Annotated in this window: 67 protein-coding genes and 1 pseudogene (1 of these 68 only partly in view); 40 read left to right on the top strand and 28 right to left on the bottom strand. The window is 46.7% G+C overall.

What is annotated here, in order from left to right; translation table 11 throughout:
* On the bottom strand, positions 1-756 hold the 5' portion of the coding sequence (locus GO755_RS00330; RefSeq protein ID WP_157582580.1) for an AraC family transcriptional regulator. 75 nt of this gene lie to the left of the window's left edge; only the first 756 of its 831 coding nucleotides appear in the window; the start codon lies at positions 754-756; its stop codon lies beyond the left edge, outside the window.
* A 235-nt stretch (positions 757-991) separates the two neighbouring features.
* On the opposite strand from GO755_RS00330, the gene GO755_RS00325 reads away from it, so the two are divergent.
* From GO755_RS00325 to GO755_RS00310, 4 genes are all read left to right on the top strand, one after another.
* Entirely contained in the window at positions 992-3,010 is a 2,019-nt protein-coding gene (locus tag GO755_RS00325) for a histidine kinase (RefSeq protein ID WP_157582579.1), read from the top strand.
* Positions 3,007-6,198: a sensor histidine kinase gene (locus GO755_RS00320; protein WP_157582578.1), complete on the top strand. Its 3,192-nt coding sequence runs from the start codon at positions 3,007-3,009 to the stop codon at positions 6,196-6,198. Before GO755_RS00325 ends, GO755_RS00320 begins: the two co-directional genes overlap by 4 nt.
* An 87-nt stretch (positions 6,199-6,285) precedes the next feature.
* Positions 6,286-7,041 carry a LytR/AlgR family response regulator transcription factor gene (locus GO755_RS00315; RefSeq protein ID WP_157582577.1) on the top strand — a complete coding sequence of 252 codons (756 nt, stop codon included), beginning with the start codon at positions 6,286-6,288 and terminating at the stop codon, positions 7,039-7,041.
* Between the two features lie 190 nt (positions 7,042-7,231).
* Positions 7,232-7,624: a T9SS type A sorting domain-containing protein gene (locus GO755_RS00310; protein ID WP_157582576.1), complete on the top strand. Its 393-nt coding sequence runs from the start codon at positions 7,232-7,234 to the stop codon at positions 7,622-7,624.
* Between the two features lie 64 nt (positions 7,625-7,688).
* Here the strand turns inward: GO755_RS00310 and GO755_RS00305 are convergent, their stop codons facing one another.
* Positions 7,689-7,961 carry a hypothetical protein gene (locus GO755_RS00305; protein ID WP_157582575.1) on the bottom strand — a complete coding sequence of 91 codons (273 nt, stop codon included), beginning with the start codon at positions 7,959-7,961 and terminating at the stop codon, positions 7,689-7,691.
* Between the two features lie 325 nt (positions 7,962-8,286).
* On the opposite strand from GO755_RS00305, the gene GO755_RS00300 reads away from it, so the two are divergent.
* From GO755_RS00300 to GO755_RS00245, 12 genes are all read left to right on the top strand, one after another.
* Positions 8,287-9,537 carry a site-specific integrase gene (locus GO755_RS00300; protein ID WP_157582574.1) on the top strand — a complete coding sequence of 417 codons (1,251 nt, stop codon included), beginning with the start codon at positions 8,287-8,289 and terminating at the stop codon, positions 9,535-9,537.
* A gap of 19 nt (positions 9,538-9,556) precedes the next feature.
* On the top strand, positions 9,557-10,054 hold the full coding sequence (locus GO755_RS00295; RefSeq protein WP_157582573.1) for a hypothetical protein: 498 nt from the start codon (positions 9,557-9,559) through the stop codon (positions 10,052-10,054).
* A gap of 29 nt (positions 10,055-10,083) precedes the next feature.
* Entirely contained in the window at positions 10,084-10,344 is a 261-nt protein-coding gene (locus tag GO755_RS00290; protein ID WP_157582572.1) for a hypothetical protein, read from the top strand.
* 106 nt (positions 10,345-10,450) lie between these two features.
* Entirely contained in the window at positions 10,451-10,735 is a 285-nt protein-coding gene (locus tag GO755_RS00285; RefSeq protein WP_157582571.1) for a helix-turn-helix domain-containing protein, read from the top strand.
* Between the two features lie 179 nt (positions 10,736-10,914).
* Positions 10,915-12,420: a YfjI family protein gene (locus tag GO755_RS00280; RefSeq protein WP_157582570.1), complete on the top strand. Its 1,506-nt coding sequence runs from the start codon at positions 10,915-10,917 to the stop codon at positions 12,418-12,420.
* Positions 12,421-12,507: 87 nt separating this feature from the next.
* Positions 12,508-13,794, top strand: a complete 1,287-nt coding sequence (locus GO755_RS00275; RefSeq protein ID WP_157582569.1) for a BT4734/BF3469 family protein — start codon at positions 12,508-12,510, stop codon at positions 13,792-13,794.
* 236 nt (positions 13,795-14,030) lie between these two features.
* Positions 14,031-14,315, top strand: coding sequence for a hypothetical protein (locus GO755_RS00270; protein ID WP_157582568.1), 285 nt, complete (start codon positions 14,031-14,033; stop codon positions 14,313-14,315).
* A 4-nt stretch (positions 14,316-14,319) separates the two neighbouring features.
* Complete coding sequence (locus tag GO755_RS00265) at positions 14,320-14,577, top strand: hypothetical protein (RefSeq protein WP_157582567.1); 258 nt, start codon at positions 14,320-14,322, stop codon at positions 14,575-14,577.
* Entirely contained in the window at positions 14,577-14,825 is a 249-nt protein-coding gene (locus tag GO755_RS00260; RefSeq protein ID WP_157582566.1) for a hypothetical protein, read from the top strand. Before GO755_RS00265 ends, GO755_RS00260 begins: the two co-directional genes overlap by 1 nt.
* 4 nt (positions 14,826-14,829) lie before the next feature.
* Positions 14,830-15,351 carry a hypothetical protein gene (locus GO755_RS00255; protein ID WP_157582565.1) on the top strand — a complete coding sequence of 174 codons (522 nt, stop codon included), beginning with the start codon at positions 14,830-14,832 and terminating at the stop codon, positions 15,349-15,351.
* On the top strand, positions 15,348-15,650 hold the full coding sequence (locus GO755_RS00250; RefSeq protein ID WP_157582564.1) for a hypothetical protein: 303 nt from the start codon (positions 15,348-15,350) through the stop codon (positions 15,648-15,650). The genes GO755_RS00255 and GO755_RS00250 overlap by 4 nt, the downstream gene beginning before the upstream one ends.
* A gap of 48 nt (positions 15,651-15,698) precedes the next feature.
* A complete protein-coding gene (locus GO755_RS00245; protein WP_157582563.1) occupies positions 15,699-15,986 on the top strand; it encodes a hypothetical protein in 288 nt (95 codons plus the stop codon).
* Positions 15,987-15,995: 9 nt separating this feature from the next.
* Here GO755_RS00245 and GO755_RS00240 read toward each other — a convergent pair whose 3' ends face one another.
* Together GO755_RS00240 and GO755_RS00235 are read right to left on the bottom strand one after the other, a co-directional pair.
* Positions 15,996-16,229 (bottom strand): hypothetical protein, encoded by a 234-nt coding sequence (locus tag GO755_RS00240; protein ID WP_157582562.1) that lies wholly within the window; start codon positions 16,227-16,229, stop codon positions 15,996-15,998.
* An 809-nt stretch (positions 16,230-17,038) separates the two neighbouring features.
* On the bottom strand, positions 17,039-17,440 hold the full coding sequence (locus GO755_RS00235) for a response regulator (protein ID WP_157582561.1): 402 nt from the start codon (positions 17,438-17,440) through the stop codon (positions 17,039-17,041).
* A gap of 216 nt (positions 17,441-17,656) precedes the next feature.
* Here GO755_RS00235 and GO755_RS00230 point away from each other — a divergent pair, with 216 nt between their 5' ends.
* Together GO755_RS00230 and GO755_RS00225 are read left to right on the top strand one after the other, a co-directional pair.
* On the top strand, positions 17,657-18,067 hold the full coding sequence (locus GO755_RS00230; RefSeq protein WP_157582560.1) for a response regulator: 411 nt from the start codon (positions 17,657-17,659) through the stop codon (positions 18,065-18,067).
* 828 nt (positions 18,068-18,895) lie between these two features.
* Positions 18,896-19,168 (top strand): hypothetical protein, encoded by a 273-nt coding sequence (locus GO755_RS00225; protein WP_157582559.1) that lies wholly within the window; start codon positions 18,896-18,898, stop codon positions 19,166-19,168.
* A gap of 107 nt (positions 19,169-19,275) precedes the next feature.
* On the opposite strand, the gene GO755_RS00220 is transcribed toward GO755_RS00225, so the two are convergent.
* From GO755_RS00220 to GO755_RS00210, 3 genes are all read right to left on the bottom strand, one after another.
* Positions 19,276-19,677, bottom strand: a complete 402-nt coding sequence (locus GO755_RS00220) for a LytR/AlgR family response regulator transcription factor (protein ID WP_157582558.1) — start codon at positions 19,675-19,677, stop codon at positions 19,276-19,278.
* A 408-nt stretch (positions 19,678-20,085) separates the two neighbouring features.
* Complete coding sequence (locus GO755_RS00215) at positions 20,086-21,417, bottom strand: MFS transporter (protein ID WP_157582557.1); 1,332 nt, start codon at positions 21,415-21,417, stop codon at positions 20,086-20,088.
* A 272-nt stretch (positions 21,418-21,689) separates the two neighbouring features.
* Positions 21,690-22,298, bottom strand: a complete 609-nt coding sequence (locus GO755_RS00210; RefSeq protein WP_157582556.1) for a hypothetical protein — start codon at positions 22,296-22,298, stop codon at positions 21,690-21,692.
* Positions 22,299-22,865: 567 nt separating this feature from the next.
* Here GO755_RS00210 and GO755_RS00205 point away from each other — a divergent pair.
* Positions 22,866-23,354 carry a low affinity iron permease family protein gene (locus GO755_RS00205; RefSeq protein WP_157582555.1) on the top strand — a complete coding sequence of 163 codons (489 nt, stop codon included), beginning with the start codon at positions 22,866-22,868 and terminating at the stop codon, positions 23,352-23,354.
* A 15-nt stretch (positions 23,355-23,369) separates the two neighbouring features.
* Here GO755_RS00205 and GO755_RS00200 read toward each other — a convergent pair whose 3' ends face one another.
* The 4 genes and pseudogenes from GO755_RS00200 to GO755_RS00190 all read right to left on the bottom strand — a co-directional run bounded on the left by GO755_RS00200 (position 23,370) and on the right by GO755_RS00190 (position 25,396).
* The gene (locus GO755_RS00200; RefSeq protein WP_157582554.1) at positions 23,370-23,762 is read right to left on the bottom strand and encodes a hypothetical protein; all 393 of its coding nucleotides are present in this window, start codon (positions 23,760-23,762) and stop codon (positions 23,370-23,372) included.
* A gap of 190 nt (positions 23,763-23,952) precedes the next feature.
* The gene (locus GO755_RS42125) at positions 23,953-24,108 is read right to left on the bottom strand and encodes a hypothetical protein (protein WP_394351000.1); all 156 of its coding nucleotides are present in this window, start codon (positions 24,106-24,108) and stop codon (positions 23,953-23,955) included.
* 21 nt (positions 24,109-24,129) lie between these two features.
* Positions 24,130-24,938: pseudogene (locus tag GO755_RS00195) on the bottom strand (YihY/virulence factor BrkB family protein); the annotation flags it as partial.
* 275 nt (positions 24,939-25,213) lie between these two features.
* Complete coding sequence (locus tag GO755_RS00190; protein WP_157582553.1) at positions 25,214-25,396, bottom strand: hypothetical protein; 183 nt, start codon at positions 25,394-25,396, stop codon at positions 25,214-25,216.
* A gap of 348 nt (positions 25,397-25,744) precedes the next feature.
* Here GO755_RS00190 and GO755_RS00185 point away from each other — a divergent pair, with 348 nt between their 5' ends.
* Positions 25,745-27,901 (top strand): catalase, encoded by a 2,157-nt coding sequence (locus GO755_RS00185; protein WP_157582552.1) that lies wholly within the window; start codon positions 25,745-25,747, stop codon positions 27,899-27,901.
* 810 nt (positions 27,902-28,711) lie between these two features.
* Here the strand turns inward: GO755_RS00185 and GO755_RS00180 are convergent.
* The 3 genes from GO755_RS00180 to GO755_RS00170 all read right to left on the bottom strand — a co-directional run bounded on the left by GO755_RS00180 (position 28,712) and on the right by GO755_RS00170 (position 29,867).
* The gene (locus tag GO755_RS00180) at positions 28,712-29,164 is read right to left on the bottom strand and encodes a hypothetical protein (protein WP_157582551.1); all 453 of its coding nucleotides are present in this window, start codon (positions 29,162-29,164) and stop codon (positions 28,712-28,714) included.
* 203 nt (positions 29,165-29,367) lie between these two features.
* Complete coding sequence (locus GO755_RS00175; RefSeq protein ID WP_157582550.1) at positions 29,368-29,658, bottom strand: hypothetical protein; 291 nt, start codon at positions 29,656-29,658, stop codon at positions 29,368-29,370.
* A 62-nt stretch (positions 29,659-29,720) separates the two neighbouring features.
* Complete coding sequence (locus tag GO755_RS00170; RefSeq protein ID WP_157582549.1) at positions 29,721-29,867, bottom strand: DUF2256 domain-containing protein; 147 nt, start codon at positions 29,865-29,867, stop codon at positions 29,721-29,723.
* 365 nt (positions 29,868-30,232) lie between these two features.
* Here GO755_RS00170 and GO755_RS00165 point away from each other — a divergent pair, with 365 nt between their 5' ends.
* From GO755_RS00165 to GO755_RS41755, 6 genes are all read left to right on the top strand, one after another.
* A complete protein-coding gene (locus GO755_RS00165; RefSeq protein WP_157582548.1) occupies positions 30,233-30,421 on the top strand; it encodes a hypothetical protein in 189 nt (62 codons plus the stop codon).
* A 242-nt stretch (positions 30,422-30,663) separates the two neighbouring features.
* Entirely contained in the window at positions 30,664-31,410 is a 747-nt protein-coding gene (locus GO755_RS00160) for a S24/S26 family peptidase (protein ID WP_157582547.1), read from the top strand.
* On the top strand, positions 31,407-31,811 hold the full coding sequence (locus GO755_RS00155; protein WP_157582546.1) for a hypothetical protein: 405 nt from the start codon (positions 31,407-31,409) through the stop codon (positions 31,809-31,811). The genes GO755_RS00160 and GO755_RS00155 overlap by 4 nt, the downstream gene beginning before the upstream one ends.
* A 148-nt stretch (positions 31,812-31,959) precedes the next feature.
* Positions 31,960-32,235, top strand: coding sequence for a hypothetical protein (locus GO755_RS00150; protein ID WP_198174716.1), 276 nt, complete (start codon positions 31,960-31,962; stop codon positions 32,233-32,235).
* Positions 32,228-32,653, top strand: coding sequence for a hypothetical protein (locus GO755_RS00145; RefSeq protein ID WP_157582544.1), 426 nt, complete (start codon positions 32,228-32,230; stop codon positions 32,651-32,653). The genes GO755_RS00150 and GO755_RS00145 overlap by 8 nt, the downstream gene beginning before the upstream one ends.
* An 884-nt stretch (positions 32,654-33,537) precedes the next feature.
* Positions 33,538-33,663, top strand: a complete 126-nt coding sequence (locus tag GO755_RS41755; protein ID WP_262886968.1) for a hypothetical protein — start codon at positions 33,538-33,540, stop codon at positions 33,661-33,663.
* Positions 33,664-33,721: 58 nt separating this feature from the next.
* Here the strand turns inward: GO755_RS41755 and GO755_RS00140 are convergent, their stop codons facing one another.
* Complete coding sequence (locus tag GO755_RS00140; protein WP_157582543.1) at positions 33,722-33,949, bottom strand: hypothetical protein; 228 nt, start codon at positions 33,947-33,949, stop codon at positions 33,722-33,724.
* Between the two features lie 23 nt (positions 33,950-33,972).
* Complete coding sequence (locus GO755_RS00135; protein WP_157582542.1) at positions 33,973-34,188, bottom strand: hypothetical protein; 216 nt, start codon at positions 34,186-34,188, stop codon at positions 33,973-33,975.
* Positions 34,189-34,747: 559 nt separating this feature from the next.
* On the opposite strand from GO755_RS00135, the gene GO755_RS00130 reads away from it, so the two are divergent.
* Positions 34,748-36,292, top strand: a complete 1,545-nt coding sequence (locus GO755_RS00130; RefSeq protein ID WP_317165768.1) for a hypothetical protein — start codon at positions 34,748-34,750, stop codon at positions 36,290-36,292.
* 223 nt (positions 36,293-36,515) lie between these two features.
* On the opposite strand, the gene GO755_RS00125 is transcribed toward GO755_RS00130, so the two are convergent.
* Complete coding sequence (locus tag GO755_RS00125; RefSeq protein ID WP_157582541.1) at positions 36,516-36,818, bottom strand: hypothetical protein; 303 nt, start codon at positions 36,816-36,818, stop codon at positions 36,516-36,518.
* A 295-nt stretch (positions 36,819-37,113) separates the two neighbouring features.
* Between GO755_RS00125 and GO755_RS00120 the strand changes: the two genes are divergently transcribed.
* The gene (locus GO755_RS00120) at positions 37,114-37,497 is read left to right on the top strand and encodes a LytR/AlgR family response regulator transcription factor (RefSeq protein ID WP_157582540.1); all 384 of its coding nucleotides are present in this window, start codon (positions 37,114-37,116) and stop codon (positions 37,495-37,497) included.
* Positions 37,498-37,592: 95 nt separating this feature from the next.
* Here GO755_RS00120 and GO755_RS00115 read toward each other — a convergent pair whose 3' ends face one another.
* The 3 genes from GO755_RS00115 to GO755_RS00105 all read right to left on the bottom strand — a co-directional run bounded on the left by GO755_RS00115 (position 37,593) and on the right by GO755_RS00105 (position 40,057).
* Positions 37,593-37,802: a hypothetical protein gene (locus GO755_RS00115; RefSeq protein WP_157582539.1), complete on the bottom strand. Its 210-nt coding sequence runs from the start codon at positions 37,800-37,802 to the stop codon at positions 37,593-37,595.
* A gap of 228 nt (positions 37,803-38,030) precedes the next feature.
* Positions 38,031-38,291 carry a hypothetical protein gene (locus GO755_RS00110; RefSeq protein WP_157582538.1) on the bottom strand — a complete coding sequence of 87 codons (261 nt, stop codon included), beginning with the start codon at positions 38,289-38,291 and terminating at the stop codon, positions 38,031-38,033.
* Between the two features lie 479 nt (positions 38,292-38,770).
* The gene (locus GO755_RS00105; RefSeq protein ID WP_157582537.1) at positions 38,771-40,057 is read right to left on the bottom strand and encodes a sensor histidine kinase; all 1,287 of its coding nucleotides are present in this window, start codon (positions 40,055-40,057) and stop codon (positions 38,771-38,773) included.
* A 969-nt stretch (positions 40,058-41,026) separates the two neighbouring features.
* Here GO755_RS00105 and GO755_RS00100 point away from each other — a divergent pair.
* From GO755_RS00100 to GO755_RS00090, 3 genes are all read left to right on the top strand, one after another.
* Positions 41,027-41,407 carry a hypothetical protein gene (locus GO755_RS00100; protein ID WP_157582536.1) on the top strand — a complete coding sequence of 127 codons (381 nt, stop codon included), beginning with the start codon at positions 41,027-41,029 and terminating at the stop codon, positions 41,405-41,407.
* A gap of 447 nt (positions 41,408-41,854) precedes the next feature.
* Positions 41,855-42,076, top strand: a complete 222-nt coding sequence (locus GO755_RS00095; protein WP_157582535.1) for a hypothetical protein — start codon at positions 41,855-41,857, stop codon at positions 42,074-42,076.
* A gap of 120 nt (positions 42,077-42,196) precedes the next feature.
* Positions 42,197-42,511, top strand: a complete 315-nt coding sequence (locus GO755_RS00090; RefSeq protein WP_157582534.1) for a LytTR family DNA-binding domain-containing protein — start codon at positions 42,197-42,199, stop codon at positions 42,509-42,511.
* 105 nt (positions 42,512-42,616) lie between these two features.
* Here GO755_RS00090 and GO755_RS00085 read toward each other — a convergent pair whose 3' ends face one another.
* Positions 42,617-43,390: a DNA/RNA non-specific endonuclease gene (locus GO755_RS00085; RefSeq protein WP_227686816.1), complete on the bottom strand. Its 774-nt coding sequence runs from the start codon at positions 43,388-43,390 to the stop codon at positions 42,617-42,619.
* Positions 43,391-43,898: 508 nt separating this feature from the next.
* Here GO755_RS00085 and GO755_RS00080 point away from each other — a divergent pair.
* From GO755_RS00080 to lysM, 7 genes are all read left to right on the top strand, one after another.
* The gene (locus GO755_RS00080; RefSeq protein ID WP_157582533.1) at positions 43,899-44,111 is read left to right on the top strand and encodes a hypothetical protein; all 213 of its coding nucleotides are present in this window, start codon (positions 43,899-43,901) and stop codon (positions 44,109-44,111) included.
* A 123-nt stretch (positions 44,112-44,234) separates the two neighbouring features.
* Entirely contained in the window at positions 44,235-44,744 is a 510-nt protein-coding gene (locus GO755_RS00075) for a helix-turn-helix domain-containing protein (RefSeq protein ID WP_157582532.1), read from the top strand.
* A 94-nt stretch (positions 44,745-44,838) separates the two neighbouring features.
* Positions 44,839-45,444 carry a hypothetical protein gene (locus GO755_RS00070; protein ID WP_157582531.1) on the top strand — a complete coding sequence of 202 codons (606 nt, stop codon included), beginning with the start codon at positions 44,839-44,841 and terminating at the stop codon, positions 45,442-45,444.
* Between the two features lie 37 nt (positions 45,445-45,481).
* A complete protein-coding gene (locus GO755_RS00065; protein WP_157582530.1) occupies positions 45,482-45,892 on the top strand; it encodes a hypothetical protein in 411 nt (136 codons plus the stop codon).
* Entirely contained in the window at positions 45,889-46,218 is a 330-nt protein-coding gene (locus GO755_RS00060) for a hypothetical protein (protein WP_157582529.1), read from the top strand. Before GO755_RS00065 ends, GO755_RS00060 begins: the two co-directional genes overlap by 4 nt.
* Before the next feature lie 6 nt (positions 46,219-46,224).
* Positions 46,225-49,107: a hypothetical protein gene (locus GO755_RS00055; protein WP_157582528.1), complete on the top strand. Its 2,883-nt coding sequence runs from the start codon at positions 46,225-46,227 to the stop codon at positions 49,105-49,107.
* A gap of 736 nt (positions 49,108-49,843) precedes the next feature.
* Positions 49,844-50,308, top strand: coding sequence for a peptidoglycan-binding protein LysM (gene lysM / locus GO755_RS00050; RefSeq protein ID WP_157582527.1), 465 nt, complete (start codon positions 49,844-49,846; stop codon positions 50,306-50,308).
* Between the two features lie 281 nt (positions 50,309-50,589).
* On the opposite strand, the gene GO755_RS00045 is transcribed toward lysM, so the two are convergent.
* The 7 genes from GO755_RS00045 to GO755_RS00015 form a co-directional block, all read right to left on the bottom strand.
* Positions 50,590-50,871, bottom strand: a complete 282-nt coding sequence (locus tag GO755_RS00045) for a hypothetical protein (protein WP_157582526.1) — start codon at positions 50,869-50,871, stop codon at positions 50,590-50,592.
* Positions 50,871-51,128, bottom strand: a complete 258-nt coding sequence (locus GO755_RS00040) for a hypothetical protein (protein ID WP_157582525.1) — start codon at positions 51,126-51,128, stop codon at positions 50,871-50,873. The genes GO755_RS00045 and GO755_RS00040 overlap by 1 nt, the downstream gene beginning before the upstream one ends.
* A gap of 349 nt (positions 51,129-51,477) precedes the next feature.
* Positions 51,478-52,176 (bottom strand): recombinase family protein, encoded by a 699-nt coding sequence (locus GO755_RS00035; protein ID WP_157582524.1) that lies wholly within the window; start codon positions 52,174-52,176, stop codon positions 51,478-51,480.
* An 8-nt stretch (positions 52,177-52,184) separates the two neighbouring features.
* A complete protein-coding gene (locus tag GO755_RS00030) occupies positions 52,185-52,388 on the bottom strand; it encodes a hypothetical protein (RefSeq protein WP_157582523.1) in 204 nt (67 codons plus the stop codon).
* A complete protein-coding gene (locus GO755_RS42120) occupies positions 52,381-52,689 on the bottom strand; it encodes a tape measure protein (protein ID WP_157582522.1) in 309 nt (102 codons plus the stop codon). Before GO755_RS42120 ends, GO755_RS00030 begins: the two co-directional genes overlap by 8 nt.
* Before the next feature lie 38 nt (positions 52,690-52,727).
* Entirely contained in the window at positions 52,728-52,964 is a 237-nt protein-coding gene (locus GO755_RS00020) for a hypothetical protein (protein WP_157582521.1), read from the bottom strand.
* Positions 52,965-53,089: 125 nt separating this feature from the next.
* Positions 53,090-53,374, bottom strand: coding sequence for a hypothetical protein (locus GO755_RS00015; protein ID WP_157582520.1), 285 nt, complete (start codon positions 53,372-53,374; stop codon positions 53,090-53,092).
* 249 nt (positions 53,375-53,623) lie between these two features.
* On the opposite strand from GO755_RS00015, the gene GO755_RS00010 reads away from it, so the two are divergent.
* Both GO755_RS00010 and GO755_RS00005 read left to right on the top strand, forming a co-directional pair.
* Positions 53,624-53,800: a hypothetical protein gene (locus tag GO755_RS00010; protein ID WP_157582519.1), complete on the top strand. Its 177-nt coding sequence runs from the start codon at positions 53,624-53,626 to the stop codon at positions 53,798-53,800.
* A 48-nt stretch (positions 53,801-53,848) separates the two neighbouring features.
* On the top strand, positions 53,849-54,310 hold the full coding sequence (locus GO755_RS00005) for a hypothetical protein (RefSeq protein ID WP_157582518.1): 462 nt from the start codon (positions 53,849-53,851) through the stop codon (positions 54,308-54,310).
* Positions 54,311-54,321 lie beyond the last annotated feature (11 nt).

The following is a 54,321-nucleotide window of genomic DNA, read 5'->3' as shown; positions in this document are numbered from 1 at the left end:
CGCGAACTCTTTAAAATCCCGACGCATGTGCTGAAGATCATAGTAGTTATGGTGCAGAGCAATGTCGAGCCAGTCTAGATCGGGTCGTTGTTCTTTCAGCCGAAAAGCTTTACTAAAGCGCGCCAGCCGTCGGAACGTTTTGGGTCCAAGTCCTAACCGTTCGTGGCATTTACGTTCGAACTGCCGGAAGCTCAGGCAAGCCTGGTCAGCTAGGTAATCCAACGAAACAAGTCGGGTTGGGTCTGAAAGGAATTGAAAAGTCTTATCGATCGGATGTGTCACTATCTGCTTTTTTCGGTACTGGCGTAACAAAAAAGCCTCGACGATTTGCTGCATCTGATCATAGTCTGTCGTTTCCCGAAGCTGTTCGTTTACTCGCCGAATTTCAGCATTCCAAAGTAGAGAAACGTCAAGTGGAAAATCAAAGCATTCAGCCATCGGAATGCCCAGCAGACGATGTAAGCCGCCCGGTTCAAAAAACGTAGCAACGATAAGGTGATCTTTTCCCATCATTAAATCAACTCGCGAAATGTAGGGACCAATGCTTATACAATCGGGTGCCGTAATTGTCTGGCCGGTTCGGTGGTAAAATACATCCATTGAATCACGTGGATAGAACGATAAATTCTGTACCGCGTGGGGCGGGAACGGATGGGCTACTATGGGCGCTCCGGCTGGCCTCTGAATGTGAACGATTTGATATCCCTTTATAAAGCTGGCCAAAGCAGGGTGAGGGGCGTAGATTCGGTTGACCATGGTTGATGAATAGATGGCTGATAAAGCACTGGTAATTAACTGCCTACTTGTTGGTAGATCCCAAACACCAGGAGTTGATCCCTCTGCGATATACGTTCACTCAAAAAAACAACCCGTCACTCAATAGACTGACCATTCATAAGGAATGGTAGGCATGAACGAATTCATAATCAGTATATTTATGAAAATACCGACAGATATTGAGCGGAACGCAGATTAGTTTAGAGATACCACTATGAAGAGGCTGCTACGCATCGGTTTATTAACCTCGCTGGTATGGCTGCTTGGAGCCGCGACTTGGGCACAGACATCAGCTCTCTTTCCAATTAATAGTATACCACCAGATGGCATTTTGCTGGACAAAAACTGGCTATGGCAGTCTGGTGATGATTCACAGTGGGCAAAGCCGGAATTCAATGATCGTCGCTGGCAAGCTATCGATCCTACAAAAGACATCATGGATTTGCCACAGGCGCGGGGGACTAGCGTGAGCTGGTTTCGTCTGCATTTTTCACTGAAAGACTCCATTCCGCATCAGTTAGCCTTACTGGTCTGGCAGGTGGGCGCATCAGAAATTTATCTGGATGGAAAGCGTATTCATCAGTTAGGCCAACTAACAAGTGATCCATCCGCGATAAAGGCAATCAATCCGGCAGGCAAACCTATTTCGTTTCCGGTAGGTCCATCACCTAACCACGTGTTGGCGGTCCGGTACGCCTTACAGCCTAATCTAACTTATACAACCATTTTTCTCTATGAAAACCGAGGGTTCAAGGCTGTAATCAATACAATGGAACGATCCATTGACCAGTACCATCAGGCCAACGATTTTGAAAGGAGCAGTTTCAGGATTGGCGTCATTTTTATTCTAGCCATCTTATACCTAGCCTTTTACCTTTTCTATCCAATACAACGAGCGTATTTGTATTTTTCTTTTTACGGCTTTTTCCAAACTTGTGTCTGGTCAATTGAACTCTATATCCGTTTTCAACCTCGAGTTGAATTACAATACCTGTTGCATCTTGTCGAGTTTAATCTGGCCGTGTTCGATACAGTCCTGATGCTATGGTCCATCTACTCGCTGTTGGAACAGCCTAAGGACTGGGTTTTCAAATCGCTTTCCATTTTTGGGATTTTCTGCATGATAATGGGCACCTTTATCTACGGATGGGGTTGGTTACTCTTTGGTTTTTTCTTTCTAAATCTGACCGGTCTGGATGTCACGCGGATCGCCATCAGGTCGGTTAAACAACAGCGAAAAGGAGCCTGGATTATTCTGGGTGGAAGCACTAGCTTTCTTCTATCCTGGGCTTTGTTTACGCTATCGACATTGGGTTTTATGCCTCCCCTCCCCATTGATACGTTTAGTATTGCCCATCTTAGCATTCCGATTGTCGTAGCCCTGTATATGGGTTATCAATCAGCTATAGCTCACCGCTCTTTACACCATCAATTGGCAGAAGTAGAACGTCTTTCTCAGGAAAAGCAACAGTTGTTGGCGATGCAGAATACAATGCTGGAACAACAGTTGGTCCAGCAAACCAATGAAGCCATGCTGGAACGTCAGCTCGAAGAGCAACGTGTCAATCAGCTCCGTACCGATTTTGAACGTCGGGCTGCTGAAGCTGAAATGGCAGGACTCCGTTCGCAGATGAACCCGCATTTTATATTTAATTGTCTAAACTCCATTAAGCTGTATGCCATTGAGAATGAGTCAGAAAAAGCATCGGAATACCTGACTAAATTCTCGCGTCTTATCCGAATGGTGCTCGAAAATTCCCGCTCCGAACGAGTGACGCTGCAAAACGAATTGGAAACCTTACGGCTCTACATGGATATGGAAGCCATGCGCTTTAAGCAGAAATTGTCATTCCGAATCGACGTAGCGCCGGATGTCGATGCGAGGTTTCTGGAGATCCCCCCCTTATTGATTCAGCCTTACGTTGAGAATGCCATCTGGCACGGCCTGATGCATAAACCTACGGGGGGCACCGTCCATGTAAAAGCGACGTTGCCGCAGGAAACCCTCCTCCAATTGACCATTACCGATGATGGAGTAGGTCGAGCCCGATCTGCCGAACTGAAAAGTAAATCGGCTAGTCACCGCAAATCATTTGGTTTAAAGATGACCTCTGAGCGGATTTCGCTGGTAAACCAAATTTATCAGACCCAGACACAGGCTCAGATTATGGATCTGGTAGACAGTTTTGGAGAGCCTTGCGGGACTAAAGTTATTCTGGAGATACCGGTATGAACGTGCTACGTCGATACAGGATAGTCAGTGGCTTGTTTTGGCTGATCGGTATACTATCCGGTATAGGGAGCCCTTGCTATGCACAGGTGAATGCCCGAATACAGAACGTAGTACCCCTCCAGAAAACTCCGCCCCCTTTCTGCCGAACCTTCACTCAGGCCGATGGGCTGCCTACTGGACGTATTAGTACGTTGTGTCAGACGCGTGACGGTTTTTTGTGGTTAATCATTGAGCATCTAGGGCTGGTCCGGTTCGACGGTCAACATTTCCGGCTATTTGGGGCCGATGTGCTGCCGGGTACTGATATCCATGAAATGGTGGAGGGGCGAGATTCAGCACTTTATCTGGCCAGCAATAAAGGATTATGCCGATTTGATTTACGCACATACCAGGCCCGCTTATTTCCCCAACCGGGTGCTTTAGAGATCGTTCACGAAACTCAGACGGGCCAATTACTAGTAGGAGGTCATCAGGGGATTTATGCGTTTGACAAAACGAGTTTCCACTTTCGTGATTTACGTCACGATCCGGTGGTCGATGCCGTAACTGGACAGAGTCGACCCGATTCTATTCCGCCCATATGGCTTGACGTGAAGACTTCTCCCGACCCATCCGGTTTATTCTGGTTATTTTTCGGTGGTCATAAAGGTTCCATCTACGCCTATCACCCTCACAAACACCACTGGCTGGCTTACTCAACACCTACGAATCGATCGCGGTCGCTTTTACTTCAGAATCAATGGTTTTCAAATTTGTACCCCGATGAAAACGGTCGGTATATCTGGATTAGTGGCTGGCAAACCGGGCTTCAACGGCTCGACCGACAAACAGGTGAATGGGTGTGCTACGACTTTGGTGATAGAACCCTTAATAATTGTCTGGAGATTGCTCCCGGTACCGGGCAAGACCTCTGGTTAACGTTCGATGGAGTGGGATTGGCTCGTTTTAACCGTCAAACAGGTCAATTGGCTTTTTCCCCTCCCCGACCTGCTTTGCTAGGGGGGCTATCTCCAGGCTTAATGCATATCCGAAATGGAAAAAGTGGAGCTCGGTGGTTGTTTGGTGCAGGTAGTCAATTGACAGGTATCCTTCCTTCTCAGCAACGGATGCTTTATCTGAAAACACTCCCAGCTCAGGAGCGAATTGTAACGCTTTGGCATGATGATGTGGCAAATCGTACCCTTTATGCCAGCTTTGACGACCATTTTGTCAGTAGCCTTTACCTTCGTGAACGAGATGGAACGATTCGGCACCGGCGGTTTCCAGATCTGAATGCAGGCGGGAATGAATCCTTGTTTCGTTTTCTAAAAATGGATGGAAAAGGAATGCTGTGGACAGGCGTCACGAGTCAGAATCCACAGAAGAACGGACTATACCGCATTGATTACCAGACTCTCCGCATAGAACGCGTGACAAGGCGAGTTGGCGGAAAACTGACAACCGATTCACTGGATTTTACTACCGCTCGTACTGATGATGCTGGTAATCTATGGATCGCGACTGCGAGACGTGGCGTTGTTTGTTTGCCACCAGGCACAGGGCCTGGTCGTTTGTGGCCAATATGGGATAAATCAGCACGAAATTCCTGGGTCATAACGCTCTTACCCGACCATGACAGGCGGATCTGGCTCGCCAGGCAGTTCTCGTTACAACGATTGACACCATCCACAGGGCAAATTGAGGAGTTTTTCCCAAATTCGCTCGAGATAAGAACACTCTGTCTGGATGCTGAAGGATCAGTCTGGGCGAGTAACCATGCAGGCGTCTGGCGATTACGAAAACAGGAGAAAACCTTCAGGCGCATGATTCCCCGGTTGGCCGCCTATCAGGGAGTAGCTGATACCGACGGAGCAATCTGGCTAACGGCCAACGATGCGATGTATCGATTTAAGCCAAAAACCGGAAGCCTAGAGCGTCTGGATGGACAAAATGGATTGAGTCTTGAACCGATTGAGACGGAATACATCGATAAACGGCTGTTACTAACCAAGACCGGCGACCTGCTGATAAGCGATCAGTACCGATTTGCTACCAGTGGTTTTCGCACGGATTCATCGACCAACGCACCGTTGGTTTTCACCAGTTTTAACGTATTTAATCAGGCGATATCACTTGCCCGAACAATCGACTCCCAGCCCGAGGTAAGGCTGAATTACCAGCAAAACTTCTTCACAATTGAGTATGCCACACTCGATTTTTTGCCGACTACCCAGCACCGTTACCAATATCGCCTTGAGGGACTGGAAGATAACTGGCAACAAAATGGGGATCGGCGAACGGTCAGCTATACCAATATTGAACCAGGAACCTACCATTTCCACGTTCGGGCGGCAAACGCGGATGGACACTGGGGACCAGAACGCGTGCTCACCGTTGAGATACAGCCTCCTTTCTGGATGACAGCCTGGTTTCGGCTGTTAACGATTAGTCTACTCATCGGGCTAGTTTATGGGTTTCATCGGTACCGACTTGCTCAGCTGAAATATCGTCTGGATATGCGACGTAGGGAGGCAGAGCTTCGGGAACGGGAAGCACTTCTGCTGCAACGATTATCTGAAACAGAACTTACTGCCCTTCGGGCACAAATGAACCCACATTTCATCTTTAATTGCCTGAATTCTATTAAGTTATACACATCAGAAAATGACTCAGAGAAAGCATCAGAATACCTCACCAAGTTTTCCCGACTCATTCGGTTAGTGCTGGAAAACTCCCGTTCCGAACGCGTTAAACTACAAAATGAACTTGACATGCTCCAGTTGTACGCTGATATGGAAATCATGCGCTTCAAACAAAAATTATCGTTTTCGGTGGATGTTGACGCAAGTATTGATACCCGATTTGTAGAAATACCCCCACTGTTAATTCAACCGTATGTGGAAAATGCCATTTGGCACGGGCTGATGCATAAACCAGAGGGAGGCTGTGTACGAGTTCGGGTTACGCACCCACAGGATGATCTGCTGCAGCTAACCATTTCTGACGATGGTATAGGACGGGCCAGAGCAACCGAATTAAAGAGCAAATCGGCCAGTCATCGGAAGTCATTTGGGCTCAAGATGACTTCCGAGCGGATTGCTCTGGTTAACCAATTGTATCATACAAACACAAAAGTCCTGATTGAAGACCTCATGGACGCCGAAGGCCAGCCTGCCGGAACCGAAGTGACTATACAGATACCTATATAATTGTGATTGGTGAATGAGTGATTGAGTAAATAGTTTAGGCGTCAGCTATTCACTCAATCACTCATTCTATCACTCAATCATTCACCTATGCGCGCGCTCATCATTGACGACGAACCGGACAATGTTCGTCTATTGGCCCTGCAACTGGCTCGACACTGCCCACAGGTGGAGTTAGTTGGGCAATATACCGATAGTACGGATGGGCTGCGAGCTATTCAGACGCTTCGCCCAGGACTGGTATTTCTTGACATCGAAATGCCTGTCATGAATGGGTTTCAGTTGCTGGAACGGGTCGGTGACATTAACTTTCATATCGTTTTTGTCACAGCTTACGACCAGTATGCGGTGCGAGCCTTTCGGTTCAGTGCACTGGACTATCTGCTTAAACCCATTGATACCGTTGACCTGATTGCTACGGTACGTCGGGCCGAAACCACAGCCCGTATCAATCCCCAACAACTGGATCTGATGCGGCAATATTACCCGGCAGGTGCAACAAGTGTGAGCCCAATCGCTAAAGGACGGATTGCCTTACCGCACGCCAGTGGGATGGTATTTGTGGAGACAAAGCAGATTATTTATTGTGAAGCCGACAGCAACTACACGCGCTTCCACCTGGCCAATGGTGAACAGTATGTGATTGCCAAAACCCTGGGCGATGTACAGGAGGTATTAGAAACAGGTGATTTTGTGCGGGTACATCGGCAGTACATGGTTAACCTGGATCACATTCAGAAACTAGTCAAAGGCGAAGGTACGTATCTGTTGATGACTAATGGGGTAAGCATTCCCATTGCCCGACAACAGAAAGACCGACTGATGGAACGTTTTGGCTGGGTGTAATTCCAGTTTGTATAAAATTATCCCTATCTCTATTGACTGCGGCCTTTAAACGATCCGATCCTGAAAATAGGCAATGAACCACTTGGGCACAAAAGTGCTAGTATTTGACTCATTTGAGCTAATGTGTTTTCCCAACTCAGCCGACCTTTGACCTATCCAAAACGGAAACACAAACAAACGCTAAAGTCCCATGAAAACGCTCATCAAACCTCTGTTCGTTGCTATTGCCCTGATGCTCACTACTGGATACGCTTCCCTGGCTCACTCGGCCAGCGACCCTCAGCCCACTGCTGCCTTCCAGAGCGGCATCTATACCAACCAAGCCGGAAAACTTCAGATTGCCCTCGATAAACAAGCTGGCCATACCCTGTACGTTCGCCTGACCAATACCGACGGACGCATGTTCTTTGTCCAACGGGTGGGCAAGCAACAAACCTCTGTTCGCTTACGACTCGATGTGAGTGATTTGCCCGACGGTGCTTATCAATTGACCATCACCGATGGCAAGGATATCGCCCAACACACGGTAACGCTGGAAACCCAGAAACCTGTGGATACCAATAGACAGGTGGCCATTAACTAAGATAGGAGTTATCGAGCCAATTAGCAATCGGTCGATGATATCGGTGTCACTCCGTATTTTACGTTTACCGTACCACAAAATACGGAGTGAATAAACCGTTCTTATAATCCTGCTGGACTTGCTCCCGGCTTTCATATTGGTACGTTAAGCCTGTGTTGTGAAGAAAAAAAGTATCCTTTGGAACGTCTACTAGTTGAACGTCGGCCAGCGGCATTCCTTCAGCGGTTACGAAATAAGCAAATGTATGATTTGCGCCTACACATAAAACTAAACCAGTAGGGAATTGATAAAGGTCACCAACCGCCCAAACACTCGATTCCTGTGGCTGATACTGCATTTCTGATATTGGTTATTAATCCTATTCAACGTCAAAAGACATTTCCAGTCGATTCTGTACACCAAACCGTACTCCACTATAAACAACAAACCCCTAACTACCTGAATTTACAGTTTGTTAGGGGTTATCTTGGTACCGGGAGCCGGACTCGAATATTTACTTTCCCGGTATTGCACTTACCATAGAAATCGCTTTATAGAGGCAGTAGAGCCATATTTCTAAGAATATCAAAGTACCTCGAAGTAATAGAAAGTAAAAAATGTTTCAGTAATGTTACAGTGAACGGCTATTGTTAGCTACCTTTAAAGCAGGTAATGGCAGAGCTATGGATCTACCCGACATTGACGGACAAACGGCCAAAGGCCGCACTCGAACAAATACAATATCCTTTACTGTCGAACTGGGTAATAAGCCTAAGAAGGATGGACAATACTCGCTTTATCTCAGGATCACTGAAAACCGCAAGCATCGTAGAGTCTACATAGGTTTCGATATTCCTCTGAAAGACTGGAACCCTAACAAAAAGGAGGTTCGTCGGTCCTATCCGCTGCATGAGGTAATCAACAAGAAGATTGATGCAATAAAGTCAGACGCTATTCGATTAAAAGCTGAATCAAAGAATGTTAATTCGGAGGTAATTGCTGAAAACCTAAAAGGACGATCCTCAACCTATTTCTTTCAGTACGCATACGGGTACATTACTAATAAGCCCTACAACACACAACGCAATGTTCGTACTGAGATCAATAAGTTTTTAGAATACATCGATAACAAGGATCTGTTCTTTGCTGACATAACGGTTAAACTGCTGACCGACTATGAAAACTGGTTGCGTACCAAAAAGGGGAACACAACCAACACCATTAGCAAAGGGCTCTCAAAAATCCGGACCATATTTAACCAGGCCATTAAAGAGGGAGTCTTGCCTATGCAGGATAACCCGTTTTTGATGATCAGATTGAAGGAAGGTAAACCTGAGCGTATCCGCTTGACAGAAAAGGAGCTCGAAGCATTTCGCACTGTACCACTGCCTGAAGACTCATTGCTTTGGCATACTCGCAACTACTGGCTTTGTGCCTTTTATATGGCAGGTATGCGCTTTAGTGATATATCCTGTCTCCAGTGGAAGAACATCAACGGGAACCGGCTCTCCTATGTGATGCAAAAAACTAAGAACACGGTTACGCAAAGTCACACCATCCAGTTACCAAAGCAGGCAGAGGAAATCATACTTCATTATCGATCCGATAAGCCCTCCCCTACGGACAATGTTTTTCCCATCCTGAACCCTGACAAGGTTTACACGACGGAAGCTGATGTATTAAAAGAGATAAGCCGCAAAAACGCACTGATCAACAAGTACCTCAAGAAAATATGCTTTCTGGCCGGAATAACGAAGGAGCTCTCCTTTCACTCTGCCAGGCATACGTTTGCAGATTTAGGCCGCAAAAAGGTGAAAGACGTTTACGCCATATCCAAACTGCTGAGGCATTCGAAAATAAACATTACTGAAAAGTACCTTTCTGAGTTCGACACAGACACTACGGATAAGGCGCTCGAATCAATTTTTGGTTAATCTTTTTATTGCCTACCCAATGATAACAATACCTTTTGAACCTAAAGAAAAACACTTAGAATATGATTGGTGGCAAATGTTTGTTGAGGAGTGGGATCCGGCGAAATCCGAAAAGTACCATATTGGTCATAAATGGGCTTTTAATCTAATAGAGCTAGAGGCAATGGAAGTTAGCCAATTGTGTGCTACTTATTCTATTAGTGAATTAGAGTCAGAGGCTTTATGTATTTTCTATAAAATGCAAAAGCATAATCAAGGGCGGGCTCTTCTCTTCTCAAGAAAGGTCTGGGATAGAGACATAAAGCCTATGCTTGAATCTTTTGAAAAAATGTGGGAGGCATCAAGTTTTGAGAAAATCCTTATTGATACTGATAATCTTGAATACATAAAAATCAAGACAAAGGATAAAAAGCTGGCTTATTCCTATCAAGGAGTCCCAATGGACTTTATTCGACAGGCGATACTTGAAAAGGCTGAAAGAGATAAGGAGAAGCTAACAGATACAGGCAGTTACTAGTTAGATCCATTTATTTACTTAAAGACTTAATGCCTGTTGAGTTACGTAAGGAGCAAAGGGCTAGAGAAGAGGATTATGCCTATCATATTTTCATGTTTTTTAGAAGATATTCTGAACTTTCTATCACTGATGTCGAACGGTTTGGTGCCGAACTAATGAAGCTAGCAGGCTTTGAAATGCCTCCTGATAGCAGAGATCCAACCTCTACAGCAAATGACTATAAAAGTAATTTTAGAAAATGGCGTGATACGTATATAGCAAAGTACCAAAAAAAGATTCCAATAGCCTGATTATCAATAATTACCAATAGAAAGAAAAAGTTTCCTTTCACGGTAATATGACGCATACGCGAGTGTGCCCAACTTCGACTCAACAAAAAACAACAGGTCGAAGAATATGGAAGCAGTTTGCATTCTCCCAGAGAAAGAATACCGCAAGATTCAAGCCTCTATCTCCCGTATTGAGTCGAATCAGGCTCAGCTAATTACTTCTGCGAATAGGGAGTACCTCTATACAGACGAGGAGTTTTGTCAGATCATGAAAGTGAGCAAAAAGACCGCTCAAATCTGGCGAGTAAAAGGTGTTGTAGGGTACGTCCAGGTAAGTACAGTTATCCGATATCGAAAATCGGACATAGATGCTTTGTGTGAGAAATTCGGCATTAAAGCCGCTTATAAATAGCCCGCTTATATCCACCCACTATTTCTCCAAACAAAACCGCCAACGGGGGCAACCGAAGGCGGCTAAAGCACTGATTTTATGACAACTGAACAGGGCAAAGATACGCAATTTGACGTTGATATTGACGATTTCGACCCGGCCCACTTTGAACAATCAAAGGGTGATCGGTAAGGGAGACTATGCCTAAGTGGCTCACCCCAGAGCCTATCAAGACAAATTTACTAGCCGTATTGCCGCTCGATCCAGAGATGATCCCCACTACTCTAAGACCCTGGCTAACCGACATCGCCTATCGCATGAAGTGCCCCCTGGATTTTGTGGCCGCAACCTGCATCGCTATGCTTTCTTCCCTGATTGGCACCCGGTTGACGATTAAACCCAAATTTCATGATGATTGGACCGTAGTGCCAAATCTATGGGGGGCAGTCATTGGCGATCCATCCACCATGAAAACCCCGTCGATGAGCGAAGTATGTAAGCCCGTAAATCGAATAGCAATTGAGTCGCACAACGAGTTTTTACTGGAAATGCAACGCTATGAAGCTGAACAGGCAACCACTGATGCCCAGAAGAAAGTATTTCTATCACAGGAACAGGATCGACTCAAAGGCAAGAAGGTAGAGCATCCGGTTAGCTATCCGGAAATACCTCAAAAGCCTACCGAACGGCGCTATCTGATTAATGATGCTACGGTTGAAAAAATTGCTGATCTGCTCAATGAAAACCCCGCAGGACTGTTGCAATTACGGGATGAGCTAATTGGGTTACTAGCCGGTTGGGATAAATCGGGCCGGGAGCAGGACCGTGCTTTCTTTCTGGAAGCCTGGAATGGCATTGGCTCGATGACCATTGACCGAATTGGGCGTGGAACGACTCACGTCAATAATGTATGTCTGTCGCTGTTTGGTGGAATCCAGCCCGGTAAACTACTCGGCTATTTGAGAGATGCGACGGGCTACGAAAATGACGGATTTGTCCAACGGCTACAGCTGGCGGTCTACCCGGATAAAACGCCCTGGTCTTACGTAGATGAATACCCGGACAAGCAGGCCAGAGATAATGCCTTTAAGCTCATTCGGCGCATCGCCGAATCTTCCTTCCTTTCGATTAGCTATGAGGCCGATGAGTATAACCGCTTTGCCTACACCCGCTTTGAGCCAGCGGCCCAACAGGTGTTTAAGGACTGGTTGATTGAATGGGAGACCCAGATACTCCAGAACGAAACCGGCTTATTATTGGAACACTTCACCAAGTACCGATCGCTGATGCCCTCGCTGGCGCTGATCTTTCATGTAGTGAACTGTGAAGCTGATTCATCTGAGGTTCAGGGAACCCAAAAGCAGCTCGTATCGATTGATGCGGCCAGAATGGCGGTAAAATGGTGTGAGTATCTGCAATCGCACGCCCGGCGAATTTATGGACTGCTGGATAGCGTAAGCGAGGTAGCGGCCAAGGACTTACTTCGCCATTTGAAAGCGGGTGCGTTGAAAGACGGTTTCAAGGTTCGTGAAGTTCGGCAAAAAGGCTGGACCGGATTAACTTCTGCCGACGCGGTTGATTCCGCACTATCGGAATTAATTAGCCGAAACTGGCTCAAAGAGGTGATTCCACCCGCGCCAGTTACTGGCAGACCCGAAGCTCCTCACTATTTGATTCATCCACAATTAATTTCTCAAAACGCTTAGAGCCCTACCCTACAAAACCTACAGAACTCCGTTTTAGACCTTTTGTAGGTTTTGTAGGGATAGCCCCTGGTCGTTTTCAAAATAAATATGGCTACCTATCTAGATACCCGAGAAGCCCTGAATGTGGAGGTGTCCTGCTTCGCCAACTACAACACGCCTGGCAACCCGAAGCCGGTTAACCTCTACTTGTGGCTCATCAATGCCAAGTACCGGGATAGAGTACTGGCTATTCGGGCAGAGACCGAAAAGCTAAAACGGGATGCCCTCAAAGCGACCTTGCCCGCTATTACTCCGAGTGGCGTATTTACCTATCGCCAGACCTCAAGCCTGGTGCCGGGTGGCCATAGTGGGTTTATCCAGTTCGATATTGACTTCAAAGACAATCCGCACATTCGTAATTATGCCGACCTGAAAGCCCAACTGGCTAAGCTACCTTTTGTGGCCTACTGTGGTTTGTCTGTTTCAGGAACTGGCTATTGGGGCCTTGTTCCTATTGCCCATCCCGAGCGGCATGGACAGCACTTTGACGCCTTATTTCGGGTATTTGCTCATTACAAGATCAGATTGGATGATAAGCCCCGAAACGTGGCCAGCCTACGCGGTTACTCGTATGACCCAGAGGGCTATTTTGCCGAGAGGGTGATGCTGTTTGAGCTTTACGATGAGCCCCAACCTGTTCCAGTCAGAGAGTTCAATCATACGGCGGATGCGGATACCGAGCGCCAACGGGTAGAGGTGTGCATTGGTGAGATCAGTAAGCGAAACATTGACATCACCAGTGGCTACAATAATTGGTACGCCATCGGTTGTGATATCGCCAGCACATTTGGCGAAAATGGACGGGATTACTTTCATGTTATTAGTCAGTGTCACCCCGAGTACCAGACACTCAGTTGTGACAAACAGTACACACATTGCCTCAGGAGCTATAAAGAGGTTCAACTAAAAACGTTCTTTGGGCGGTGTCGGGATAACGGTATTTCGTGGAAAGAGCTGCTACCCTGGGAGCTATCGGAGCGAACTTCTTCGCTAACTATTAATTCCAAAACGCCTACCCCACCTACCTACAAAACCTACAAAAGTACTGATGAGGTAAAAGAGCGTATAGAGCCTATCGTTAGTGTAATAGCCGCTTCTACTGTAGACGATATACTATCTGCCCCACCGGGTACAATGATCCGTCCAGACCCTACCAAGATTGAGACGTTAGTTGTAGGGCCGAAGGATTTCGACAAGTACCCTACGGAGTGCGATGAGGTCAACTCACCGGACGCCGTTCCTGTAATTAAGCCGCTTTCCTTTTTCGAGTGGCAGCGCCAGAACTCATCATTTAGCCAGTTAGGCTTAGCATCTTTATCCAAACAACCACCATGATGCGAACTAATCTGATAGCTCGAGCTCTCCCTTTGAGCGGTTGTGTGTCACTAAGACCAGCGCTTTAAAATCGAGAAAGTAAATAATGATAAATATTAGTAAATCAAGAGTTTAACTGCTTGATTATTCCGCAAAAAAGCTTATTTTTGACTAATAAGCAGGTAGTGCAATTCAGTCCTATTTTAAGCCCTTTCGCACCGGGTTTATTCTAAAATAGAATAAAATAGAAAAAAGACATGCCATTCGAGAGAGGCCGGACAAAAACGGGAGGCCGAAAACCAGGTAGCTCCAATCGAAACAGCACTGACCTGAAAAGCAGAATTGCGGCCCTGATGGACGACAAGTTTGAGGCTGTGGCCGCCGATTTGGAGCAGTTGGAGGCAAAAGACCGCGTAACAGCCTATCTGAAGTTCCTGGAATATATCATGCCTAAACAGCGTGAACAGAAGATTGACCTGTCAGCGCTCTCTGATCAGGAACTGGACGAATTGCTTAATAAAGTCCTCACCAAATTAGACTAATCCTATGAAATCATTCGACCGTCAGCGTAAGCTACTAGCTATAAGCAACTTATTGCAAGGTGATGATCGAGCCGCTCGTGCGTTGAAGCCAAAGTTGACGCTGGATCTTGATCAGTTCACCGCGAATGAGTTAGAATGCATTAGAAAGCTAAGTCCGGTCGATGAGAATAGGCAAAGAATGCTTATCGATGTGGAATTGTTAGAAAAAACCTTTGGTCGTCCAATGAAGCTAATACCTGAACCCCACTATCCTACTTTCTGATGAGACGTTCCGAAAAACTGTCCTTGCTGTCTAATCTGGTTAATGGCCGGGTGAATACCTCAGCGCTATCAAGATTAAAGGAGAAAAAGGAGGGCTTCATATCCGTTGTTTCCAGTGATGGTGAGCCTGCACTATCCGATCTGGTTGATACCCGTTTGCCAGATGAGGCCGGTCGAAGCCGCGTTCCCTATGGTGATTTTTTGAAAAACCCTGGCGTTTATGGGCGCCAATGTATAACTGTAGACTAAGCTTATGAACAGAGCCGATAAAATCAGAGTGTTGCAGGATGCCTTTCTTGGCAATGACGGATCATTGAGAAAGGTCCAACGGGATAGGCGCATGAAGAGTATGCCCTTCAAAGAAGCCCTGGGCGTTGTGGATATCCGGGAACTACATCCGGGTTTCCTCGACTTGCCAATTGTTGATACCGAAATACTGATTGACAGTGGCCGACGCGCAAAGCATGAGCCACTTCGCAACTATCTAGAACGATATAAGCAAGTAGATCCTCAGCAGCAACATCGCTTCGGGGCCGCAGCTGGCACCATTGATGTAGACGATAAGTCGTTTGATCATTTGCCTTTAACTCATATCAGGCTAGTAAATGATTCGTCCTGGTGTTTTACTCAGCACCCTGTGACGGTGGGCAAGTTGCGTGAATACTTCCTGAAAACGGCCGAATCAACTAAGTTATCCTTCTTAACACTGTGGTTTGATTGTAATACTACTGGCATTTACTTCCCAAATAAGAGAAATGACCCCAATCTATCATGAATCGATTAGAAAAGATTGCCCTACTGAGTAAGGTTCTGCAAGGCGGCAACACGGAGACGGCCAAGAGGCAATTAACCCATGCCATGGAAAACCACAACCGAGGTTTAGTTCTTATTGATGATTTAGACGATCCCGGCGCTGTATGGGATGACAATAGTATGTTTACCTTTCACGATAAGGGGAAAGATCATCGCATGACGTTGGGGCAAGCTCAAGTATATGCGAAGCGTAATTTTGTCCATACCCTATTTGTGCTTCCGGCAAACAATCGCCCCGATACGTATGAAACAGCCAGGTAAGTTAACTAGAAATCAAAAGGTTGCCTTGCTTTCTCAGCTAAGACACCAATGCTCCAATTTAAAGAAGCCCAAGACGCACCCTTTGCCTACATCCTGGAATGTTGTCAACGGCTGCCAGCCGATAGAATAAATACACTGGATCGCAGGCCAACGGACTTGATAACTGGAATTGTATTGACCTCATCTTATCTGGAAGGTAAGCCGAGGAAGGTGGAATTAATACCTGATATGATCCGCAGTGACTTCGATAAGTGGGCAGAAAGCTTGCGAAAGGGTAAGACCCCTGTAGTTGGCATAATGGCAACGAAGGACTTGCTCACAACCGAAACTGAATAAGCGTTTGCTTTACGGTTTTATCTTACTGCGTGCCTCTGACTCTACTTTGTAAGCGATACTGTCCACCATTTCTGTGGTTTTACGATCCGCCCATAAATGAAGTCCTTGCTCCTTCAATTCTCTAAATGTCTTCCCCTCGTTGAGTACGCCGTTGCGTTCGTTGGTCATTTCGGCATCTTTGATGTATTCGAGAATCCTATCGTCAATGGGAGGTTTGATGCTTTTATCTAGCAGAGGCTGCATCCCCTAAGCTTTGGTATATTTCCGGTCCATTGGATCGGTCGAGCAACTTAGTAATAACAGTAGGGAGCAGGTGAATAGCAGGTATTTCATGACCGGGAAGGTAGTTTGTGAATAAATGACCTATGAAAAGCAATCTACCTATAATGACAAAAAAAAGCGGCTACAGTTGTAGCGGACTGGTATGACTTTTCAGCCTCAATTGAGCAGCCTATCAAGTTTAAGGATCGCATCAAAGCTATGCAGAAGAATGCGAACTGGATACAACGGAGTGATAATTAGCAGACTTGGTGCCAAAGTGCTTTCCACCCAAATGGGGCTTTTTAATGCCATTGCCTCACTGTTAGCAACAAACCAAAAGCGTGTGTAGTAGTGAGGGGGCAAACGTTTTTTAGTCAGATCAATCAGCCAACTTCTACTTAGAGATTGGCTGATTTCACATTAAAAAATGCCGACTCAATCCGGGTCGGCATTTGTTTTTTACATCTACATTACTAAGCGCCAAGCGGACACATAGTTACTGTAGTTATAAAGGCCAGCACCTGGTAGTTATACTATTAAAAAACGCCAGCCCCAGAGAGACTGACGTTTTGGGCACTATGTCTATTGTTTTAGCGCTACGAATATAGGCAATTGGCTGATAGGCTGACCGAACATTTCGCTCAGGACATTACGAGCGGGCATTTTTTGAGTTATCTTAACTCTTCCAAAGCATTTCCATTCGTACCGAATCCCGGTTGGCAATTGCTGATCGGGATTTTTGCTCCCGCCTGCCCTCTTAGGTGACCCAGGCTAGGGAGTTGGCACAACACCTACTTCCCTGCCCTGGTGGCAATATGGTCGCTGACGCGCAAAATGGCCACGTGCATATCCTCCAGATTACTGGGCTTGAGCAAATGATCGGTGGCCCCTAACCGCAGATAGGCCGCATGCTTGAGGGCGTCAAACTCCTCAGAGAGCATGATGATACAGGCCTGCTCACAACTCGGATGAAGCAGCAACGTACTGAGCCAATGCAGATCTTCCTGCCGGGGAACAACTCCATCCAGCAGCAGCGCCGATGGCTTGGACTGGCTGAGGGAAGCGGCCGAAAGAAAGCTGTGGGGCGATCCAAACCAGCGAACATCCAGATGAGTAGCCCAGCTGACAAAACCGTGCTGCCAGAATACATAGTCCTCCTCATCTTCATCTAACAGAGCAACCCAGGGTTTCATGGTGACTATCTTTATTACTTATTTGCTTGATCTATGGTTACATAAGAGCAGAGCGAGCGCCTTTGTTTAACAAACCAGCTGGTTAGCGATCGTTTTTTAGGGAGCGGTCAAGTGAAGAGAAATTAAACTTAACCCCTTAACTTGTGTCAAAGGATTGTCCATTCCGGCACTAGATAGCCTCCGCCTTGGTTGATACCATCCATACCTCTACCGCTGATGCCCACTTCTGCCCCCTGTGTCTTTGTTGCCGATGATGATGAAGACGATCGTTACCTACTGGCCATCGCCTTCCAGCAGCATAGTCCCCAATGTCGACTCCTGTTTGCCCAGGATGGCCGGGCCCTGCTGGATGAGCTAGAACAGGCCCGAACATTACCCTGTTTAATTCTACTGGATCTGAACATGCCCCGCCTGAACGGCTTTGAGACCTTACAACTGATACGAGCGCACCCGCTTTATCAAGACGTGCCGATTGTGATGCTAACCACTTCGGATTTGGCCGAAGATCGGCAACGGGCCCAGGCTCTGGGGGCTACTGCTTTTATCACCAAGCCCCTCAACGCGAGTCGGCTAGGCGAGGTCGTCGGCCAGCTGCGCGCTGAGTGGTTGGCTGGCAAGTGTACGTAAGGGCTTCCCCTGGGCTAGGCACCTGTATCTAGTCTATCGATGACCACTAGGACTCCCCTGGCCTGTCTGTGAAGACAGGGCCATGGGAGTTTGCTGGCTATGGGTATAGGAGATCTGCGCTTGAGACTCAAAGTCTTATCGAAAAGTTACAGGCTCCTAACAAATATATTGATCTCAGCAGCGTGCTTACAGTTGCGATGAGTAAGCAAAAGCTTGTAGCGACACGCAATTTTCCCTAAAATAAATAAATTATGGGCCCTTGAAGGGGAAAAATAACTTGCCGGCCATAGGCTTAAGGGACTGAACGCTTTACATAATATATGGGTGGAAAGGCTGATCTTTTTTGGGTCAGCTTTTTTGGTAAAAAAATAACCCTGTCGTTACGGGGACAGGGCTAAGCAGGTTAAGTTTATCATACTCTTATGGGTTATATTCAGGTTGTTGGTCTTTAGACGATCAATGTGTAATTTGGACACATAAAAAAACGTTGGTACTAGGAGCACCAACGTTTTGACTAACCCATAAGAGCTTGCAGGCGAACAGGTCGGTAGCCCACAATCGCCCCCAATTTAGGGATGAGATTAATTAAATGGTAACTTATAGGTTATTTATTGACATTCTAGACAATAAAGAGTTAACAGAAATAGCCAGTGTGGTTATATTGCCGCCCCACTTCCTTGATTAAGCATTAATCCATAAAATCCTGTACTGCCCGGCAAGCCAATCCTTAACGATCCCTCTCAAGGGGATTGAGTAAGCAAACTTACGAAAAGGCAGTTACCTTTTTGATGGTCCTGGGTCTGAAGAATAGGCTCAACGCTTTTTGAGATGATCCACAAACCTTTCGTTGTTAGCTCATCGGATCGCTTCTGTTATGGAGTGCCCGTCAGTAGTACGGGTTCGCTTTGGGATGGGTTTGGAGGCTGGTTAGTTCGGGTATGTGCTGGTCTGCTCCTTGAACCCGTCCATCGTCAGCCCCGCGCCACCCACACGGTTTGCCGGGTGATTCAGCCCGGTAGTGACTGGCAGGGTAGGAGGTATCCCTCTCAAGTCTGCCAGATTCGACTGCTAAAAGGCCCCCTGTCCTGCCCCCAAACTTAGGAGAGTTAAACAGGGGATGGTATTGACCCATCAGCGAGTTTCCTGACCCGTTCAGGCTTTACTAAGCGGCTATTTCAGGATCAGGAAGTGGCAAAATGCACTGACCGCTAAGTAACCCCGGTATAGGCGGGTGCGCTGGCATCCCATTCCGACTTTACTTCGTGGGTAGCCGTCCCAGCATACTTGGCCTGGCTAATCCCTAAGCGCCTAATAACCGTGCTAATTCGTCTTCGACCAATAGATAGACGAGCGCCATTTCGCATAATCAGATGCGCTTCGATGGAGGAAACCACCACGCAGCTATGAATGTGTTGGGGGTTCACCAGACTACCTTTGTGAACACGCATAAACTCAGGCCAGCGCTCACTATACCATTTCAGCGTCCGACTCGTTAAAAGTGACTTCCCGGTCAGTAAATGCACCGTAAAGTAGTTAACATCCCCCACCAAATAAAGTACTTTCTCGGGGTCAAACTTGTGCTGTAGTTGAGCCGCGTCTAATCGTTTCATAATCGGATCAGTTGAGAGGTGGAAAAGCGAAACTATCATGTGTGGATGCGAACTATAGTAATACGAGTTCACTATTTGGGGAGTCTAACTCCTTTTGTGTGTTCGCCATTAGATTGACTTCTCAAAGTTCTCGTTGTTTTCCAGGAAGGCCTAGCCGGTTTGGGTCAAAATCTGGTTCATTTGAGACATGAAAAATGGGAAGCTGCTTTAAGTCCAGGTTACTAATTTAAGCCCAGGTTACTGATTGCCACTGGCTGGATTCAAGTCTGTATCCAGGGGCAAATCTGTTATCACCACATAAGTTACTGGATGAGGTTATAGGGCTATAGTTATTTTCCTCTTTGTGTCAGGAGGGGAAATTGAGCGCAGCTCGTGCAGCGGAAGATTTGGTCGTTTTAGGATCCGTTTTTAGGCTTTTTGGGCCGGTGATAAATCTTTGTAACGCTGTAAAACCAACCAGATAATAAGCATGGCTAGGGTTGCCAAACCACCGGCCACTAAACCAAGAGTGGGTGCCTGGACATAAGCCAAAGCCTGGCCAGCCAAAAACGATCCGACAATATCCGACAAATTAATAAAAGCCATGTAGGTGGTGAATTGTGACCCTTCTACCCCAGGTCGACAGATGGCCATAAGTAAAGGTATAGCTGCCACACTTAAACTGGGGTCCATAAAATACAATGCGACTAAACCCGTTTGGGCCACTGTACGGTTGCTCCAGATGGGCTCCAGGAGGTTGAAGCCCAGTAGATAGGTGGCGATCAGTGCTAAAACTAAGAGTAGTAAATGACGGGGACCGATTCGGTCAGCTAAGTAGCCCCCTAACAAGGCTACCCCCGAAGCCACTAGCATGCCATAAGTACCGGTAAGAAGTGAAACTGATGTGTCAGCCCAGCCCAATTTTTGAATCAGGTGATAGTTGTAGGCTCTCAAAAAGAGGCTTATGCTTACATAAGCAGACACTACGGCGCCAAACAATAGTAAGCTTCGTTTGGCGAAAATACCCTTAAATAGTTCGGCAAACAACCAGCTAAAGGTATGACTCGAAGCGGCTTTTTGCTCCGGAGTAGTGGGCAATACGGCTTTTCGACGATTCAAAAAAGGGGAAAGCTGATCTTCCGGGCGCTCCCGGATGAAAAGAGTTAGTAGGGTTAGTAGGAGTAGACACAGAGATTGGGTCAGGGCTGCATTAAAAAAACCGTATCTACGCAGAATCTGCGAAAAAGCAGCAGCTCCTAAGCCGGTACCTATTAAGAAGCCTGCTCGCATAAAGGCGTTTACCCGTCCCCGTTCATGGTCAGGAATAGCGGTAATAGCCATAGCATCGACGCTGGCATCCTGAATAGCAGCAAAAATACTGTGGACCAGAAAACAACCGGTTAGTGCTTGCAACTCCGCTATTGGATTGTGAATGAAAAGAATCGCCAGGGAAGCCAGGAGGGCTAACAACTGGGCTCCAATAACAAAGGGCTTTCGGCGACCCAGTGGCGATCCCTGGTAACGATCAATCAAAGGCCCCCAGATAAACTGAAAAGCCCAGGGTAAGCCGACTACGGCCGCAAACGAGCCTACTACAGAGGGCTTTACGCCTTCAGCGGTTAAATAGTTGGCTAGGGCGGTGAGCGAAAAGCCCGCCGGAATGCCCTGCATGAGATAGAGGTAAAAGAAAACACCGTAGCGTAAGGAGCGATTCTGGGAAAGGACCAGCGGAAAAGAAGGCGCTTTAGGTATAATAGGCATACACAAGGCGATTCCACTAACTGATTAAGCCGGGTTAGGGAATGGCCAATAGGACTCTTTGCTTAAGAATAATGTTTTGGTAGTTATAGGATGGGCAGCTAATAAGTTTTACGCTCTAAATCATTAATGCAGCCTGCTCTACTAGGATGACTTTTTATGATCCCTATGGCGTTCATACCCATCGGAGCTCTCCATTGCCATGGGAGTAGACAAAAAGGCCTGGCACAACGAACAATAGGTCTGCCCTATCCACTACTGATCATCCATTTACTTTATTTACGATAAGTAGTAATTGCCTCCTCATAAATTCGTACGCCCGATATTTCCCGAACCCCGCTGGCAATGGCCTCCTTGATGGCGGCCTCATCAATAATCCAGTAGCCATTGGGTACCTGGTTAGGGTCGACAATCTCAAAGGCCCACTTTAGTTGTACACCCTTAGGCATGGCCGCCAGAGAAACCTCGGGTGTGAGCCAGTTGGTATCGCCAGTAGGAGTCGCAGAGGCTTGCTGAGCCGCTTCAGCCTGCTGGTGTTCACGCACTCGAAGCAACTCCCGGTTGTAATGATCAACAGCGTCCTTAAGGGGCTGTATAGCTGTCAGGATAGGGGCAGTCATCTCTTTCTCGATCTGCATCCAGTCGTGCTTCTGCTTGTCAAGCTGGCGGGTAATCTTCAGTCGTTCTGAGGCGACCAGCTTGATTAACTCGTGCCCTCTGGCCACATGCTTGATCAAGGTCTCGTGTTGTTCAGGCGTACCACAGACGGCAGGCTGGCGACGCAGAAAGGAAACATACTCGGCAATGGAGGATTGAAGGAGTTGGCGTCCACTCGACTCCGTGAGCGAAAGGCCCGTGCTGGGGATAGGTTGGATCGGACTCATATCCCTAAAAGCAATAAAAAGGGATAAATGTTGGCTAAATCATATTTGTTGGGTATCTCTTGGCTTTCTTTCGCTATCCTTATGATGACTCATTTGGTTGCAGCAGCTAATACTGTGCTTAGCGAAAACAAGCTTTGTTGTGACCCAATGACAACACGTTTGGGGAAGGTCCGCCCCTTTTTCCCCATTCAGCACGGAGAGGAAAAGAATCCTTGTAACTGTAAGCTGCTCATTATCAGATAGATTTCGATTTAGGCCACAACTTGGCACAATTTGCGCAATAAGCTCATCACAAACGAATTCGCTGGCTGCCAGCCACTAGAGGCAGCACATTTATAGATTACCTACTCAACGTTAAGAAAACTGAAAAGAAAGAGGCTCGGTGGATACCGGGCTTCTTTCGCTTAAGGCGCTGCCTGGTTTGCTTGTCTGGTGAAAATGAGCAGGTCACCCCTAAAGTGCTTACGTTTAGGCGAGTTAGTTAAAATACCATTAACTGACTCAGATAGTGACAACTCTGTCGGGCTAGACCAGGTTTGTGTAGAAAAGGAGCACACTCCAATCGATATGAAATCGCACACTACTTCTACTCCAGCGGCATCGACCAGCATTTTTGAGCGCTTTGCGTCGAGTGTGACCAAAGCTACAGGCAGCTCGGCTGCTTTCATCATCGCCTTTTTAACGGTTATTGGTTGGGCTGTAACCAGACCCTTGTTTCATTACTCGGAAACCTGGCAACTGGTGATCAACACAGGAACCACCATTGTCACTTTTTTGATGGTATTTCTCATCCAGAAAGCCCAGAATAAAGACTCGATGTCGGTGCAACTCAAACTCAATGAGCTCATTGCCGCCACCAAAGGGGCTAGTAACCGCCTAGTATCGGTGGAGAATCTGACCGAGGAGGAACTATGCGTGTTGCAAAAGCACTATCAAACCATGGCTGAAATCACTCAGAAGGCTTCTGATCTGCGGCAATCACACTCGGTGGAGGAAGCCATTAAGGATGCGTCCGAAAAATTGGAAGATGAACAAAACCTAGGGCACACGCTTTAATGGCGGCCGATCGCTCTACTTGCTGGTCAGCTCCATTTTAGTTTTACCGTCGTTCAGTAGGTAGCCTCCCGCTCGTCGACTGATAAACCAGCGGCTATGGTGCATACTCTCTTTACTTACTCTGCTTTCCAGCAGGAGGGAATCGTTTTTGACTTGCCAGCGAATTGCTATCGCCGTCCTTAGCTCACCAAGGCCCGCCCTAAACGAGCCCTCACCACTTTTAAGAAAACGATATTCCATCGTTTCAAGCGCCAACAGATTTTTCGACAGTTTGATCGCGGCCAAGGAAGAGTCCCGCCTGACCTGAGCGGAATAAGTATGGCCCTCCAAGTCCCGATTGGAAACGTGTTCCGGACCACAGGCAAGTAGAAGAGACAGAAAAAGAAGTAGGAGATATGGGGATTTCATTGTATAGCGTGGTTAGCTTAACTGCACTAGCTCCGGTTGACACCGACCGAATTCATCAACACTTGTTAGCCAGGAGAATACCGTCAGCTATTCTATCTACGTACTAACGTTAAAGAGTATAGCCAATAAATGACCCTACCTGAGAACTTAGCTGGTGATTAACCGGGTTTTTCGTGTGGAATACTTGGGCCTATTTCGTACTCTGCTCTACTTTTTGCTCCGTAGGAATCGTGGCCACCTCACGCTCTCGTTCGGTTTGCTCGACATAGACCGCATTATCGGCGGGCTCAATTTTAATACCAAAATGATTGGCATAAGCCTGGGTGAACTCAGCCCCGAAATACAAAATAGCCGCGATGTAATAGATCCAGGTTAAGACAACGATTAGGGAGCCTGCTGCTCCATAAGTCGAACTGGTGGCAGTTGTGTTGATATATAAGCCAATTAGAAGCTGCCTAGCATAAATAGCAAGGCCGTAAACAGAGCCCCCAAGCGCACATCCTTCCAGGCGATTTTAGCATCGGGTAGTACTTTAAAAATCACCCCGAACAATACGGCAACCACGGCGGTACTGATCAAAAAATTGATAGCACTAACTACATAGACCCCCAGACCGGGTAAAAAGCGGGTTAGCTGATCGCTTAAAGCCAGTACGATGCCATTGACGACCAGTGATACCAGCAGCAAGAAACCTAAGCTAACCACTAAGGAAGAGGACAATAACCGATCTTTCAGCAGCTTGAGCCAGCCTCGCTTGGGTTTGGCTTTGACCCGCCAGATTAGGTTGACCGAATCTTGAATTTCAACGAAGATGCTGGTAGCTCCGATCAGTAAGGTAACAATGCCAATAAGCAGGGCGGAGTTAGTTTTCCCGGAAAGCCCCACACTTTTGATCATATCCTGGATTTGTTTAGCGGCTTCCTTGCCCACCAAGCCGTTAATCTGGCCAAAGATCTGTCCCTGGATAGCTTCCTGCCCCAGAAAAATACCTGCCAGGGCTATGATTAGGACCAGCAGGGGAGCCAGGGAAAAAATCGTGTAATAAGCCAGGGCTGCACTCAGCTTGAGGCAGCGGTCATCGAGAAAGCCGTTAAACGAATCGCGTAAGACAATCCCGGCATTGGCCCAAAAACTCTTCGTGGCAGGGGTATTTGTTTGGGCTGGGCTGGCTGGCATGGGAATTGAGTCGGCGAATAGGTGCTTATAGAAGCGGGTCAGTAGATTGGCCATGAGCGTCGATATCCTCGTAAAAGCAGAAGCTGCGGTTAAACTAGCGCATGGTTTGGTGGGCAGCTTCTGCTGGTGAGATAACTCAGCGCAAGGGAAGTTGTTCCAGGAATGAATTGACCGGTTCGCTAGGACCATCTATTTCAGATGGGCTAATTAGCGGCTGCAAGCAAAATATAGAGTTGAGGCTTAGCTATCGTGTATGTAGCTGAGTAACAATAAAACTAGGCTATTCTTTTGACCTGAATGGAAAAAGGAGTTCGCTGCCTGCCGGCCTCATCTCTCACCTTGATCCGGGTTTTACCTAAATAGCACACGACAGTGGCCAGGTAACGCCCCTTATAATAACCTCCTTTAGCAGTCCGGGTAATTTCGACCCGGTCACCGGGATTAAGTTCAGTAGCCATGCTAAAAGCAGTATAAGAAGGGGAATTGCTTCTCAATTTACTTTTTTTATTCTATATGGTCACCGCCCCTGATTGTTTACTTTCCTATTTTTTTTTAGATGCATTGCACCACCAGTAGTAATCCGATAGACAGGTGTATACTTAAAAGCTAGTCCGGGCTGCCTTTACTCCATGACCAGCTTCTACCAATGGCCGATAGCATCACTGATTTAGACGACTGGCAGGGATCACAATTAGAAGCAATCTAGAGCCCGTTTACTCACTTTGGCTCACTCTTTCTTAACAATGGACACGCCCGCTGGTAAAGACAATAGCTTTAACTAACTAAAAGCTTTAATTTATAAAAATATGGGCAAGATCAAAGAGCCAGAAAATACCAATACTAAAGTCGAAGAGCTGGCTCAAAACCGGTTAGATAGCCAAGATCAGTATCTGACGACTAATCAGGGGCTGCGCGTTAGTGACGATCAAAATTCTCTCAAAGCCGGACCTCGGGGGGCTACCCTGCTGGAGGATTTTTTGCTCCGCGAAAAAATAACCCACTTTGACCATGAGCGCATTCCTGAACGGATTGTCCATGCCCGGGGAGCCGCAGCCCATGGCTATTTCCAGGTCTACGAAGGCCAGAGTGAATTAACCCGAGCGCACTTTTTGCAAGATCCATCGGTTAAAACACCGGTATTTGTGCGCTTCTCTACGGTAGCCGGTTCGCGCGGCTCATCGGATCTGGCTCGGGATGTGCGGGGCTTCGCCGTCAAGTTTTATACTCAAGAAGGTAATTTTGACTTAGTGGGCAATAACATGCCGGTCTTCTTCATTCAGGATGCCATTAAGTTTCCGGACTTTGTCCATGCGGTTAAACCCGAACCTAATAACGAAATTCCCCAGGCGGCTTCGGCCCACGATACGTTCTGGGATTTTATTTCGATTACCCCCGAGTCGATGCATATGATTATGTGGGTGATGTCGGACCGAGCCATTCCTCGCAGTTACCGGATGATGGAAGGCTTTGGCGTTCATACGTTCCGATTTATTAATGCGGAAGGAAAAGCCCGGTTCGTCAAATTTCACTGGAAACCCTTACTAGGTGTGCACTCAGTAGTATGGGATGAAGCCCAGCTTATCTCAGGTCGCGACCCTGATTTTCACCGTCGAGATTTGTGGGACGCGATCGAGGGGGGAGCCTATCCAGAATGGGAACTGGGCGTTCAGATTGTGGAGGAGGAAGACGAACACAAATTTGACTTCGATTTATTGGACTCCACCAAACTAATTCCGGAAGAATTGGTGCCTGTGATCCGGATTGGCAAGATGACCCTGAACCACAACCCAGACAATTACTTTGCCGAAACCGAACAGGTAGCCTTTCACCTAGGCCATCTGGTGCCGGGACTAGACTTTACCAATGACCCGCTTCTCCAGGGCCGTTTATTCTCCTATACCGATACGCAGCTGTCGCGCTTGGGCGGGCCAAACTTCCAGGAAATCCCGATCAACCGGCCGATAGCACCCGTACACAATGGGCAGCGTGATGGGCACATGCGTCAGACCATTAATACAGGCCGGACTAGCTACAATCCAAATACGCTGAGCGGTGGTTGTCCGTTTCAGGCGGGCCAGGACATGGGCGGTTTTACGAGTTACGCCGAACGGATCGATGGCCAGAAGGTGCGCGCCCGCAGCAAAAGTTTTCTGGATCATTATAGTCAGGCGAAACTATTCTGGAATAGTCAGTCTGATCACGAAAAAACGCACCTTGTCAAGGCACTACGGTTTGAGTTAGGAAAAGTAGCAGTTGAAGCCATTCAGCAACGTATGTTGATTCACTTGGCTCAGATCGATGCACAGCTGGCCAGCCGAGTGGCTACTGGATTAGGCATGGATGTTCCCTGCTGGGAAGGGGTTCAACTTAATCTAGGCGTTCCCGCTGACGCCGACCCGGCTGACTACCAACCTACACCAACTCGGAAAGATGTCGGCCGTTCCGCGGCCCTGAGTATGGCTAATCCGCCCAAGGTAGGCATTAAGACTCGTCAGGTCGCTATTTTAGCGGCTGATGGGGTTGATGCAACAGGGCTGACTACCCTTAAAGAAGCCCTTTCTCAACAGGGTGCGATCATTGGCCTAGTAGCCCCCCACCTGGGGAAGATAAAGACCTCGTCGGGGGAAGCGATAAAAGTTGACGCCAGCTTACAAACGGCAGCTTCGGTGTTATTCGATGCGGTTTACGTGCCTGGTGGGCAGGCGAGTGTGGAGGCCTTGAAACAAGAGCCGGATGCCCTTCGTTTTGTGCATGAAGCCTTTATGCATTGTAAGCCGCTTGGGGCAAGTGGGGAAGGAGTTAGCTTGTTAAAGGCGGCGGCTCATGGTGGTGCTGAAGCGCTACTGAGTAGTGATGGGGTGATTACGAGTGAGAATACCTCTTCCTTGGCGGAGTTAGTGACTGGCTTCATGGATGCCATGGAGCAAGGCCGCTTCTGGAGTCGGGAAAAGCCACTGCCTTAACCAGTGTAGAGCAGGCCACCTCCATCAAAGGTTTCGATTTACGGATAGGGGAGCCGTTGACTGCCTAAATGCCTTTGTCTCATTTTACGCTCTACTTCTTGCTAGCGCGTGTTAATGATTTGAATTACTTTTCATACAAGGATTGTTTTCAAGTCATTTCAGTTCGGGGTGGCCTGATTTTATTAAACCCACTACCTTACTCAACCGGGGCATTTTCTGCCCTGATGTGTTGTATCCATCTAAAAATTCCTTTTGTTGTCCAGTCAGGTCACGCTCTTTGGGCGTGACCTGATTTTTAAGCCCGGTATCTAACCATATAGGTAGCTTTCCTGCTTGACAGGTTAGCTATTTTAGAAGCTTTTGCCTTCAGTGATGTTTTCAGGTCGCTTCGTTTTAGGTCGACCTGTTTTTGTTATAGGCCTAAGTAACGATGGGTCTACACAAAAAGCCCCAGCACTACTAGTACCGAGGCTTCTATACCCACTCATATATATAAAGTCTGTTAGCCTTCCAGCTCTTTTACCTTCTGCTCAATAAACTCATTCATCTGCATCTGAAACTCGCGTAGCTGCTGAACCGTGTATAAGGCCGTAGGAGCGCTTAAGTTGCGTATGGGTTATCCTTCCCCCTGAGTAGGTATTCAACCGATATATGCCCTGTATGGGGCTACTTGAAGCGTACAAGTCCAGTACATAACCTGAGGCAAGACAAACCTAGCTATAGTTTCGTTTAAAGGTCGGCTCCAGGTAAGAACCGACCTTTAAACGAAACCTACTACACTTATTAAGGAATTGCAAAAACCCAAGCTGATTAGTTCGAGGAAGTCGTTGAATTCGGCTTTGCCATTTTACCCTTTCGGTTACCACGCCCCCGAGATTGGGCTGATCCGTTATCCATCGACCCATCCTGGGTTGATATTGAATTGTTACTCTGAGTGCCGGTGCCATCGGTTGTGGAATTGTCGCGCTGACTATTGTTTCCATTCGTCGATGAGCCATTACCCATCGTGCCTGAACGAGCTGATTTACGTCGGCCACCTTGGTCACTCTGGTCACTATTCATCGAGCCAGTTCCTGTAGTGCTGCCTGAGCCAACGGTTGATCCGTTATTACCGCTAGTGGGAGATGATCCGTTTTGAGCAGCAGATCCGTTCGTACCATTCCCAGTACCACTACCGCTCGTAGTCGTTGGTGTTGTTTGCGCCTGTGCGCTGAAGGTAGCAATGCCGACTAGCATAGCCCCCAGGAGAATTACCTTTTTCATAACCTTGAGTTGATTACACCTATTTAGTTTGTAGGTAGACATCTAACATAGGGCGACCAGAAAAAAGCTAAAAAACAGTCTAACTAATGAGAATATGGTACTATGTATAACAAGCGCCATGAGGTCAAAGGCTGACCTTATTAATTAAGCAATTGGCTAATGCCGAGATTCCAACGTTCATACGAAATCTTCCACTCCCAATCTTAACTAGCACTTGAAAGTACTTCACTAACCTGCTCCATTTTGTATTTTAAATCGTCAATAGCATTCTTATTGCCTTCCTGAATGTCCGAAAGATATTTATAGGCGTCGTCTCTTAGCAGACTCCAGGCCCGCGCATGTGAGTCGGGATCTTCATTGGTCCGCATCAAGGCTTGAACGATGTCTATAACCCTATTGTAAGCAGCGGTAATTTCGTCAATGCTACTGGTTGGGGCCAGTCCATTAAAAGCTCTCAGTTCGTCTACGAGTTTATCTTTTAGTTCGTCGTTCATGGTCATTGCTTTAGAGTGGCTAACTGGCAATAGCTGATTTGGTTTGGTCAGGTGCGCGTTCGCTAGCTATCTGCTTTTAGGCTACGGCATCGACCACTACAGTATTTGACCTCATCCCAGTTCTTAGCCCATTTTTTACGCCAGCTAAAAGGCTTCTTGCAGATAGCGCAGATTTTAGTCGGCAGGTTCTCTTTCTTAACGCCTTTCATCAGATAGCAGTGAGTATAGTCAAGATAACCGATTTATGTGAGGATTTATTGGGCCCGCTCGTACGGTACGATTCTGCAATTCGACCCTATATGGATGCTTTCACTCCTTAACTATCGTCTGTTGTAAGCCGTAATTGACGTAATCATAGGGGAGGTGAACGCATGAGCTAGTTCATCGAGCTCAGTAAAGGCGGGACCAAACTGGAACCCGACTTAAGTTATTACCTAGCCACACACTATAGTGTGTGGCTTTTTCTTTTCTCAAATATAAGAAATTATGGGAACTCTGTTTCGCTAAGCATACCTATGACTTGCAAAGCATTACAAAGCGCTTTATATTTATCTAAATTATTGAAAAGCAGGACATGGCGAAGCTATCAAGGACCTTCCGAATTTCGGATGATGCCAACAAACAGTTACTTGCCCTAAGTAGCTCATTTAAGGAGAGTGGTGGTGAAATCGTAGAGCGGGCTATACAACTACTATACGACAATCGGGAAGTGGAGTTGAAGAAAGACAATGATGCCCGTATAGGATCACTCAAGTCAGCGTAATTATTTTTCTGCCATTAAAATTGCTAGCGCCAGTTTTCGACTACAACGTAATGCTTTGACTTGCAAAGAATAAATATAGTTACTATATTCGCTTAACAATCAGGAAAAATATAAGAAGCTGAATAGTACCGATGAGGTTGCCCGGCTGAACTATGACCTGAAAAAACAGTAAACCCCTTCGCTTTGCTTTCTCAGGGCCGAAGCGGAGGGGCTAAGTGCTAATCATTTAACTCTTACATCAAATGACAACGGGACAAAATTACGTTGGTAGGGGCAACTATGCAACTCCCCCACCACAACAGGCCCAAAATGCGGCCCTTCCATGTCCTTTAGCGGACAGCCAAACCCCAGTAACTGCTAATCCTCGAATCATGGAAGCCCAGAAGCGGCTCCTCGACTTAGAAGATCTATTTGCCCAGCGTGGCAATTACGCCCCAATCCAGCTCCTGGAGGATTTGATCCTGCACTGGCTTATCACCTCATCTGAGGATTTAACGGCCCAGCAGGATCCCGAGCAACTCCAGGTTATTCTGCTGCTAATTCAGGCACTGGAGCAGGTCTACCCCATCGACAGCCTGCCGACCATGAACAGGCAGGGGCATCGGGTGGAGCCCAGCCGACTCTACAAAAAATTCACTACTCGCCTATCGCCTGATTTTTTGAATCAGTTTATGCTATCTGAGGAGGATGAGCTGCGGGCCGGTCTTGTACATATTCAGACCGATAGTATGGCGCCCCAGATAGAAAAAGGTAATTCTGTTCTAGTAGTCAGCGCCGACCCAGCTACCTATGAGAAAACTAGTGGCATTGTATTAGTTGTGATGAGCTATATGCCCCATTATACCTTTATAGGGCGAATCATTCAGAACGACGGGCAGAGCCTGTTACTATTGCCGGATAACTCAGTTTGCTCAGAAGTGAGGCTAGTATTTACTGAGATGAGCTTTCTTTCTGAGGTGCGTTACATTATTAACAAAAAACCACTATGACCAGCGACCAACCAAAAAAGAAATACCGGTTTCTGACGCTCTGCGACCAGCCACTTCGCCTATACTTTGGCTTTATGCCCAAGTATGCCCACCGCAGTAGCGTTGGCTTTGTCATCTTCCAGATCAAGATTGGCAGACCTGAGCGACTGTATGGCTACTATCTGACTGACCTGCGTTCGACGAGTGCTACCTGGAATAATCGACATTATCTTCAACCCAGCAAAGTGGCTCAGGAACTCCAGAAAGAGGTACTTGATCTGAACGAACGACTCGAAGTCGCCTGGGATTCTTTCCCCCAGCGAGGAGAACCCATTACAGGCGAAATGATTCTTCACCAAGCAGGCTTAAACTATCCAGTTGTTCAACTTAAATGGAAGGGAGGTTTTTTTTATGCTGTATGACTTTAGGAGTCCCAAGCCAGAATTGGTAAAATACTGTTTTCGTTTCTGCGTCAAAGAGAGCATTGGCCCCCCCAGTGAGTTACCCAACGCCCCTGGGGAAATCAAGGCTTGGCTGTACATAAGCAAGCAGTGGTATGGTCCTTACTCTGTGGATTTACCAACGACGAGGGCGACTTTTTCTCGTAATCTTATTGAATTGTATGATAAAACTCACCCCGAGCGGTGGGTCTTACGGAAACAGATTTATGAGCGCTGGCGAAAACTACGGATGATCAAACAGAGCTTAGAGGAGCAGGGTGAGGTGATTACTGGCGAGAAGATTATAGATCTTTTTAATCAAACCCAGGCAATGAGTCGCCTAAAGATTAATATTAGCGAACTGACAGGTAATAAAAATGGCGTGGAGGGCCAGGTGTATGGGTAATCACAAGCCTTTCTGTGTCCACTTCCGACTAAAGCCCAAAAGGAGTAGTAGCTACAAACAGATTTTCTTTCGCGTTCGCGTTTTAGGCGGCTCTACTACTGATTGTGGAACGGGAATATTCATTGAAGAAGGTCAGTGGCGGCCTTATTGGAGACAAAATATAGGCCCCAAATTTAAACGGGTGGAGAAAGTAGAAGCCAAGCTAGAGGCTATTCGGGCCAAACTTGAACAAATCTACCGCTACCAACTCAAACAGGCTGAACTTGATGGATGGAGTGTGACAGGTAAAACCATTGTGCGGCAGTTTCGAGGTCTGCCTCCTATTATTCGCCTGCAACCTATAAATGCCTGCAAATTTCACTGGAAAATTATTCTTTCACCTTTAAAGAGCCATAGGGCCATCCTTTATGTCCACTAATAGACGCCTTTCATACCAACCGCTTAGCACTACTTATTATTTCGAGCCTGATAGGCCCTTTGATAAGGCCATTACCGCTAAGGGAAGTGTACTTCTCAATTTGACTATTGCCGGTACAGAGTATGGTCCCTACTCAATCGGAGTGAGTACTCGGAAAAACACGTGGGAAGACCGTCATTCTCTTCGGCCAAGACCGACCAGTCAGCAACTTAAAGAGTCACTAAGTAGAATGGATGCTCTGATTGGTCAGGCTCATACCGCCTTGAAAGGGGGAGCTTATGACAGGTGATATGCTCGTGGAGCGGATGCAGGCATTCCAGGTTGATGGCAATCAAACTTTGGAAAAGCCTAAAGAAGAGATTAGGTATCGGATAATTATTCATAGAAAATTAGCCGTTAGGTTTGCTTTTCGGCCGAATGTTGAGTCCGATGAGTCAGCAACTGCTCCCGGCCAAGTAGAGGTATTCCTATTGCTACACAGGCACTCGAATGGGAGTTGTGGGCCGTTTTCCATCCTGTCAACGAACCGTTCTATTTGGATGAGCCTCAACATGCTCACTAATCCCAGTCCAGCAAGAACTGATCTAATCCGAGCGAAGCAGAGAATAATACATCAGATTGAGCTTGCTTACCTGACTTTTTCTGAGCTGGGTCTTAAGATTACGGGTGAGATGATTATGGATCAGGTAAATAGATCTAAAACTTCCTAAGCTATGGAAAATGAAACCAGCCTCAGGCGATCCTCGCGATTGCTACGACTTTGAAACGCTTTGGCAGTGGGTGGAAGACCTTCAGGAGCTAGCTACCACGCAACGTGAACTAGTGAGTTGCTGCAATAGGCAGTGTGAGTTGCGGATAAGCTCTACAGGCAACTGGATGAGAAGGTGACTCTGCTAGAGCAGAAAGCAGCCCTGCTGTCGGAGAAGCTAGATTTGCTACTGGAGCGTATCGCTCAATATGAGGTAGCTTTCTCAGGCGAGTTCATTAATGATGTCAGGCGGCTGAATTAAATGTAACCGGATGCGGTATCGAAACAAACAAACGCTGGTTCTATGAAGGGCTGGCGTTTTATGTTAATGTTTCGAAATACCTCTCTTGCTCCTGCTTCAATCTGGTATAGTAAGCTGCACCCTCAGAAAGGGGCCTTAATAGGGCATTTGATTCGTCACAGGGATGTGGATCTTCTTGAATTAAGTGGTGTGCTTTCAACAAGTCAATGATGATCCCATCCAGGTAATTGATGTAATCGGCTACCTCCTGTTTTTTTTGAGCCAGCGCCGAAACTGAATTTTCCATATGTGTAAGGGTAACGCCAGCCTTCACCCGGCTGGCTTTTTTGGTTTACGATTACTTGTTTTTAACGAGTCGTGCCTGGATTTCTCTAAAGCCTTTGTAACCGAATCCTGCTTTAGTCGTTTCGTTTCCGCCTGGGAGTAGGCATTCATGTCTTGGAGTAGCAGGTAAGCCAGGTAGATCAGCACCACCACTACTAGATACCGCACTCCCTCCCAGCCCGTTTCACTTTCCTTTGGCATCTAGTCAATGTATGTCTAATTCAACTAAGGCGCCTATATAACCATGCCATCCAAGCCTAGAGACCAGTAAAATGAGGTAACGGGAAGTCAAGGATCTACTGCCTGATTTGGTAGGGTCGATAGGAGGGTTGTAGTCCATTGCCTCACAGAAGGCGCAACCTAGCTAACAAACTCACCGACAAGGTATTTATAGGAGTGTTATTTTTTGTTATCTGTAGTACCGAAACGTCAGCTTCTCTGGGGCTGGCGTTTCTCGATTAATAGGTCGGCAACGATTGCCATGACCCCATAGGCGCGTCGATCAACGGACAAATTACCCCGAAGGCCTGTAGTCAGATCTAATTAATAGGTTAGTGAGAATATCAAAAGTCAAATGCTGGCTCTGTAAAAGGCTAGCGTTTTTGTTGGCAACCCTTACTATTCCCCCAAAGAGCAGATTGCAGCAACTAGTGAGGATAAAAAATAACAGGAATCCCTGTCATCATATGTTTATCCGAGCACCACAGAGGTGATTTTACTTAAATTTGTTCCAGGCATAAACCAACCTAATCGATTGACCGTGAAACATCTCTTTACTTTTCTGCTGATCTGTTTGGCCCGTCAGGTTCTGGGACAGGAAAACTATGTAGCTACCTCGCCAGCCTCATTAACACCTGGAGACGCGAATGTTATCGTAGGTATCCGGGCCGGTAACACGACTATGAAGGGGCAGGCAAATACGATTGTCGGGTATAATGCGGGTATTGCGCTAAGTACGGCCAACTTCAACACCTTCACGGGCTATAATGCAGGAAAGAGTACGACAACGGGATATGAAAACGTGTTTATGGGTCTTTTTGCCGGTCGGCAAAATACAACCGGCTATTATAATACGATGGTTGGTGGAAGTGCCGGTCAACAGAATACAACCGGCTACAATAACACATTTATCGGCGAGCAGGCCGGACTCAGTAATCAAAGTGGGCAGAATAATGCCTTCCTGGGTTATTATACAGGGATCAGCAACACCACCGGGTACGGTAACGTAGCCTTAGGAGCCTGGGCCGCTCGGCTGAATAAAACCGGACACAATCTGGTCATGATTGGGGACTCGGCTGGCTATACCAATACCGCATCCTATAATGTGTTCGTGGGCTCTAAAGCAGGCTATTACAATACAACCGGAGACAATAATAACTTTCAAGGGGCCTTTGCTGGGTATGCCAACACAACTGGCGGAGGTAACAGTTTTTCGGGCAACTATGCTGGTTACAACAATACCAGCGGGTCAACCAATAGTTTCTTTGGTTATGCGGCTGGTTATAGCAATACCATTGGCATGGGTAACACTTTACTGGGATGGGGCGCCGGATCGGCGAATCAAAGTGGCTCGCAAAACACGCTAGTCGGCTACCAGGCCGGGGCGAATGTAACAAGTGGTTCCAACAATATTATTATTGGTCCTAATTCGGGCACTGCCGTTACCGACGGGAGTGATAATGTATTAATGGGTTATAACAGCCAAGCCGAAGACGGATTGCACAACGCGATTGCCATCGGAGCTAACTCCCGAGTAGCCGCCAATAACACCCTCATCTTAGGTAATGGGGTGAATGTCGGCATGGGGACATCTACTCCCAAAAGCAAGCTAGAGGTGGTGGCTGATGAGGCTGACGCCAGTGGATTACGGCTTAGTCGGCTGACCAGTCAAAGTAAACCCACAGTGGCAATGGATCAATTTCTAGCCGTCAACGAACAAGGCGATGTGATCAAAGCGAGGTATCAGCTACGAATCAATAGCCCATCAGAGTGGAGTGACAAGGTATTTGCAGCAGGCTATAACCTGCCATCATTGGCTGAGGTAAAGAAATACATCGATGCCAACCACCATTTGCCGGGTGTGCCCTCGGCTGACCAGGTAGTACATGATGGTGTCGATTTAGTGAAAATGAATGCCACCCTACTGGAAAAAGTAGAGGAGTTGACTCTGTATAGTATTCAATTGGAGAAAGCCGATCAGCAAAAGCAGCAGCAATTGGAACTGCAACAACAAAAACTACAAGCATTGGAGCAAAAGCAGGCCGAACTAGAGCGGTTGCTAAAGCAGGTTTTAAGCCGAAAGTAATTTCCTGATCCGTGTAGGCAGTGTAGCAAATGCAGGCAGTAAAACATCTTTTATTTTTATCTGTTATTTCACATTACAGGGGAGCATGCCCAGAATAGCCTACCACTACCAAAGCCTGGCATATCCGTGACAGGTCTAGTTGCGTTTAGTTTCTATCGGATTCCGTTCCACCGGGGAATGCTTCAGGCCCCCTTAGCCTCCTGGCTGAGGGGGCTTTTAATGCTTAAAACAAGAACGTCACCGCATACTCAATCTTTTCCAGAAGGGCCATTAAGGCCGCTTCCATCCTGGCTAGATCACTACTGGGATAGACCTGGCGTAACCTGCTTAACTCCGTTCGGGCCTGCTGATCCAGCACTGCCCAGGCATAGGTTTGATTGGCATTCTGGGGATGAATCAAGTGTAAATGCTGAAACAATCCCTCCAGGCGGGCAAAGGCTGATTCGATTTCGGAGAGATCAGGCTGAAAGCTAAGGGTTTGAATATGGTCATTCTGAGCCATGATCTGAGCTAGCAGAGTGGTCATCGTGCAGGGGATTTGTTGGACGATAAATATGACTAGCGGTGGCCCATACGCCAGCTACTCTCTACTCATACGTCAACTAAAGAAGTACAGATTCGCAAAAGGGGGTAATTGAGATGCTAGACGCCTGTCGGCTAAAAAATAGACGGTAAACAACTCCGCTTCCCGTCGGTTAACTTTTTAGGTAGTTGACGTTTCAGGGGTGCCTTTTTCAGCTAGTCACCAACCGCTAACGTCGGGTCAAGCTACCAGCCTTTAGGCTGGCCAGAGAGTAGCAATAAGTTAAGCTCACTTGTCCATGACTTTCTATCTTAAGCCTTTGCCTGCCTATGCCTCTGAGCTGCGGGATTGGCCTCCGCTTCGGGTTTATATCAATGACACCGGTACCCAGTGGCTGTCAGTAGCGGACTTAGTCTATTTAGAAGGAGAACTCAACTATACCTGGCTGCACTGGGCCGATGGGCGGCGAGTATTGGTAACGACGACGCTCAAACGGGTGGAGGCTCAGTTACCACCCGCTTATTTTCTGCGTTTGCATCGTCGGTATGTGGTCAATCGGCAATTCATTGAGCAAGCCAGGCTCACGTTTGGGAAACCGATAGTTCATCTAGTCGGCGGCCTGCATTTACCCATCGCTCGTCGTCGCTGGATGGTGCTTCGTTCGCAGTTCACCCTACGGTAGCTACTCTTGGGAACCGGTAGGCAGGCTAGGGACCAGCAGGGTTCGCGAGATTAGCTACCGTAGGGTGATCGAGTATACAGTAACTCCTTAGACGACTATAGGTTGGGTGGTGGAATAGATAGCTGGTCTAGTTTCCTGACCCGGGTTGGCGCTACGGTTTTAACGATACCGCTACTGTCGAGTTTGATGGTTAGCCATCCATAACTAGTCCAACCAAGCACGACCGCTTCACTACGGCTCCGCAAGAAGCCTTTCACCAGGTTGGCCACACTGACTCGATCACCGGCAGAAAAGATAGGGTTCATGGAGAGAGGTTTGACTAAGTGAAGATACGAAAAAGTTCGGTAGCGTAGCAGCTCTTCCCGTCTTTTGCCCAAACCCTTTGCTGTTTCCCTGGTTATAGCATGCACATGGATTTCATACAATAGAATTAGGGCAGGCCGCTTCAGATTGAGGTGGCCTGACTTGTTGTTAAGCAAGCTTATGAACTGCTTTTTTAGACTTAGACAGCAATACTACCGCAGAGTCAATAGTCAGTTTAAGGCGGCTAAAGTCCTTTCATGTTGTGCTTGCAGCTCCCGTAAGCGCCGTTGAAGTCGTAGCTTCTCACTAAGAAGTTCCCCGTTAAGGTGAAGCGAATCCGTCAACTGCTGGGCTTGCTGACAAAGCTGCTTGTTGTAGTGGTGGTCCATTGCCTTTAGCTGAGTGTCATAGGATTTATGCTGAAGGGTATGCTGAAGAATGTGGGCCAGGTACCCCAGCCAAAAGGCAACGAGTAAGCAAAGATAGATCATGATCCAGGAGCCTGCTAAAGAAGGGCTAACTATAGGGCTAGTGTTTTGTTTATTATTTTTCCTTTTAGTAAATAAGTAGTGACCCCTTTGTGAAATAGAGTCTAAGGTATAAACTGTATCTAAGTGGCTTACTGATCATGAAAACCCAAAAGCGCCATTCTGTTCTGCTCAACTATATCGTTTTCACTTTGGCTCTCATGTCTGCCCTTGTTGCCGGGTTGATCATACTCTCTTGAGGGCCTTCCGTAAGTGAATCCTTTGTGTAGGAAGTGTAGGCTGTAAAACAGCTTTTTAGTTTTTAGTAAGTGCTGGCGACTGTTAGCAGAACTGTATTTTTAAGCTATAAAGCCTACTGGGCTAGCTTATCCAGTAGGACTACCCATCATCGGGGGTATACCCTACTCAACTCCCTTAGCTATACTCTGATTAGCCGTTCTACCAATTGTCATTCAGTAGCCCATTAGCCCATCCTTCGCTTTTTAGGCCGGTAAGTATACACTGAAGATCGCCCCTTGCCCCACTTGACTGCGCGCCGTAATAGCGCCCCCATGATTGATCACTATTTTTTCACAGATGGCTAACCCAATACCTGTACCTGTAAATTCGCTTCGGCCATGCAACCGCTGAAAGACCTGAAAGATGCGATCCAGATACTTCTCATCAAAGCCAATCCCATTGTCGGCTACCTCAATATGATGATAAGATTTAGCCACAAGAGCAGGCTTCACCGAAACCGGTAACTCAGTAGTCTCTATAAGCTGGGCACGGATATGGATTTGGGGTGGGAGCGCAACGCCAGACTCATCCACCCGGCGAAACTTCAGGGCATTACTGAGTAAATTCTGAAACAGTTGCTCTAACTGCGATCGGTCACCCTGGATATCCGGTAAGGCCTCCACCCTAACAAGGGCATCCGTTTCCTGGATGCGCAGCTCTAAATCGGTCAGGATAGTAGTCACTACTTGTGTCAAAGACACTGGGGTTCTTGCCTCCTGTTGAGTTGTGATGCGGGAGAAGGTCAACAGGTCTTTAATGAGTACGGACATGCGACTGGCCGCCGCCTGCATGCGCTCCAGATAGGTAATGCCTTCGCCCAACTGAGATCCGTACTGGTCTTTTAGCAAGTAACCAAACGATAGAATCTTGCGCAGGGGCTCCTGCAAGTCATGACTGGCCACGTAAGCAAACTGTTGCAGATTCTGATTGGAGCGGTTCAGTTCGGCATTGGCCTGGGCTAATTCGGCCGTCTGCCGCAGGAGCCGACTGGCAGTCTGAACCTGTTGGGTGGTTTCATGAACAATCGCCAGCACACCTCTGACCTGGTTGGTTTCGTCCAGGATAGGGCTGTAACTAAAGGTCCAATACACTTCCTGGAGCTGGCCATTGCGGTAAATAGGGATGAATTGATCCTGACTCCAGGTAGCTTCTCGGGTGGTTCGTACCTGCTCGATTAACGGCTGAATGACCGACCAGGCTTCGGGCCAGCAGTCGGCCCCAGGCTGTCCTAAGGCGGTGGGATGTTTACCCTGCTGGCCTAAGCTGGGCCGGTAGGCATCGTTATAAAACTGAATCAACTCCTGCCCCCACCAGATGAGCATGGGAAACTTGGAGGTAAGCAATAAGCTGACACTGGTGCGCAGGCTTTGGGGCCATTGGTAGGCAGGCCCTAAAGGAGTAGTCGCCCAGTCAAAGTGGCGGGTTAGCTCCCCCATTTCCCCGCCACCCTCTAGAAAAGGGAGGCGGTGATTTTGATCGAGATTTGACATATACCTACTGGGAGTTGGCTTTACAGTAGCAAAACTCTTTTGGTCTATTAGTGTTGGGAGAAATCATCGTAGGTGTGCTCCTAGGTTCGTTTCTATTGTTCTATGAACGCTATCCTACTTTTATTGTCGGTAAAGTGTGCCTGCTAAGGGAACCTACCCGTTCCGCTTCTGCGCAAAAACAACCCAGTAACAAATCAGGCCACCCCGAAGCCGAAGCGACCTGAAAACAACCCTTGTATGAAGAGCAATTCTCTACTAAACAATCTTAAAAGACATTTGGGTCAGCAGAGGCAATTTATTCGCCTTTTTGCCGGAGGTATTTGCCCGGCCAATAGCCCATTACTATTGATTTCTCGTACTATAAATAGCCATGTACAGCTATGCATTAGGTTGGATAAGATCAAAACGCTAGTCTCGCCGGGACTGGCGTTTTTTAAAGCAAAGAGGCAGCCTCTACCACCTAAGTAAGTATCGGCTGTTTGACCTTGTTTGGGACTACAATTAAAGTCACCGAGATTGACTACCTCTTGAATAAAATAAGCTTATTCTCAATTGCCCTGATCCCACTATCCGTTAGCTCTTAAACAAAGCCGCTAGACAGGCAGTTAGAAACCCATCTTGACTCCGTTAACTCTTTAAGCATTCAGCTTGAAAAGTTAAGTTGAACTGGCTCTAAGTAATTGACAAACAGATTCTATCTTTCTAGCCTTTGTTTGGTCCCACTGGATCGTGAATCGAGGCAATCTGGTAGGGTTTGACTGGTTTAGGATGGACAAGCTTATCTAGTCTCAAGTGCAAGCTGTCTAACTTCGTATTGACAGATGGGAGGCTTGTAGCGACGGAGCCAGTTTGGTTTATAATTGAATTCTTTTGGCTAAATAAAGCTCAGGCACTAAGCCTGCTTTAAGTGTTAACTAACTGGTGAGTTGCTTTTTTAGCCTTAATTGTATACAATGAACCAAAGCTGGTATGGATACTCATCAATCCGCGCAGGAGGATAATTTCAATAACGACCATATTGTGACGGATTGGCTGGTGGCAATATCCGACCTATACGACTATTATGAGCAACTAGAAAGCTGGGTTAATAAAGCGGTTATAAAACAAGATAAGCCCCAAGATTCTACTCATTTTATGGGTCAATGTCCCGTTCACCAACTCGTATCGCTGGTTATTAGAATGGAGGCAGAGCTAGAAATATTAATTCAGGATATGGATCAACTAGCTCAAGTTGAGCCATCTCCGAGCAAGCAGCATTGTCAAAAGCTAATTGCTCATACCCTTCGGTTAACCCAGTTGAATCAACAGGCGCAAACCAAGCTGTATCTGGTATCGTTACCAGCTTCTTAATTAAGTCTGCGGAGATCCTTTTCGAGTTTGTGTATTGCTTTTTGGACTAATGTCTCCTTTCGGTAATAGTGGCCAACTTGTTGAAGATAGATGCTCAGTAAGGCCTGGAAGTGATCAGAGGAATCCTCTTTAGGAGGTGACTTATCCGGTTTAGGGAAACGGTCCATTGCCATAATGATTAGATGAGTCGATGAAGAAGTCACAAAACAGGCCGAATTTACACTTACTTAAAAGATAAACAAAACAATTAAAATCTGTTGATTTATTTGGTCTCTCCTGTTGTCTGCTTGATTCCATTGAAGGGGGACTAAATTCAATAGCAAAAAATACCATTTGCTCAGGCGGTTAATCGCCCAATAATCAATTCAGTTGGGGAATTTGGCCAAATAAAGTAGCTTGCTATTGACTGCTGCTTGTTTTAACTGTATTTTTCCCCACTACCCTCTTATGATAGACCCGCAAGAACGTCTTCGTCAGTTTAATCAGTTTATCCACGATCAGCTTGCCCAAAAAGTCAAAGAACGACTCGTTCAACAGGCACCTGCTATTGACTGGTCGAAGGTTGACATCCTATTAAATGCGGAAGCCAATGGATTCTATTTTGCTTCCCAGGATTCGCAGCTCTGCGATCAACTTCAGAGTATGTTTGCCCTACTTAGGGAAGATTGATCTGATTAAGCTCTATAAGTCTATTCACTCAATCCCCTATCTAGCGATTTATCCACGGTTTACGGCCAGTTTCCTAAGTAGCTAAAAGCCTACTCCTGTAGATCAAACGTTGTTGTCAACATGCGGAAAAACAAACTGACCGCCGAGCAAATCCTCTACATCGTGGGTGATGGTAATTACAGCATCGTGTACCTGACTACTCACAAAAGAGTACTACTAAGCCATACGCTCAAGTGGTATCAGGACTACTACCCTGGCTTCATTCGGATTAGTAAACAGTCGTTGATCAATCCCGCCTATGTAGTGGGTTGGCTAAAAACTAGTCGGTCAGTGGCCAGCCTGACCATGCAGGATAGTCAGCAATTAGCCATTTCCCGGCGCAGGATACACGTGGTACTTAAGCGGTTCGAACCAGCTTTTCATGCAGATAGTTAAATAAAGAAGCAAGGTTAAAACTACAGTAACTTCTCTGGGCATGCTTGACAGCAAATCCTACCCCATTAGCTTCTCCACGGCAACGACCGACTATCTTATTCACACTCAACCGATAGTCCAACCAAGCTCCTTCATCCGGTTGCATTCGGATTCGGCATCGCAACGGCGACCCGGCCAGATGGCCATAACCCGCGTCTGAGCGTTTATCCTATTTACATCGTCCGATCCTACCGGCAGCACGACAATCACTTTCCAGAGCACGGCAGGAACGGTTAGCTTGCCACTAGCAATAGTTGTAGCCTTGCCATTGTCTCCTTCATCACCTCTACCCGCTGTCCCCGCAATGATGTATAGTTCGTTCCCCTGAGCCACTAGATTCCGGCAGTAATCTTCCAGTCGCAACCATGATTGCCTGTTGAGCTGAGGTGCCTGTGGTACAATGTTGGTCAGAATGAAAGTAGTTTTATTTTCCTCAGCCGTGCTATCCCGATCATCAGACGGGCAGAGGTGGCCACGGTCGAAACCTGAATTGGTATAGTCCTCATGCTTTACCTGGTACCAGCTAGGGGGCAATGACTGATCAGGAATGAAGTTGCCAACATAGCGAATAGCCGAACCCTTCCAGGCCGCGCTTAAATGCCAGCTATACCAGTTGGCAATGCCTGTCAATTGATTGTAAGAAAGTGAATAGGTTGACCTGGTGATTAGATAAGCGTTTGGGCTGAACTCTATGGCTCTGGCTCCGTCGGGATTGCCCATCGCCATATTATCGTCACGAGTTGGCGTCGTGTCGACCGGAACGGGTATGGAAGGCTGCTTACACTGGTTGAGCGAAAGCAACAGGAATAAACTAATTAGGGACCTCAGGAGGGGATTCATGGGCAAGTTCATGCCTATGTAACTCCAATTTGGCCAAAGTTATTAACAGGAAGGTGGTAAAAGTGGCAAAAGTGAAAAGCTGAAAACAATCTTTATTTCTGATCGTCCTTTTTGCTGTTAAACAATTCTGTGATTATGTAACAACATGTCCTAAAAAGGTTCTTAGTCAATCCTGCTAACTGCCAAAGTGCCTATAGGGACTTAACAAATGGCACCTTGAGCTGGCAGTAAATTCGTTTGGTTAGTTAACTCAGAATGAGCCCAGATTATTGGTGGTAAGGTGGTAAAGTGCATATAGGGGGTTTACCATTACCACCAACCAAAATGCTGCCTATTCGAAGGGGGGTAAACCTATTCTGCTAAATCTTCAATGGTACCGCTAGGCCGAATGTATGTGGATTGGATTGCCGCCTATCTATCAATTACCGGTAATTTTTCAGGTTCATTAACCTAATAGAATTTTGTCCATATCATTAAGACAATTGTCCGAAAGGCAGTAACTTTAGGCATGGACACAATAACAGAATATGCCCAGATTCCCTCTACCTCAGATCTCAACTATTGGGAGGTAAAACGGCGAACTGGCAATTATAGTAAGAGTATTACTTACGTTCCCAAAGACATGGAACTACACCGCCGACTAAAGACGGAGGCCTGGGAAAAGATCCAGGCAAAACTACCTTTTAACCTCCGCAGCAGGATTTTCTATGCTAGTAAATAGCTGATTTTTTAGCCCTAAATACTTCCCTAAAAGTTAGTATTTCTTACTGGTTTTTACTATCTTTAATCATCATAACAAGTGAGCCAATCCGCTATCAATTAGATAGTTATACTATTTTTACTTATGGAACAGTCAGCCCGATTTACGCCTGAACAAATGCAGCAATTGGCGGATCATCTCGCCAATATGGGCAACGCCTTTCGGCAACAGTCTGAGAGCCTGCTACGCTTCGCTGAGGTCATTAGCGCCGACATTAAACGGCTTAATGAACAATATGGGTTAGCGCTAACTAATGCGCAAGGACCCATTCAGGTGTGTATTAATAAATGGGTGGATGGCATTAGTACTGCGGATCGGTTTGGAGATATAGACTTTGCAGTAGGTATTACCGGCAAGGCGAAATCCACGATCTACAACCTCGTCTCAAAGGGCAAATTACAGGCAGTCAAAAACGGCGGTCAATTACGTTTCGCTGAGGAGGTATTAAAAGCCTTTGCGAACCAACCCAGGGCGGTAGGTAGAATAAGTATCGCAGGAACGGAGCGACTTGATCCTAAGATTGTCGTACCCATTCCCGATAAGGCGGGCAATACCCTAACTCTAAGCGACCTGCTTACGCCAAGTGACAATTAACCGGCTATCTGGCTATAGGGAACTTGCCCTTAGATCGGGCAAGGTAGTCCCGCTCAAGTTCTGTAATGGCTCTCTGGAGCTCTTTTCAGGACTAGTGGGCACGTCCATACTAACCGAGCTGGATAACCTCTTAGTGTGCCCTGTAATCGACGGAGAAAAGCAAATAACCGTCGATTACCTAAAGGCATTACGCCTATACGTGTTTGCTGCGGCAAAGTACGTGTGCATTGTCGAGCGGGAGCCGATCTGGTTTAATGAGTGGACCGCTGCGGAGTGGATAGAAGAGTTGGGGGTCGAGGCAATCTTTAGCGTGATTGAGTACCCGGAGCCTGACACCCTGATTGATGCGACCGATAGCGAAGAGCAGCCCAAAGCCCAGACAATAAGGAGCTATAAAACCAACGCCCTTTCCAAGCTTGGTATAATGCCTTCTGCCTATGCTGATCTGACTATATCCGAGACAACTGCTTTGCTACGTGGAGTAAGAGACCGGGAATTATTAAGCCTTCAACAGACGCGTATTGTAGCTAGCCTACTCCGCAACGCTCATTTTGCCAAGCCCGTTTCCGCTCAGGAGTTCATGCCCCTACCCGGTGACAAACCCGTAATCGGTTCGGTATGGAATGACCCCAAAGAGGCTTTTTATCTACTGGCTCAGCAGATGGGTAGCGTAATAACGGTAGAGCCATCTGCCAACTAATTCAATCTTACCATTCCCCCATTCACAACTACACAGTATGAACAAATTATCGGGTTACAGAGAGATTACCCTATCCAGCGGGGAAGTCGTAGAGCTTAAGTTTTGTAATGGCTCTACCGAGATTTACGGCCAACTCACAGGCTTAAAAACCCTATCTGACATTGATGCCAGTTTAGATCTGGAGTATGTGCAGGGCATGGATGAAGCGGGTAACCCGGCCCTGGTACCAAATGTCACCACGGAGTACCTGAAGGGCCTACGCTTATTCGTGTATTCGGCGGCTCTGTATGCAGCCCGCGTTCAGAACAAGCCTATCAATTTCAATGAGTGGACCGCTGCGGAGTGGATCGAGGATGTAGGCACACAAGCGATACTCGCTAATGTGGACATACCCGAAGCTGATACAAAAAAAAACGAGACTCCACAGCCGGAAGCAGTGAGCCAATGACCTTAAAGGGACTACGGTTTTTGGCACTGGCTAGATTAAAAATAACACCCGATGTTTTCTTTGATCTAACCTTAGCCGAAACCATAGCCCTTTTGCAAGGGGAAGCCGATAGGGAGGTATTTACCGCCCGCCAAACGCGCCGGATCGCTGGACTCTTACGGAATGCTCATTTTGCCAAGCCCGTCGATGAAATGGACTTTATGCCACTTCCAGGCGATGAGGAAATTAAAGCCGCCCGCCCAAAGTTCGCCCCTATTCCCCCTAAAGTCATGCTGGAAATGATGAGCAGTGCATTTGGTGTCCCGCTTAAAAAACTTAACAACTAACGCATAATGAACCGCACACTAACAGTTGATTTAGAGACCAACCCGGACGGGATGGTGCGAGGTTCGGCCATTGGCATTAGGGCCCTTACCGAACTTGGCCGCGCTGCCGTTCGCTCAGGGGGGCAAATAGCCTCCGGTATTGAGGGTGGAACAGGCCGGGCAAGGAATGCAATGGGGCAATTTCTAGGTCAGTCTAACTCAGTTGCTGGCCAACTACAGGTAGTTTTTGCCAAAGCCTTCGCCGTTGATCGGATATTAGCCTTTGGTGAGGCCATCGGCACTGTTTCGGGCAAGTTTGAGAAATACCAAGCAGTTCTTACCAACGCTTTAGGGAGTCGATCACAGGCAAAAGGTAGCATGAGTATGCTTTCCGACATTGCCGGATTTACGCCCTATAGCATGGATGAACTAACGGCCTCATTCGTTAAGTTCGTCAACCGGGGGCTCATACCTACCCGGCAGCAGATAATCAATTTAGGGGATTTAGCGGCTTCGCAGGGCAAGGGATTTGACCAGCTTACCGAGGCCGTACTAGATGCCCAGACGGGCGAATTTGAACGCCTAAAAGAGTTCGGGGTAAGGGCCTCCAAGTCAGGCGACCAGGTAACACTATCGTTTAAGGGCATAACCCAGACGGTTAAAAACTCAAGTGGTGCAATTACCGATGCCATTATAGGGTTTGGCAAGCTAGGTGGGGTAGCGGGCGGAATGGCTGCGATCAGTGAAACGCTGGAGGGGCAGGTAAGCAACTTAGGGGATAGCTTTGATCGGCTACTGGTAGCTATTGGGGGCACTGGTGTTGCCGGTGGCATGAAGTTAGCATTGGGGGCAGCCGGACAGCTTCTAGGGGTGTTTACGGACCTGATAGCCCAATCACCCGCCGAAGATCTACAGAACCAGAAAACGGCCTTAAACGGGCTTGTAGGAGCGATTGCCCTGGCCAATGATAACGAGGGGTTACGGCTTAGTCTGATTCAGAAATTAAAGTCCGAATACCCGGAATTTCTAGGCAGCCTCAGCGCCGAATCAGTCAGTACGGATCTACTCGCCCGTAGGCTTGCTGATGTAAACGCGCAGTATGAGAAAAAGATCAGGATTGCGTTAGGCGAGGCCAAGATAAAGAAAGCCAATGAGGAATTTACCCAGGCTATCAATCAACAACAGGCGGCATTAGAATTGCTGGCAAAAGAAGCTGGTATATCTATTGTTGCACTTGAAAAACTAAGCGCGGCCCAACGCATAGCACTAGCCAAAGATATAGCTGATAAGAAACGAGGTAGTTCTTTACAGAATAGCTATTTCGGGGTAGCTCAGCAAACGCCTACCGATTATATAGCCTCAGCTCTGGAATCTGGACTAGCCAAGCAGCAGGCAGCCCAGGCCGAACTAAACAGGCTACTTACCGAAAACAACGAGCGACAGGCGGATTTAACCCAGACAACCGTAACCGGCTATCAGGCACAAATTGCCCAGATTCGGGAAAAGATCAAGCTGCACCAGGTCGAGAAAAAAGAGGGGTTAGCGGAAATAAAACGGCTACAGGATCAGATACTTATTGCCCAGGGTAAACCCTTGCCTATGGCGGCTACTCCTTCAACAGGCAAGTCAACAGGAACCCGGATTGCCACAGCAACCCAAACGGGCGATTTAGCTATCGCCAAACGATTCGAGGCTGAATTAGAGGCCCAGATCCAGAACGCGGGAGGTAAGGGGGTAGATAAGAAAATTCAACAGCTAAAGGACATACGGGGCTATATTGAAGATATTCAGGCGATCACGTCAAAGAATCAGAAATCCGGCATTCCTGCCATTTCGCAGATTACCGACCCTAAATCACAAGCAAAAGTAGATGGCATTTTGCGGTCCTTTGTGATGCTGGCAGACGCTACACCGGGACTATTCGCAAAGACTGGAATAGAGAACTTTTTGGATAAAACCCAACAGGCAGAGCCAACACTGGAGTTTTACAAAAAGAAGATCGAAGAAATTAAGGCCCTTACAATTGCTCTTTCCCTCAATGGCTTAAAGTTGCCGCCTGAGATTCTGGATCAGCTAAAGCTATTTAAACAGCTAGTTGCTGATGCCGAGAATGCAGCCGCAGCCGCCGACTCTAAAACCAATTCTGGGTCCGGTGGTGGTGATGAGGCTAAATGGACTGCAAAGGCTGAGGCCCGAATAGCCGCTATGAAAGCCGCAGGGCAGGACGTAAAAAAGGGAGCTGCCGAATTGGGCCAAGATATGAAAGAGGCTCACGACAACCTGGCCAATGCCGCAGCTCAGGTACTGGAAGGGATTGGTGAGGGATTGGCACAGGGGCAGAACCCACTTAAAACAGCCCTGAGCTTAATTCTGGGCATGTTGGGCGACTTTATGATTAAACTCGGTACGGCTATGCTGGTTGGTGGTGCCTTGCTCGAAGCCGCCGAAACAGCATTTCCCTTTGTCAAACCTTTTCTTAAGGCATTCGGTGTAGATGGAGTCGGAGGTGTTGTTGCCGGTGGGGCCTTAGTGGTGGGAGGTGGAGTTGTCAAGGGATTGGCTACGAATATTACCTCTCACGAAAAGGGTGGACTGGCTAAAGGTGAATCCATTATTCGAGTTGGGGAAAGTGCAAAAGCCTTGAAAGGGGGTGGTGAGCTGATTGCACCGATCGGTGAGGGCGCTAGGCTGATGACAATGGAAATGCAGCGACTAGGAGCGTTCAGCGCCCAACCAACAGCACAAATGCAACGACTATCGCCTACGGGTGGCATGGGTAAGATGCAGATCGAATTGACGGGAGAGGTTAGGCAGGAAGGACAGACCTTGCTTTATGCGATTACCAGGGCCGTAAACCACTCCGATTATTTTCATACTAAGCCAGATTGGGCCTTTAACGGAAGACGCTGATTAAATCATAGAGTGGGTTTATGGTAAAGGGGGTGGCTATAGGCTGCCCTTTTTCTTTCCCTCCGCATAAACGATGATATACAAACGCCTTACTAACACTTACGCCTGATACATCCCCACTAACGTGTTTCAGTTTCCCCAGACCATCAGCTAATTGCTTATCTTGCTTTTTAATTAAGTAAATGATAGTGTGAAAGAGCTTAGGCTAATACACCAGTTCAACTCACAGTGTGAGTAGCCAGCGAACACACAACTGCGCAGATTCACATCTGCAATTTAAGGCTCGCTTTATTTCGGACGCTCACACAGTTTAAATGTGAGTGATCGATCACTATTACCCGCAGCTCATTCACACTACTGGAGTAAAGTTATTTCTGTCTATGGTCGACAGGATATCGCCTATACACTTTTAGCTATAGCGGATGCATTGGCCAGCCTAGATGAAATAGTCTATGAGATCCGGGTACATAGATTATTCCATCTAAGCGACCAGCTAAATGAAAGATCAGCGTTATAGATCGTAGCTCTATTATAACTCATACTGACGGTATCCTCAATCGATCCTTCAATAGTTAGTAACGTCCCAATTGCCAAATGTCCAGTAATTTGCAAAACTTGCTAAAAGCTATAAGTGGTTAATAAAACAATCCCTTTAAGAGGAAGTTGTTCTAGGCAAATCGAGTGGCGTTGTTACCAGCCGTTTTATCCTATGTTTCATTAAAACCATACTAAACCAATGGGGTTGTTATCATTTTTTAAAGGAGTAGGCGAAAAAATTTTCCATAACGATGCGCCAGCCGCGCCAGCAGAAGCCGAAAAAGTTGAACCCGTACGGGCACAAGCGCTGCTTGACCACGTTAAGCAACTAGGTCTTGCTTACAACACCTTGACAGTTAAGACCAAGGGCGATACCGTTACCATTACGGGCTCGGTGAAGTCGCAGGAAGATGCTGAAAAGATAGCTTTGGCTGTCGGTAATGTTGAGGGTGTTTCATCGGTTGATAATCAACTGACGGTTGACGAGCCTGCTCCAGAAGGTAAATTCTACACGGTGAAATCAGGGGATTCTCTGTCAAAAATTGCTCAGGAGGTCTACGGAGATCCGATGAAGTACGGTGTTATTTTTGAAGCTAATAAGCCTATGTTGAGTGATCCAGATAAAATCTATCCAGATCAGGTGCTTCGGATTCCGCAGTTATAAAAAAACGAATATAAGTTTATAGGGTTGTCGAGCTAGAGAGCTATTCACTATTGTGAGATCTTTCTAACTCGACAACCCTTTTGCTGTTCACAAACGATGGAATTGGTAAACGCCGGTCCCTGTTGGGGCTGGCGTTTTTTCTCCAAGTTGCCAAAAGAATTAAGCACATCCTGAATTTGTTCAACATTGGCTTCGCTGAGCTGAGCGTTTTTTAATTCCCCCGAATTCGAGGGAATTAAAAAAGCCCCAACCGGGTGGAAGGGGCTTTGAATGTATCTCAACTAATTTTGTCTATCTAGAAAATTTCCTCGTTTTCGCTGTTGTTGGTGATGCTCGTGAGCCTGAAGTACAGCATTGTAATCTTCAAGGTCATTGTGACAGGCAATGTTTAAAGCCCGAAATAAAATCACTGATGTATGTGAACTAATTACTGGGTCTTTTACTAATTGTGCAACTCGTAACGTCACAGAGTTAACAACAACATAAAATTCTTCCGTCTCCAGCTCATCATCGAATTGACAATCGTTGTCCAGTAGATATTGAACGAGGTCTTCCAGCTTCATTACGCAACGACTTGATAGGTTAATTCCGAATTCTCAAAGCCGCTACCAACAGCCGATTTATTTTCGGCTGAACCGAACCCATACTTTCTGCGAGCCTGTCTAACTAAATTCCTGGCTGTTACCAATCGTTTACGGACCTGATCCATATCAGTACCTTGGGTTACTGTAGCATAATCATCCGCAAAGAATGCGGTGATCAAGCCAGTATCCTGATCGGTTACTGCAAAGATCTGGAGTGTGATTGTTTGATCGTTCATGTTTACTGTTAATTAAAAAGGTGTGAGCAATTACCTTCTGGTAGTTTTAGAAATTGCCGTTCTTACTAAACGCAAAGCAAAGAGTTATCGTTTAAAATAAAAATTAAATTTGCATTATACCCATAAGTAGGCAAGGTTGATCGTGATTATTCATTGCACTATTCTAATAAAGACAATATATTACTTTTTATACTATATAAATACGCGCGCGTACGCACGTACATGAACACTTTTATACTATTATGCTTTCTAGCCGAATAATAAATACAACAAAAAAGCCGAAGCAACTGCCCCGGCTCCTTGCCAAAATAACTTAATTATTTTGCACACTCCCGCGCACCTGCATTTATTACTCAACACCTACGCGCTGAAGGATTCGCTTTACCTGCATCGGATGGAACTCGCAACCCAGTGCTGTTCTAAAGCCAAACTGATTTAGTTTCTCCGCAATCTCAGTGTAGGTCTTTTTACTTCGCCGTAGCTCTTTTGCCATTCCCTCAGCCTTGCGGGATTCAGGGTTATCTATGGCACGTTGCCGATTGGCTGCGGCTCCCTTTGCCTGAGCGGATCGTGTAAGGTTTTCGGGCTTACCGAGTGTAGCGCCCTGGCTAAGTTTTGCCTGTAACGCTGCCTTAGTTCGTGAGCTAATCAATTCCCGTTCGTGCTGGGCAAGGGTGGCAAATATCCCAATGGTGAGCGTATTGGCATCAGGCATATCGACACATTGAAAGTTAACGCCTGAATCCCTCAGCGTGAAGATAAACGAGGCATTACGGCTTAAGCGGTCGAGCTTGGCAATCACTAGTACTGCACTTTCTTTCTTCGCCCGATCAATAGCCGCAGCAAGTTGCTCACGTTGGTTATTCTTGCCGGATTCAACTTCTGTGTATTCGGCTACAATTGCACCCTTCACGAAATTAGCCACGGCAAACCGTTGACCTTCGAGCCCTAATCCTGAATCACCTTGCGCCCTAGTGGATACCCGGTAATAGGCAACGTATTTGGCCGGGCCTGAGCTGGCCATAGTTGAGGTGGATTTCTTTGCCATGGTGTAGCTTAATCGATTGCTCCTATCTTAATTATTTGATTTGCTTCCTTCCCTACCTCGTCTATTCGTATTTCATCGTTGGCAATCTCAAGTGCCCGGTTGCCTCCCAGCATTAATAGGTTGGTAAGATTTTGCGCAGATTGGCCTAATTTCTCTAGCGTCTCGGTTAGTTCGCTGCTGTTGACTTGCTTATCGTGTTTTTTCTTAGCCATTTGTAGGAGTCGCTAGGTATCGATTATAAATAGCGTTGTTTAACTCCGTTATTCCAACCTCAGCCGTAAGTAAGCCCCCTTGCATCCTTTCGCGGAGTTCGGTTGGCGAGATTTCCAAATGCGCGGCCAATGTCAGATACACTCCAGGGACATAGTTACTTAGCTGCAACAAGTCCTCATGTTTTAATCTACCCTTCTGATTGATTTGCCGAATCACAGCTATAGCCCTATCAACCCCAGATCTACCAGACCCGAATAAAAGGGCTGCCTTCTCAATTGTATTAATCAGTTCAGTGACCATATTTTTAGTAGTGCGTAAATAGTGTACTTTCTTCTGTACTATTGACTGATTGTGTCGAGAATCTCGTTAAACTCATTCGCAGGCATATATCGCCAGGTAGGGCTATAGGCACCATATTTGCCCCAGGTGAACGTAACTAAGTCGTAGGACTCTCCCTCAGACTTAGGGCGGTAGGATTCAGGATAATGTTCTACAAACAGCATACGTCTAGGGTCTAGCCCATATTGCCTCACAACCTCGGTGGCTATTTGTTCAGCTGCGTTAGTTACACTCATGCCTTCGCCGGTCTCGCTAGCGACAACTAGTTGTATGGCGCGGTAGATCCTTATGTCACAGGAGCTGGGATAACCATTGCTCGCCCTAAATCTCAGTCGATATTGCTCCATGCTAAACGGCTATCTTATTTGAATCGATTAACTCGTTCGTTGTACAAGTCCAGCACATCATCAGTAAGGGGCCCATGTTGTAGATTCATCCGAAGTAAGTCAAGCCGGGAATCAGCAAACTCACCACCAGCTTCAAAAATCAATTCCTTATTTACCCATTCTCCCGACTTACCCAAATTTTTCGCTTGGTTAATGACTGCGGTGAATATAGCTATGGTTCGTTGTTGGTTGCCTGTTGTATCAAACAGATAGTCAATTGTTCGAACATAATCACGATAGATTAAATACTCAGTTGGCAAGTTAAGGCAGTCCCAATAGCTAGCTAGACGAAAAATAAAATGCCTTTCCGGGTCCGAGTATCTTGCTTCTACCTCCATAATTAACTCCTCAAAATAGCCTAAAAAGTCCTTATTTAACAACTCTTGAACGTCCGTTTAACAGGTGTTAAAGATAATGTAATGACATTAACAATACAAATATTAGGCTATTTTGTATTACATTTATCAATACATTTTTACTAACTTTAATGAACTTAAAAATCTATACTAATGGCCAAAGAATCAGCATACTTACAAGTCAGGTTAAGTGCTCGGTTAAAAGAGGATTTTCGAGCAATGTGTGAAGATAACGAAATTGATATGTCTGACAAGTTGCGCGAAATTATTGCCAATTTGGTAAGAAATCACAAGCGCCAGACAAAAGGGGTAGCCGAGAGAGATGCCTAATTGGCTGAATTTTAGGGTTTTATTCTTCAGGATATTAAAATTCAATTTATGAATACAGAAATTACAGTACCAATTCGAGTGGTAGGGATCAAAGAACTAGAAAGGAATGGCCTACTTGAGTTTTTGAGAGAATATAATTTTGAAGGCATTGAGATTTATCAGCATATTGGCCCCTTTGCTCAAACGGGTCCAGTTGATAAGCTTTGGGTTATTGTCGGCAGAGTTGAAGTAATTTTTAGCCTTATGTCCTCCCTCATGGCGATTACCTCACAGCTTCAGAGTTCCAATGAATCTGCTCCCAAAACTCAAATTAATGTTACTAATATCATTAACGAGGGCGGCAATCGCATTTACACAATTGAGGGGAAAGCGGGGCCTGTAGACACTCAGGATTTGATAAAGCAAACTAAGGATAGTATAGAGCTTCTCAATGCTCAAATCAATTTAGAAAAAGCTAAAGCTCAATTAGAAGAGGTGCGCAATGGAAAACAATATAGGAAACTGAAATAAGTGCTCTATCA

It is taken from the genome of Spirosoma arboris (assembly GCF_009754945.1).
Lineage (GTDB): Bacteria > Bacteroidota > Bacteroidia > Cytophagales > Spirosomataceae > Spirosoma > Spirosoma arboris.
Note: the sequence above shows the minus strand (reverse complement) of the source record. Positions and strands in the feature narration are given on the sequence as shown.

Bases quoted from the DNA above. Each gene is read 5' to 3' on its own strand.
- GO755_RS00325 (WP_157582579.1), top strand. From the start codon at position 992: ATGAAGAGGCTGCTACGCATCGGTTTATTAACCTCGCTGGTATGGCTG.
- GO755_RS00320 (WP_157582578.1), top strand. From the start codon at position 3,007: ATGAACGTGCTACGTCGATACAGGATAGTCAGTGGCTTGTTTTGGCTG.
- GO755_RS00315 (WP_157582577.1), top strand. From the start codon at position 6,286: ATGCGCGCGCTCATCATTGACGACGAACCGGACAATGTTCGTCTATTG.
- GO755_RS00310 (WP_157582576.1), top strand. From the start codon at position 7,232: ATGAAAACGCTCATCAAACCTCTGTTCGTTGCTATTGCCCTGATGCTC.
- GO755_RS00305 (WP_157582575.1), bottom strand. From the start codon at position 7,961: ATGCAGTATCAGCCACAGGAATCGAGTGTTTGGGCGGTTGGTGACCTT.
- GO755_RS00300 (WP_157582574.1), top strand. From the start codon at position 8,287: ATGGATCTACCCGACATTGACGGACAAACGGCCAAAGGCCGCACTCGA.
- GO755_RS00295 (WP_157582573.1), top strand. From the start codon at position 9,557: ATGATAACAATACCTTTTGAACCTAAAGAAAAACACTTAGAATATGAT.
- GO755_RS00290 (WP_157582572.1), top strand. From the start codon at position 10,084: ATGCCTGTTGAGTTACGTAAGGAGCAAAGGGCTAGAGAAGAGGATTAT.
- GO755_RS00285 (WP_157582571.1), top strand. From the start codon at position 10,451: ATGGAAGCAGTTTGCATTCTCCCAGAGAAAGAATACCGCAAGATTCAA.
- GO755_RS00280 (WP_157582570.1), top strand. From the start codon at position 10,915: ATGCCTAAGTGGCTCACCCCAGAGCCTATCAAGACAAATTTACTAGCC.
- GO755_RS00275 (WP_157582569.1), top strand. From the start codon at position 12,508: ATGGCTACCTATCTAGATACCCGAGAAGCCCTGAATGTGGAGGTGTCC.
- GO755_RS00270 (WP_157582568.1), top strand. From the start codon at position 14,031: ATGCCATTCGAGAGAGGCCGGACAAAAACGGGAGGCCGAAAACCAGGT.
- GO755_RS00265 (WP_157582567.1), top strand. From the start codon at position 14,320: ATGAAATCATTCGACCGTCAGCGTAAGCTACTAGCTATAAGCAACTTA.
- GO755_RS00260 (WP_157582566.1), top strand. From the start codon at position 14,577: ATGAGACGTTCCGAAAAACTGTCCTTGCTGTCTAATCTGGTTAATGGC.
- GO755_RS00255 (WP_157582565.1), top strand. From the start codon at position 14,830: ATGAACAGAGCCGATAAAATCAGAGTGTTGCAGGATGCCTTTCTTGGC.
- GO755_RS00250 (WP_157582564.1), top strand. From the start codon at position 15,348: ATGAATCGATTAGAAAAGATTGCCCTACTGAGTAAGGTTCTGCAAGGC.
- GO755_RS00245 (WP_157582563.1), top strand. From the start codon at position 15,699: ATGCTCCAATTTAAAGAAGCCCAAGACGCACCCTTTGCCTACATCCTG.
- GO755_RS00240 (WP_157582562.1), bottom strand. From the start codon at position 16,229: ATGCAGCCTCTGCTAGATAAAAGCATCAAACCTCCCATTGACGATAGG.
- GO755_RS00235 (WP_157582561.1), bottom strand. From the start codon at position 17,440: ATGAAACCCTGGGTTGCTCTGTTAGATGAAGATGAGGAGGACTATGTA.
- GO755_RS00230 (WP_157582560.1), top strand. From the start codon at position 17,657: ATGCCCACTTCTGCCCCCTGTGTCTTTGTTGCCGATGATGATGAAGAC.
- GO755_RS00225 (WP_157582559.1), top strand. From the start codon at position 18,896: ATGATCCACAAACCTTTCGTTGTTAGCTCATCGGATCGCTTCTGTTAT.
- GO755_RS00220 (WP_157582558.1), bottom strand. From the start codon at position 19,677: ATGAAACGATTAGACGCGGCTCAACTACAGCACAAGTTTGACCCCGAG.
- GO755_RS00215 (WP_157582557.1), bottom strand. From the start codon at position 21,417: ATGCCTATTATACCTAAAGCGCCTTCTTTTCCGCTGGTCCTTTCCCAG.
- GO755_RS00210 (WP_157582556.1), bottom strand. From the start codon at position 22,298: ATGAGTCCGATCCAACCTATCCCCAGCACGGGCCTTTCGCTCACGGAG.
- GO755_RS00205 (WP_157582555.1), top strand. From the start codon at position 22,866: ATGAAATCGCACACTACTTCTACTCCAGCGGCATCGACCAGCATTTTT.
- GO755_RS00200 (WP_157582554.1), bottom strand. From the start codon at position 23,762: ATGAAATCCCCATATCTCCTACTTCTTTTTCTGTCTCTTCTACTTGCC.
- GO755_RS00190 (WP_157582553.1), bottom strand. From the start codon at position 25,396: ATGGCTACTGAACTTAATCCCGGTGACCGGGTCGAAATTACCCGGACT.
- GO755_RS00185 (WP_157582552.1), top strand. From the start codon at position 25,745: ATGGGCAAGATCAAAGAGCCAGAAAATACCAATACTAAAGTCGAAGAG.
- GO755_RS00180 (WP_157582551.1), bottom strand. From the start codon at position 29,164: ATGAAAAAGGTAATTCTCCTGGGGGCTATGCTAGTCGGCATTGCTACC.
- GO755_RS00175 (WP_157582550.1), bottom strand. From the start codon at position 29,658: ATGAACGACGAACTAAAAGATAAACTCGTAGACGAACTGAGAGCTTTT.
- GO755_RS00170 (WP_157582549.1), bottom strand. From the start codon at position 29,867: ATGAAAGGCGTTAAGAAAGAGAACCTGCCGACTAAAATCTGCGCTATC.
- GO755_RS00165 (WP_157582548.1), top strand. From the start codon at position 30,233: ATGGCGAAGCTATCAAGGACCTTCCGAATTTCGGATGATGCCAACAAA.
- GO755_RS00160 (WP_157582547.1), top strand. From the start codon at position 30,664: ATGACAACGGGACAAAATTACGTTGGTAGGGGCAACTATGCAACTCCC.
- GO755_RS00155 (WP_157582546.1), top strand. From the start codon at position 31,407: ATGACCAGCGACCAACCAAAAAAGAAATACCGGTTTCTGACGCTCTGC.
- GO755_RS00145 (WP_157582544.1), top strand. From the start codon at position 32,228: ATGGGTAATCACAAGCCTTTCTGTGTCCACTTCCGACTAAAGCCCAAA.
- GO755_RS00140 (WP_157582543.1), bottom strand. From the start codon at position 33,949: ATGGAAAATTCAGTTTCGGCGCTGGCTCAAAAAAAACAGGAGGTAGCC.
- GO755_RS00135 (WP_157582542.1), bottom strand. From the start codon at position 34,188: ATGCCAAAGGAAAGTGAAACGGGCTGGGAGGGAGTGCGGTATCTAGTA.
- GO755_RS00125 (WP_157582541.1), bottom strand. From the start codon at position 36,818: ATGACCACTCTGCTAGCTCAGATCATGGCTCAGAATGACCATATTCAA.
- GO755_RS00120 (WP_157582540.1), top strand. From the start codon at position 37,114: ATGACTTTCTATCTTAAGCCTTTGCCTGCCTATGCCTCTGAGCTGCGG.
- GO755_RS00115 (WP_157582539.1), bottom strand. From the start codon at position 37,802: ATGAACCCTATCTTTTCTGCCGGTGATCGAGTCAGTGTGGCCAACCTG.
- GO755_RS00110 (WP_157582538.1), bottom strand. From the start codon at position 38,291: ATGATCTATCTTTGCTTACTCGTTGCCTTTTGGCTGGGGTACCTGGCC.
- GO755_RS00105 (WP_157582537.1), bottom strand. From the start codon at position 40,057: ATGTCAAATCTCGATCAAAATCACCGCCTCCCTTTTCTAGAGGGTGGC.
- GO755_RS00100 (WP_157582536.1), top strand. From the start codon at position 41,027: ATGGATACTCATCAATCCGCGCAGGAGGATAATTTCAATAACGACCAT.
- GO755_RS00095 (WP_157582535.1), top strand. From the start codon at position 41,855: ATGATAGACCCGCAAGAACGTCTTCGTCAGTTTAATCAGTTTATCCAC.
- GO755_RS00090 (WP_157582534.1), top strand. From the start codon at position 42,197: ATGCGGAAAAACAAACTGACCGCCGAGCAAATCCTCTACATCGTGGGT.
- GO755_RS00085 (WP_227686816.1), bottom strand. From the start codon at position 43,390: ATGAATCCCCTCCTGAGGTCCCTAATTAGTTTATTCCTGTTGCTTTCG.
- GO755_RS00080 (WP_157582533.1), top strand. From the start codon at position 43,899: ATGGACACAATAACAGAATATGCCCAGATTCCCTCTACCTCAGATCTC.
- GO755_RS00075 (WP_157582532.1), top strand. From the start codon at position 44,235: ATGGAACAGTCAGCCCGATTTACGCCTGAACAAATGCAGCAATTGGCG.
- GO755_RS00065 (WP_157582530.1), top strand. From the start codon at position 45,482: ATGAACAAATTATCGGGTTACAGAGAGATTACCCTATCCAGCGGGGAA.
- GO755_RS00060 (WP_157582529.1), top strand. From the start codon at position 45,889: ATGACCTTAAAGGGACTACGGTTTTTGGCACTGGCTAGATTAAAAATA.
- GO755_RS00055 (WP_157582528.1), top strand. From the start codon at position 46,225: ATGAACCGCACACTAACAGTTGATTTAGAGACCAACCCGGACGGGATG.
- lysM (WP_157582527.1), top strand. From the start codon at position 49,844: ATGGGGTTGTTATCATTTTTTAAAGGAGTAGGCGAAAAAATTTTCCAT.
- GO755_RS00045 (WP_157582526.1), bottom strand. From the start codon at position 50,871: ATGAAGCTGGAAGACCTCGTTCAATATCTACTGGACAACGATTGTCAA.
- GO755_RS00040 (WP_157582525.1), bottom strand. From the start codon at position 51,128: ATGAACGATCAAACAATCACACTCCAGATCTTTGCAGTAACCGATCAG.
- GO755_RS00035 (WP_157582524.1), bottom strand. From the start codon at position 52,176: ATGGCAAAGAAATCCACCTCAACTATGGCCAGCTCAGGCCCGGCCAAA.
- GO755_RS00030 (WP_157582523.1), bottom strand. From the start codon at position 52,388: ATGGCTAAGAAAAAACACGATAAGCAAGTCAACAGCAGCGAACTAACC.
- GO755_RS42120 (WP_157582522.1), bottom strand. From the start codon at position 52,689: ATGGTCACTGAACTGATTAATACAATTGAGAAGGCAGCCCTTTTATTC.
- GO755_RS00020 (WP_157582521.1), bottom strand. From the start codon at position 52,964: ATGAGTGTAACTAACGCAGCTGAACAAATAGCCACCGAGGTTGTGAGG.
- GO755_RS00010 (WP_157582519.1), top strand. From the start codon at position 53,624: ATGGCCAAAGAATCAGCATACTTACAAGTCAGGTTAAGTGCTCGGTTA.
- GO755_RS00005 (WP_157582518.1), top strand. From the start codon at position 53,849: ATGAATACAGAAATTACAGTACCAATTCGAGTGGTAGGGATCAAAGAA.